The sequence below is a fragment of the Ruegeria sp. CL6 genome (assembly GCF_056536465.1).
Genome location: NZ_JBQFPR010000003.1, coordinates 394775 through 450444, shown reverse-complemented (window position 1 = coordinate 450444; position 55670 = coordinate 394775). Strand labels below are relative to the sequence as shown.

Below are 55670 nucleotides of genomic sequence, written 5' to 3'. Positions count from 1 at the left end.
CTGCCCACGTCACTGGGCGCGTTCGTGACACAAGTGTTCACCACCAAAGCAGGCTGGACGATGATCCTGTTCGGCAATGCCGTCGGGTTCCTGTTTGCGCTGATTGCCCTGGCGATCAGTGTTGTCAGCTTTCCGTTGCTATTGGACCGGAAAGTCGGTGTTCCGGTTGCCGTCGTCACCTCGGTCCGGGTTCTTCGGCATAACCCCGGCGTTATTCTGACATGGGGCTTCATCGTCGCTGCGATGTTGGTTCTTGGCGCAATTCCGATGTTGCTGGGCCTGATCGTCGTCATACCTGTGCTGGGTCACGCCACTTGGCACCTGTATCGCCGCGCGGTGGCCTGAGCGAACCGCGCGGGACCGTGCATGCACCACCGCGTTAACCCGCGACGTTCAGAACAATCTTACCGATGTGGCCCGAGCTTTCCATTCGCGCATGGGCCGCCGCTGCATCGGCCAGATCAAATTCGCTGTCCATAACGGGGGCAACCTTCCCTGCCTCAAGCAGAGGCCAGACCGCTTCGCGCAGGTCCTGCGCTATATTCGCCTTGGCAAGATCACTCTGCGGGCGCAACGTGCTGCCGGTGAGTGTCAGGCGTTTGACCATCATCAAAGCAAAATTCAACTGCACCATCGGCCCCTGCAGAAAGGCGATCTGAACCAGCCGCCCATCCTCGGCCAATGCCTTCACATTTCGAGGGATATAGTCGCCGCCCACCATGTCGAGGATCAGATTGGCACCCCCCTCGGCCCGCAGCGCAGCAACAAAATCTTCGTCCCGATAGTTGATCGCTTTTTCAGCACCCAGCCTGACACATGCCTCGCACTTTTCCTCGGACCCGGCAGTGGCGAAAACGCGGGCACCAAAAGCGTTCGCCAGCTGAATCGCCGTGGTTCCGATACCGCTGGAACCACCATGGACGAGGAACCGCTCACCCGCTTTCAGACCGCCGCGCGTAAAGACGTTTGACCAGACCGTAAAAAAGGTTTCGGGCAGGCAGGCAGCCTCTTTCAAGCCCATGCCTGCCGGAACGGGCAAGCAGTGCGCAGCAGGAGTGGCAACGTATTCGGCATAACCTCCACCGGGCAGCAATGCGCAGACCTGATCGCCGACCGAAAGGCTATCGACCCCAGCGCCCAGGGCAACGACTTCGCCGGATGCCTCAAGCCCCGGCAGGTCACTTGCACCCGGGGGTGGATCATAAGCGCCCGCCCGTTGCAGCGCATCAGGCCGGTTCACCCCCGCATAGGCCACTTTCAGGACAAGCTGACCGGCCTGTGCCTCGGGCATAGGGCGTTGGGTCAGTTGCAGAACATCCGGACCGCCGGGCTTGGTGATTTCAACGGCGCGCATCATCTGGGTCATGGGCAAATCTCCTTTGCCCAATGCCTAGCAGCCAATTCCTCAAAGGCCCAGACGCTTACTTGCGCGGGTTCAGCATTCCCGGCAGATCCGACCTCATCTTCATCGGAGCTTTCACCTGCCCCGCCAGCCAGTTCGGAACTGCAAGAAACGGCTTGAACAGAGGGTTCCCGTTCACCTGCGCCTTGACCTTTTCAAACTGCATGACGTTGTCGATGCGGCGGTCCAGAAATTCCCATGTTTTCTGATGGTCCGGCGAATCATCCCCCAGCCAGAACAGCACGGTCGAGGAATAGACCCCAGACAGCGTTGCCCGCTTGGTGTACCAGTTCACGTCGTCAGACGTATCGCCCAGCGTGTCCCAGATCAGATCGCAGGTCTGCCACAACGCTTTCGCCCCATCCGCCGCGTGCATCGGCAGCGAAAACAGCGTCATCCCGCGACGCACCAGCTCTTTGTCATCAACCGCCTGAAGACGGAACCGAACAGCGGCTGCAATACGATCCCGGAACTTCAGATCGCTCAAATCCTCGGTTTTCAGGCGTTCCACCATCGCGGCGTCCCCCCGCGCGTGAAAAGCCAGCGCCAGATCGACCGCACCACGCGGACAGATGGCGCGGGCCAGTGCGTCGTCCATATCGCAGTCGGCTATCGCCATGCGGAAGCTGGTTTCAGACCAGCCGTCAAAGGGCACATGGCCCAACATCGCATCCAAAAGCTTTTCTTTGGCGTCTTCGTAAGTCGTGGACATCGCGGTTCTCCGGGTTCTTGCACCAGTACTAGACAAGTTAGGGGCGCTTTGCTATACGGCCACTTCCTGCAATTTCCTTGCAACTCTATCTAGAAAGGTGGTGACAACCACATGCAGGTTAGTGTTCGCGACAATAACGTCGATCAGGCGCTTCGTGCCCTGAAGAAAAAGCTGCAGCGCGAAGGCGTGTTCCGTGAAATGAAGCTCAAGCAACATTTCGAGAAACCGTCCGAGAAGAAAGCGCGCGAGAAAGCTGAAGCGATCCGCCGTGCCCGTAAACTGGCACGCAAGAAAGCCCAGCGCGAAGGTTTGCTCTAAGCACCTGACGCTCGTCCAGCTTTGGATGACACTATTTGACGACCCCCGAGGCCCCGCCCGGGGGTTTGTCGTTTCAGGGCCAAAGAAAAACGCCCCCGAACATCAGGGGCGTTGGGATCAGTAGATTTTCGGAACGTGCAGCTCGTCAGGCAGAACGCGGCGTTCATATTCCGGGTTGTATTCGCGATCCGGCAGATTGACCTTTTCCTGCGGCACGTCCGTATAGGGAATCTTGGTCAGCAGATGTTCGATGCAGTTCAGACGCTCGCGCTTTTTGTCGTTGCCTTCGACAATATACCAAGGTGCCTCGGGAATATTGGTGCGGAACAACATATCCTCTTTGGCCTTGGTGTAGGCTTCCCACCGGATGCGGGATTCCAGGTCCATCGGAGACAGCTTCCACTGCTTCATCGGATCGTGGATACGCATGAGGAATCGCAACTGCTGCTCCTCGTCGGTGATCGAGAACCAGTATTTCAGCAAGATAATCCCCGAGCGCACCAGCATCCGTTCAAATTCGGGAACGTCCTGAAAGAACTGTCCAACCTGATCCTCGCTGGCAAATCCCATGACCCGCTCAACGCCCGCGCGGTTGTACCATGACCGGTCGAACAAAACGATCTCACCGGCAGCGGGCAGATGGGGAACGTAACGCTGGAAATACCATTGGCTTTGTTCCCTGCGGCTGGGCGCAGGCAACGCGACAACGCGGGCAACGCGCGGGTTCAGGCGCTGTGTGATCCGTTTGATCACGCCTCCTTTACCGGCACTGTCGCGACCTTCAAACAGGATGCAAACCTTGGCCCCGGTATGCTGAACCCAATCCTGAACCTTGATCAGTTCAGCCTGCAGGCGCAGCAGGTTGCGGAAGTAAACCTTGCGATCAAGCATCTCTGGGTGCTGATCCTTGTAGATCTTCCGGATCTCCATCGACAACATGGGTTCGCTGAACTCAATCTCGAAATCTTCGTCCAACGTGTCTTCCAACTCGGCTTCCAGCCAGTCTTTGGGGGCATCGTTGTGTTCGTAAGCCAAGGTCTGTTCCTTATCGTCTATCAGGTTCAAATATTATCCGGCGCATGTAACCGCCTGATGTCATCAGAAGAATTGATGAGGGTCCTTTTTCTAAGACTAACCGCCCGCAACCGCAAGGTCACTGCGACACGAGAAAACACCCCGCCACGGCACAGAGCGATTTCACCGGCAGCAGCATCCAGCGGCAGAAATGCCTCATGGTCAACGTGTTGAATCATCTTCACCGCTCGCCTTCTTGTCTTTGCGCAGTTTCTGACGGCATCAATGCGCGTGTCAAAAATCCGAGAATGCAGTGGCGCACTTTATTTCCCTTTTGCCGATTATCTGGCCGTGGTTCATCCTGATTGCAGCACAGATTGGCGCTGCGTCAGGACAATGGTCTTTGGCCAGGGCGCTACTGGCCGTTTTCGGCACGGCGGCATTGGTGCTTGGGCTTGTGACTCCCTTGGCGTTTTGCGTAGCAATCGCGGGGATCGGCGGTGCGGCGCTCCTACGCCACCTATCCGGACCGGCGGTCTGTCTTGGACATATCGCAGTGGTCCTTTGGGCCGTGGCCCTGGGCGCGCACCTGATACCGGGGTTCCACAATCTTCTGATTCTGGATCAGGTTCACGCCGGACCGGAAAGCACAGAGTTCAGCATGCACCTGAATCTGGACAAACCCCTGGTGCTTTTCGCGGTGCTTCTTGCGTGGCCCAGGATGAACGACGGATTGAGCCAAATCCGCGGACTGCCTTTGGCCTTCGGTCTTCTGCTGTTGCCTCTTTTGTTCGTGATTGGCCTGTTCGCCGGGGCCGTCAAACCAGAGTTCGGCCTCCCTCATTGGTGGTTCAGCTTTGCGCTGTTCAACCTGTTCCTGACCTGCCTGACAGAAGAGGCGTTTTTTCGCGGCTATTTACAGTCCTTGATCACATCCAAAGCAGGTGCCGCGCTTGGTGTCGCCGCCGCAAGCCTGCTGTTTGGGTTGGTTCACTTTCCGGGTGGGCTGGCGCTGGTTGCGTTCGCCTCGATCCTTGGGGCAGCTTGCGGGCTTGGGTATTATGCGACCGGTCGGCTCTGGGTGCCCACCCTGATGCACTTCGCATTCAACGCGGCGCATCTGGCCTTCTTTACCTATCCCGCTCCGGCTTGAGCTAGACTGGCAAAGCCGTGGTCTTGAATACAGTCCGCAGCGCGAACGAGCTTTGCATCTGCGCCACTCCCGGCAGACGCGACAGGTATTGGCGGTGGATACGGGCAAAATCCTCGGTGTTTTCGGCCACGACCTTCAGAATATAGTCCGCTGTTCCCGCCATGAGATGGCATTCGAGAACATCCGGTATCCGCGCAACGGCCTTTTCAAAAGCATCCAGAACCTCTTCGGCCTGACCTTGCAGCGTGATCTCGACAAAAACTGTCGTTGGAACCTTCATCTTTCGCGCATCCAAAAGCGCGACATAGTCACGTATGTATCCATCAGCTTCCAGCCTCTGCACGCGCCTATGACAGGCCGAGGGTGAAAGATTTACCTGTTCGGACAGTTCGGCATTGGACATCCTGCCGTTTTTCTGCAAGGCGGCCAGAATCTTTCGATCAGTCGTGTCGAGGCTCATTAGCGCAATCCTTTTGCAGATTTATGGCATCTTACCGAAGATTTTCCCGAAGAAAAGCCGAAGTGCAGGCAGAGTTTCACAGAAATTGCACCCAATTTCGCACATAATTTAGGCAGTTTATGAACGGAGAGGCCAAATGAAAATCGGTTGCCCCAAGGAAATCAAGCCGCAAGAGTTCCGCGTCGGCATGACACCCAACGCCGCGCAAGAAGCCGTTGCCAGAGGTCATGAGGTGCTTATCGAAACCGGAGCGGGCCACGGCTCGGGGTTTGAAAACGCAGACTACATTGCGGCCGGAGCAACGATCGTCGAAACAGCGGCCGAAGTTTTTGCCACAGCAGACATGATCGTCAAAGTGAAAGAACCGCAGGCAGTCGAGCGCAAAATGCTGCGCGAAGGTCAGTTGCTGTTTACCTACCTGCACCTTGCCCCCGATCCGGATCAGACTCACGACCTGCTTGCTTCGGGATGTACGGCCATTGCCTACGAAACCGTGACCGACTCCAACGGCGGGCTGCCTCTGCTGGCACCGATGTCCGAGGTCGCGGGTCGCCTTGCGCCTCAAGTCGGTTCCTGGACCCTCCAAAAGGCCAATGGGGGGCGCGGTGTGCTGATGGGCGGCGTTCCCGGTGTTGGGCCTGCGAAAGTTGTCGTCATTGGCGGTGGTGTCGTGGGGACTCACGCCGCTCAGATCGCCGCGGGCATGGGCGCGGATGTCACCGTGCTGGACCGCTCTCTGCCGCGTTTGCGTTACCTCGACGATGTGTTCGGGAACAGGTTCAAGAACCAGTACTCGACGGCTGGCGCCACGGCTGAACTCATTCAAACCGCTGACATGGTGATCGGTGCGGTGCTGATCCCCGGGGCCGCTGCGCCAAAACTGGTAACGCGCGAGCAGCTATCCACGATGAAACCCGGCGCGGTTTTGGTAGATGTCGCCATTGACCAGGGCGGATGTTTCGAGACCTCAAAAGCCACAACCCACGCCGAGCCGATCTACGAGGTCGATGGCATCATGCACTACTGCGTGGCCAACATGCCCGGCGCGGTTGCACGGACTTCGACGATCGCTTTGGGGAACGCGACGATGCCCTTCCTTCTGGCACTGGCCGACAAGGGCTGGAAACAGGCATGTCAGGATGACCCGCACCTGCTGGCCGGGCTGAATGTCCATGCTGGTCAACTGACCTACTACGCGGTCGGCAAGGCGCTGGGAATCGACGTCGTATCGCCAAATGTGGTGATCAAGTCCTGAACCCTCCCGCCCCTGAAAGCGCCCTCTGCCGAGGGCGTTTGCAGCGTTGGGCCAAGCGCTGCGCCGTTGGCGCAGCGCGGTCGGGTTGGTAGAACCGGTCTTTAAAACGCATCAACGCCGCGCCGAAGGCGCGGCGCCGGGCCCAACCGGAGGAGGGCATTTCAATGCCCGACCGACGGGCGGGAGCACTTACGCCTGTTTGTGGATCTCCACGGAATGCGGATACGGAATCGAGACACCCTTGGCATCGAACGCTTCCTTGATCGCTTTGGTCAACTCGAACTTTACGTCCCAGTAGTCGGCATTTGCACACCACAACCGTGCCGTCAAATCGACCGAGCTATCGCCCAGATTGGTCACGCGCACCCAAGGCTCGGGATCACTGAGAATACGGCTGTCCGCCTGCGCGACACTCAGGATGATCTTCATCGCCTCATCCGCGCTGTCGCCATAGTCGATCCCAAACACCAAATCGACGCGCCGGGTATCATGCGCCGAATAGTTCGAGATAATCGACCCCCAGGACTGACCATTGGGGACGATGATCTGCACGTTGTCAGGCGTCACAAGCTCGGTCGTGAACAGGTTCAGGTCTTTCACGGTCCCAGACGTCCCGCCAATGTCAACATACTGACCCAGCTTGTAGGGGCGGAACACCACCAGCATCACCCCGGCAGCAAGATCGCTCAGCGTTCCCTGAAGCGCCAAACCGATGGCAAGCGATGCTGCACCCAGAATAGCGACGATACTTGTCGCCTGAATGCCGAAAATGCCCAGCACGGCGACCAGAACCATGGCCAATATCGCCCATTTCACTAGGCTGGCGACAAAATTCCCAAGCGTCTGATCTATGTTCGGCGTTGCATTGATCCGGCGGCGGACCATACCGCTGATCGCTCCGGCCACGATCCAACCAAGGATCAGGACAATCAGTGCTTTCACAGCGTTCACGATTAGGGGGGCAAACGCACCCACCTGAGTCACGACCTCATCCACGCGCTTCTCCTTTCCGAGTTACTTCTGACCCGCAACCGCAGTGCGGGATTGCAGAAGTCTGAGCGATAACTGGGCTTCGGTCTAGGTGTGAGATGCAACCCTTTTCCCCGTTGTTCCAGAATACACAGCCGCTGACCGGACATGCACACCCTCACCACTGGAAGGATCGCCTGACCGTGCTTACCTGTTCCAAACCGTCTGAAAGGAACCAACCATGCTGGATACCACCTCGCACCCGATTACAGCCCGCTGGCCTGCCAGCAGCCCCGAAAAGATCCAACTTTATTCCTACCCGACGCCCAACGGTGTCAAAGCCTCGATCATGCTGGAAGAGACGGGCCTGCCCTATGAGCCGCATCTGGTCACGCTGGCCGACAAGGACGTCAAAAGCCCCGAGTTCCTTTCGCTGAACCCCAACAACAAGATCCCCGCGATCATCGACCCCAATGGTCCGGACGGGGAACCGCTGGCGCTTTTTGAAAGCGGTGCGATTCTGCTGTATCTGGCCGAAAAAAGCGGCAAGCTGCTGGGATCAACACCGGCCGACAAACATCGTGTCACCCAGTGGCTGATGTTTCAGATGGGCGGTCTGGGGCCGATGTTCGGACAGTTGGGCTATTTCCACAAATTCGCCGGGAAAGAGATCGAAGACCCCCGCCCCCGCGAACGGTACATCGCCGAAGCGAAGCGGTTGCTGAACGTCCTGAACACTCAGCTCAACGGTCAGGACTGGATCGCCGGAGAGTACTCGATCGCCGATATTGCCATCGTTCCATGGCTGCGCGGTCTGGACTATTACGGCGTCAAGGAAATCGTGGGGTGGGACGATTTCGCGAACCTTCAACCCTATGTCGATCGGTTCCTTGCACGACCCGCCGTACAGCGCGGCCTGCGTATTCCGGCGACAGAGTAAACCGGGTGGGGTGAGGCCGCGCCTCACCCCGCACCCTCAACCGGGAAGTTTGCCCGTCAAAACGTATCGCAGCACGTCAACAACTTGCGCGGGCTGCTCGGCGACGGCCAGCGCAGCGGCGTCCACCTCTTTCAGGGCGTGCTGGTGATCGGGTCCATGCAACACGATCAGGGACTTGCCCAGAGCCGCCGCATAGCCTGCGTCGAACGCTGCGTTCCACTGTTTGTATTTCTCGCCAAACCGCACGACGACAACGTCAGCATCGGCGATCCCTTTGCGGGTACGAATGGCGTTTACCATCGCGCCCTTATGGTCGTGCCAGTATTTGTTCGGCTCGGCGCCCAGAATGGCCACTCCGCAATCGTCGCTGGAATCGTGATCCGTCACGGGGCTGTTGAACGTAATATCCAACCCTTGTGCGCCTTCGATGATCTGCTCACGCCAGTCGGTGTGAATCTCTCCGGACAGGTAAACGCTCAGGCTCATGGAACTCTCCTTGCTGGTTGGCGCGCCCGAAGGCGCGCCTCGAATCTCGATTGCAAACAGGCTTAGCCGCGCAGCGTCCCGCCGGTCGCCTTGGTGACCTTGGCGATAATCTTCTGGGCGGCCGCCTCGATATCTTCTTCCTTGAGCGTCTTGTCTGTCGGCTGAAGGCGAACGGTGATCGCGAGGGATTTCTTGCCCTCTCCGACGCTGCCACCGATGAATTCGTCAAAGACGCGGACATCTTCGATCAGCGCCTTGTCCGCACCTGCGGCCGCATTGACCAAGGTCAGCGCCTCGACGGTTTCGTCCACGACAAAGGCAAAATCCCGCTCGACCGCTTGCAGGTCACGCAGTTCCAGCGCGGCTCGGGTCGCGCCCGACTTGCGGGGCAGAGGCACCTCGTCCGGCCAGATGGTAAAGGCCATCGCCGGGCCTTTGATATCCATCGACTGCAGGATACGCGGGTGCAGTTCACCAAACACGCCCAGCACCTTTTTCGGACCCAGACAGATTTTACCGTGACGGCCCGGATGCCACCACGCATCACCGTCGCGCAGAACCTGAACCTTGGCGGGCGCACCAATGGCCGCAAGCACAGCCTCGGCATCGGCTTTGACGTCGAACAGATCGACAGGGCGCGATGCACCGTGCACATCCTTTGGTCCGTCGCGACCAACCAGCAAGCCGGAAATCTGCGTTTTCTGATCGCCCGGCTCGCCATCATGGAAGACAGGGCCAACCTCAAACAGAGCCACATCCGCATATCCACGCGCCTGATTGCGCGCCGCAGCCTGCAGCAGACCGGGCAGAAGATCGGGGCGCATATGGCTCATTTCCGAGGAGATCGGGTTCTCCAACTGGGTCGCCTCATCACCGCCACCGAACAGCGCGGCCGACGCCTGATCAATGAACGTGTAGGACACGCACTCCGTATACCCCAAGGCCGCGCAGGTACGACGCGCCAAGGATTGACGGCGCTGCGTTGGCGTCATCACCGGTTTCGGGATACCGTCCGTGATACGCGGCAGCGGTTTGCCCTTCAGCTTGGTCAGGGACGCGATCCGCGCGACCTCTTCCACCAGATCGGCCTCACCCATGATATCGGGGCGCCAACTGGGGACATGGGCCATCTCACCTTCCAGCCGGAAACCAAGGCGGGTCAGGGTCTGGCGCTGCTCGCTTTCGGGAATATCCATCCCGACCAGCGACTGCACCCGCGCCGCATCCAGCTTGTAGGCCCGCGCGTGGTTCGGTGCTTTGCCGGCTTCGACAACCGACGAGACCTCGCCCCCGCAAATATCCAGAATCATCTGCGTTGCCTGCTCCAGCCCTTCGCGGGTGTAGTCCGGGTCAACGCCACGCTCGAACCGATACCGCGCGTCCGAGTTGATCTTGAGCGCACGACCGGTCAGCGCGATCTGCACATGATCCCAAAACGCGCTTTCGAGGAAGACATTCACGGTCTCCTCGGTGCAACCAGTTTCCTCGCCACCCATGATACCGGCGATGGATTCGGGGCCGTTGTCGTCCGAAATCACCATCATGCCGGGTTGCAGCGTGTATTCCTTTTCGTCCAGCGCCACCAGCGTTTCACCACCTTTGGCACGATGAACGCGCAGGTTGCCTTGCACCTTGTCAGCGTCAAACACATGCAGCGGGCGGTTCTGGTCAAAGGTCATATAGTTGGTGATATCCACCAGAGCCGAAATGGGCCGCAGACCAATCGCCTTCAACTGATCCTGCAACCACTGCGGGCTTGGGCCGTTCTTGACTCCTCGGATCACCCGGCCGGTGAAATGCGGTGCACCGTCCAGCGTGTCTTCGTCAATCGTCACCTTGATCGGGCTTTCAAAGTCGCCGGGTACAGGCGCGTAGTCACGCCGCTTTAGCGTCCCTACACCCCGCGCGGCCAGATCGCGCGCGATCCCTGCCACGCCCAGCGCATCGGGACGGTTCGGCGTGATCGCAATCTCGATCATCGGATCAACCTTGGACGGCTCATTCTCGGCCAGCCAGTCCACGAACTTGTCACCGACCTCGCCCGAGGGCAGCTCGATTATGCCGTCATGTTCTTCCGACAGCTCCAGCTCGCGCTCAGACGCCATCATGCCAAAGCTTTCGACGCCGCGGATCTTGCCGACGCTGATGGTGATATCCAGACCGGGGATATACATGCCCGGCTTGCAGACCACGACCGTGATGCCTTCGCGCGCGTTGGGGGCACCGCAGATGATCTGCAGATCGCCCTCATCGGTTTCTACCGTGCAGACGCGCAGCTTGTCGGCGTCGGGGTGTTTCTCAGCGTGCTTTACATGACCCAGCGTAAATCCCGCCAGCCGGTCCGCCGGGTTCACGATCTCTTCGACCTCAAGGCCAAGGTCGGTCAGCGCCTCGGCGATCTCATCAACCGACGCATCCGTATCGAGGTGGTCTTTCAGCCAGGACAGAGTGAATTTCATTGCAGCGGGCTTTCTTGGGCAAACATCCGTTTGGCACAGGCAATGGCAAAGATTGCGCCAAGGTGCAAGCGCTGCGCGTTACGGATAGGTGGGGGTGCGGCCCAAAAGCTCGTCCAATTGCCGGCCAAGCCAGCCATGCGGGATGAAATGGCCGCCCGGATGGGTATCCAGCACCACCTGCCCCTGCGCGCAATCGGTCCATTCCGTGCGGCTGAGCGTCAGGAACGGCTTCACGCTCCAATCCCCGCGCGGGGTCGCGCCGTTGCAATTGTACTTCTCGCGCCATAGCGCCACCGGATAGGTCGTGTCCCCATCGGGGCCGAGCGGGAAATCCATCACCGTATCGTCCAAGCCATGCACATGCCGCACCTCGCGCGGGGCTTCGGGGCAGGTTTCCGTCTGACGGATCGAGCCGGCAACAGCCAGCAGCGCCGCCATGTCATTGCCCGACTGACACACAAAGCGCCACGCCATCGCACCGCCATAGGAATACCCCGAGACATAGATGCGGTCCGGGTCGACCGGATAGCGATTGGCCACATCCTCCAGCACCCGATCGGCAAATGGGACATCCCCGGTATCCGCCGACCAGAAATTCCAGCCTTTGCCCAAGCCGTTCGGGGCCACCAGCAACACGCCACGCAGTTTCGTGGCCCCTGCTATCCGTTCATGGTTCACCACCACGGTGCCCTGCCGCGACCATCCGTGAAAATGCAGCAGTACCGGCAGAGGGCTTTCCCCGTCCCAACCATCCGGCTCCAGCACATGATACGAGCGGTCCCCGATCTCACAGGCGGTATCGCCGTGGCAATCGGATTTCCACGGCCCCATGGCGAGCGCTGGGGTTGCGGTCATCAAGAGGAAAAGCAGTCGATAGATCATAGGCCAGAGCCTAGTCACCTGACGCCGCCTGTCACGTCACAACCCTGTGGGAACCTGTAACACGCACTAACGCCAACTCTCGGATCAGGGCGCAAGCCGCGCTATCGCCAGACCGCGGGGTGGCGATAGCGCGGCGGCCTATCGGCCTCTGCTCCGCGCTTTTTGTCTCACTCATTCGTATCGCGCAAAACTTGGTACCTAATTTGCTAGACCAAAAAACTGCATAACAAAAACGGTCAGAACTGCTGCTACTATAGGGAAAACCACCGAAGTCATGGCCTTGTCCATCCATCTGCACAAGACACTAAGCACCTTAAAGTACCAAGTGTTTTTTCTATGAAACTCAAGCTGCTCGTGACCGAGTGGCAGCAATTCTAAGCTCATGGCAGTTTCGCCCATCGGCGATGCTTTGATAAATCCACGGCGCTCGATCTGCTGAATATGATAGCAGAAACTCTCCCACATTGCCGCAACTTCTTCTTTGTAGCGGCTTTCAAATCCAAATTGCGTTAGAAACTCAGGGAAGTCTGTGCCAAAACCTTCACCATCATCGTCTCTTTCGATCACCTCAAGAATCAATTTCTCTTGGGAAATCTGATATTTCACCGAGACAAACCACCATGCAGGTTCGGCATATCCAGCGCTGCAAACCCGTAGTGCCGCAGCCAGCGCAGGTCGCTATCGAAGAACGCCCGCAAATCCGGGATACCGTATTTCAGCATCGCCAGACGGTCGATGCCGATGCCGAACGCAAAGCCCTGATAGACTTCGGGGTCGATGCCACCGGCGGCGATCACCTTAGGGTGGACCATGCCGGAACCCAGAATCTCCATCCAGTCGTCGCCCTCACCGATCTTTAGCTGACCGTTGTCCCACGAGCAGCGGATATCGACCTCGGCCGATGGCTCGGTGAAGGGGAAGTGCGAGGCGCGGAAGCGCAGTTCGACATCGTCGACCTCGAAGAACGCCTTTACGAACTCCTCCAGAACCCATTTCAGGTTCGCCATCGAGATGTCCTTGTCGATGGCCAGCCCTTCGACCTGATGGAACATCGGCGTGTGGGTCTGATCATAATCGGCGCGGTAGACACCGCCCGGACAGATCACGCGGATCGGCGCGCCTTGCAGCTCCATTGAACGGATCTGTACCGGAGACGTGTGCGTCCGCAGCACATGCGGCGGGCGATCATCGCCCTCGGCGCGGTGCATGTAGAACGTGTCCATCTCGGCCCGTGCAGGGTGGTGGCCGGGAATGTTCAGCGCGTCGAAATTGTACCAGTCGTCTTCAATGCGCGGCCCCTCGGCCACCGAAAATCCCAGCTCGGCGAAGATCGCGGTCAGTTCCTCGGTCGCCTGACTGACCGGGTGGATCGAACCCTGACGGCGCGCGCGGGTCGGAAGGGTCACGTCCAGCCACTCGGTCCGCAGACGCTCATCCAGCGCGGCATCGGCCAAAGCCGCCTTTTTCGCGGACAGGGCCGAGTTGATCTCGTCCTTCAGAGCATTCAGCGCGGGACCTGCGACCTGACGTTCCTCGGGCGTCATTTTACCCAGCTCGCGCATCTTTAGCGCGACCTCGCCTTTTTTGCCCACGGCTGCGACGCGGATCGCCTCAAGCGCGTTCTCGTCGCCCGCATCGGCGATCTGCCCCAGATATTTTGCCTTAAGATCGTCCATGACGCTTCCTGAACCTGGCCCCTGACTGATGTTCTGGACCTGCTATCACAGCAGACCGCGAAAGCAAGAGGGGGACAGCCGCGCAATCAGGCAGAGCGCAACAATGCCACGGTTTTGCCCTGACGGATCGGCCGCGCGGCAACGCCATAGGCGTCAGGGCATCGGCGCAGATCAGGGAAAAGCGCAAAAAGTTCTTCCGCCGTTTCCGGCGCAAGCCCGTCCAGCCCTTCCTGGCCCGAAAAAAAGCTCTCGGACACCAAGCCTGCCGTTGTCACCAACTGATGGCGATCGAATAGCAGATGAACGTAGTGGACAATGTCGCACGGCGCTTGGGTCACAGTCTCGCCATTGACCAGCGATCTGGCTGGAACCAGAACCTCGTCTTCTCCGAACATCAGCTCTGCCTGCCAGCCGCAAATCAAAAGGCGATGCTGCGGTGACACCAGAACATCGACCTCTGCGCCCAGCGTTCCGGCGCTGATCCGGATCGGCGCAAACCGACCCTGCCCCGAAACAGTGCGGTGCCCGATCCAACGCACCTGTTGTCCACCATGATCGAATGTCGTCACCCAGTCGCCGGGTTTCAGGGTTTCGATCCGGCGCGGACCATCCGGAGAATCCAGCATCGTACCAGCCGTGAAACAGGCCACGCCGCTATCGCCGGGGTTCACGGCCTCATACACAAGCGTATCAGGGTCAGGCTGGTTGAACTGTATTGTCGTCGTGGTCCGGCTTGGCCCCACCAGCACCGGCAGGTTCACCGACGTTTCGCCCGCAGCCAATCCATCCTGCGCTACGATGTTCTGGGTGCCGCCACCAATATCTTAAAAATCGACAACCTCGCTCGTTGCGGTGTTGGTCAGCGCATAGGCTTCGTAGTTGTCTGGTCCACCTCCGTCGGGGTCCGTCAGAAGGATCGGAAAATCATCCGCCGAGATAACATAGACCCGTTCGTTGTTATCGGGGTCGATGGAGACCTGAATATTTGGATCATCCAGCGGAATCTCGATCCCGACCTGCCCATTGGCCTGATAAAAAGAGACCGTGAAATCCGCCGGGTCTTCACCAGGGCGAAGCGACACCTCCAGAAACTCGCTAGTACCAGAGGTTGCTGCGTAGGCGTTGGAGTAGTGCAGTTCGCTTATACGCGCCATCAATCGCTCTCGGAATACGGGACCTTGATTACATTATTCTTTGGCCTGTGACGGCTTTCAAGCCAAGACACCAATATCGGCAAACCATATCTTAAACTGCGGCTCACCGGTTAGTAGCTGTATTCCGGGAATATGCGCGTCAGATCGCCGTTCCAGTCGCCGTTGTAGTGATCCAGCAACTCATCGGCAGGAACCTTGCCCGTTTCGATGCTGTCCTTCAGGGCGTTCAGAAAGTGCGTCTCATCCGGGACCAACCCACCTGCGCCGGGCAAGGCGCGGGACTTCAGGCCGGACTCGGCGATCGCAACAACTTCGCGCGCAAGGTCATGCATATTGATGTTGCCGACCTGTGCCTGCAGACCGTCTTTGGCGGCCTCGACGCGCAGCGCTTCGCGCGTTTCCGCGTCCCAGCCTTTGACCAGATCCCACGCGGCATCCAGCGCGCCCTGATCATAGGTCAGCCCCACCCAGAAGGCGGGCAGCGCGCACAAGCGACGCCACGGGCCGCCATCCGCGCCGCGCATCTCCATGAACTTCTTGATCCGCGCTTCGGGGAAAGCAGTGGTTAGGTGGTCGGCCCAATCGGACAGGGTCGGCGTTTCGCCGGGCAACGCAGGCAGTTTGCCCTGCAGGAAATCCCGGAAGGACATGCCCAGCGCGTCGATATACTGCCCGTCGCGATAGACAAAATACATCGGCACATCGAGCGCATATTGCACATAACGCTCGAACCCGAAGCCGTCCTCAAACACAAACGGCAGCATGCCCGTCCGCGCATCGTCCAGATGCCGCCAGATATAGCTGCGCCAGCTTTTCTGGCCGTTCACTTTGCCCTCGAAGAACGGAGAATTGGCAAACAGCGCTGTCGCTACCGGCTGCAACGCCAGCGCCACGCGCAGTTTCTGCACCATGTCGGCCTCGGACCCAAAGTCGATATTGACCTGAACGGTACAGGTGCGCCGCATCATGGCGCGGCCCATTGTACCGACCTTCTCCATATAGTCGTTCATCAGGCGATAGCGGCCCTTGGGCATCAGCGGCATCTCGTCATGGGTCCAGATCGGAGCCGCGCCCAGACCGATGAAACCCACGCCAATCTCATCCGCGATGTCCTTCACCTCACGCAGGTGCGTGTTCACCTCATCGCAGGTTTCGTGGATCGTCTCGAGCGGAGCACCCGACAATTCCAGCGCCCCACCGGGTTCCAGACTGACATTCGCGCCGTCCTTTTCCAGACCGATCAGCTTGTCGCCTTCGCGCACCTCTCCCCAGCCGTGGCGGTCGCGCAGACCTTCCAGCACAGCCACGATCGAGCGTTTACCCTCGAACGGCAACGGCTTCAGCGTGTCCTTGCAATAACCGAACTTCTCATGCTCGGTCCCGATGCGCCAATCTGATTTGGGCTTGCAGCCCGATTCCAGATATTCGGCAAGTTGTTCGTGGCGTTCGATCGGCCCGCCGCCGGACTGGGGGATGGACATGAACCGCTCTCCGATCCTGATGTGTCTGTCTTTGGGTCAGTCGTGGGGGGAAATGCCGCCAGTGTCAATGCAGCCGCAGATGTGGAGGGCGCATCGGGTTACGCTCCCATATGACCACCGGATGCACACCACCGCTGTTCAGTTCCGCCAGCATTGCTTCGGTTTTAAGCCCCGGCAAAGCCGAGAAAACGTCGAACAACGCCTCGGCCCCTTCTGCATTCACAGGAATGTGAAGCGTTGGCTGACCCGGCTGATCCAGAACCCAATGCGCGGGGTTCGAGGTCGGGTCCAACGCCAGCCGTTCGATCTCACGTGCCGCAACGATGCCACCATCCAACGGGCCGAGATAGGTTATCTGCCCCTCGTCGATTGTGACAACGCCCGGCCCGCCCGCCCCGGTTCTGAACCGGGCGCGCTGAATTCCGACCACCGTCAACGCGGCGGCAACGATCACCAATACCCATCCCAGCCAGCCCAGCAGACCTCCGGGGCCACTGATCCAGCTAAGCCCAACCAATAGAACCACTCCGGCCGCCAACACCTCGCGCCAGCGCCACAGGGTCAGTTTGGCTTCGGGTCGGATGAAACTCATGCCGGGTCCTTTGGGTTTTTGAACAGGATCAGGGAATACTGACCTGCGGGTATAAATCCGATTGCGATATAAGCACGCGCGGCGGAATCGGAAGCCGCAAACAGAATAGCGCGGGTCACGCCTGCCGCCCGAGCCTCAAGCAAATGCAGCGCAACAGCCAGTTTCGCATAGCCACGTCCGCGCAAGCCAGGCGGGGTGTAGACACCGCCAATTTGAACCGCTTCGGGCAGTCGTGCGTTGAACCCCGTCATTCCCACAGGCTGACCGGAAACCAGCAAAGCCCGATGAGAATCGCGTTCGACATAGGCTGCAATGTCTTTCTTTGACTGGCTTCGCGCGCGGTCCGCGTCGAAATCCATCGCTTCGGTCAGGTAGCTCTGGCGCCAGCCTTCGGCAATTTCACGATCCAGATCGCCCAGCGGCACCAGCGCGGCGCCGGATGTATCAGGCACGACAATCTGGTTCAGATCCAGAGTGAAACCCGGTTCGTCACTGTTCAGCGTCGCGGGCCGGTCTTCCCACCCCGCCAAATGCATGAACCGACGGGCCTGCGTCGCTTCGGCCGCCAGACCGAATAACGCGCGGCCCCGGATCAACTGTATCGCTTCCGCAAGCTCGGCATCGCTGCAATCAGGGCATTGCGGCAGGACCATACCCTCGTTCGTGATGGCAAGAATGGCACGCGGTCCATCGCCCAATGTCCAGACATTCACCGCGCGCGGGTCACGCCCTCGCAAACCGAAATCTCGTAAATTGGCCAGAGGAAACATCGACGTCTGAATATGTTCCGACAGAAACCGGTCGATCTTTGGCACGTCCCCTTGCCGCGCCTGCTGCCACGTCACGTCCAATCCCCTAACGCCTGCTGCCACATGGTCAGGGCAGCAACCGCCGCCGTATCCGCCCGTAGGATGCGCGGGCCCAGACTGACCACATGCGCAAAAGGCAACCCTGACAGGCGCGCGCGTTCCCGGTCTGAAAACCCGCCCTCGGGTCCGATGAGGATGGCCCAGGGCTGATCCTTTTCGTTCGCAGCCAGACGCAGGGCCGATCCCACCTCGGCCTCATCACAGAACATCAACTGGCGACCGTCAGGCCATGCTTCCAGTACACGATCCAGACGCTGGAGGTCGCTGACTTCGGGCACGTAGGTGCCGCCGCATTGCTCGGCGGCTTCGACGGCGTGGGCCTGCAGGCGGTCCTGCCGGATGCGTTCGGAATTGGTGAATTCAGTCTGCACGGGCAGGATGCGCGCCGCCCCCATCTCAGCCGCTTTTTCAACGATGAAGTCGGTGCGCGCCTTTTTGATCGGAGCGAAAAGCAGCCACAGATCAGGCGGCAATTGCAGGGGCTTGGACTGTTCAACACAGCTTAGCACCCCGCCGCGCTTTCCGGCCTGCGCGACCTCGGCCAGCCACTCTCCGTCCTGACCGTTGAACAGCGCCACGTGGCCGCCCACGGCCAGACGCATGACGCCAAACAGATAATGTGCCTGCTCGCGCGTCAAATCAACGGATTGCCCCGGACCCAAAGGGTGCTCTACATACAATCTGATCTTTGCACTCATGAGACGTTACATATGCAAGGCAACGCGCCAACACCAGACGGTCAGGTCGCTGATGCGGTATCCGGCAACTGGGTCGATACATATGCGCCCGCATTCACCCGCCCCTATCTGCGCCTTTCACGCGCAGACCGGCCCATCGGCACGTGGCTTTTGCTGATTCCCTGTTGGTGGGGGCTGGCGCTGGCGATCCTGAGCGACGGAAATCCGCGCTGGGAAGACCTGTGGATCGCGGCCGGATGCGCCATCGGCGCGTTCCTTATGCGCGGGGCGGGCTGCACATGGAACGACATTACCGACCGCGAATTCGATGCTCAGGTCGAGCGCACCCGGTCGCGGCCGATCCCTTCGGGTCAGGTCAGTGTGCGGCAGGCAACGGTCTGGATGGCGCTGCAATGCCTTCTGGCGTTGATGATTCTGCTGACCTTCAACCAAGCCGCGATTGCGATGGGCGTGCTCTCTCTGCTGCCTGTGACAATCTACCCTTTCGCCAAGCGGTTCACTTGGTGGCCGCAGGTGTTTCTGGGCCTTGCGTTCAACTGGGGCATCCTTCTGGCTTGGGCCGCACATACCGGAACGGTCGGAGTACCCGCGATCACCCTGTATCTGGCAGGTATCGCATGGACGCTGTTCTATGACACGATCTATGCCCATCAGGACGCCGAAGATGATGAGCTGATCGGCATCAAATCCACCGCCCGGCTGTTCGGGGAAGATACGGCGAAGTGGCTGAAATACTTCCTTGTTGCGACAGTCTCGCTTATGGGCCTTGCGATCATCGACGCCGCAACAACGCAGGCTTCGATCCTGGCGCTGTTTGTGGCACTGGCCGGTCCCTGGGCGATGGGTTGGCACATGGCATGGCAGTTGCGTGGGTTGGATACCGAAGACAACGCGAAGCTGCTGCAGCTTTTCCGCGCCAATCGGGACACCGGCCTTATTCCGCTGATCTTTCTCTGCGTCGCGTTGCTGGTCTGATTGCACCTCGGCGCAGGCCTCTGTAAGAGTGGCGCTCAATCACCCGAGGAGTCGATTGCCCGCACATGCGCCTGCCTTATTTCATCGCCGCAGCCCTGATTTTCCTCGTGTCGGCCGGTTTGTCCCTGCTGGCGGCCAGTTTCGCAGTCACAAAGGTCGAAGAAGCGTCCGAATTCGCAGTTCGCAGGGCGCTCGACCTGAAAGGTCACGACTGGGCCGAGGTCGAATCCGACGGTTTGCGTGTCGTCCTGACCGGAACCGCAGTGGACGAGGCCACACGCTTTAACGCGCTGACCGCCGCCGGAACCGAGGTTGATACGTCGCGTGTCATTGATGAAATGCAGGTTGAAGCGACAGGCCAACTGGCGCCGCCGCGGTTCTCGGCGGAAATTCTGCGCAACGACAGCGGCATTTCGGTTATCGGCCTGATCCCGGCAAGCCAGGACCGCAACGCGCTGATGGCCAAGCTGCGCAAACTGGACGGCGGCAAAGTTTCTGACCTGATGGAAACAGCGGATTACCCCAAGCCAAAAGGCTGGGAGGAGGCGCTGGATTATGCCGTTGATGCCCTTTCCAAACTGCCCCGCGCCAAGATTTCGGCCAGCCCGGGTCTGGTCAAGATCACGGCGATTGCCGACAGCCAGCAGGAAAAGGAAAACCTTGAACAGAACCTGACCCGTGCGGCGCCGCCCAGCCTGCGGATTGGCCTGTCGATCTCGGCCCCAAGACCGGTGATCACCCCTTTCACCCTGCGCTACTTGATTGATGAAACCGGCGGCACGTTTGACGCGTGCTCGGCACAGGACGAAGACGCGCGCAACGCCATCGTGGCCGCTGCGCAGGGCGCGGGTCTTTCCGGCCCGTATTCCTGCACGATCGGGTTGGGTGTCCCGTCTCCGCGCTGGCCCGAGGCCGCATCACTCAGCATTCGCGCACTTGCAGATATCGGGCACGGGTCGGTGACGATTTCGGACGCCGACATCACGCTGGTCGCCGCAGAAGGCACTGACCCCGCGCTGTTCGACCGCGTCGTAGGAGAACTGGAAAACGCCCTACCTGATGTGTTCGCGCTCCATGCGGTGCTGCCGGAACCAAGCGAGGACGCGCCGACCGGCCCGCCTGAGTTTTCCGCCACCCGCAGCCCCGAGGGGCTGGTGCAGATGCGTGGACGCCTCGGTGACGACGCCGTGCGCGACATGGTCGACAGCTATGCAAAGGCTGCATTTGGGACGGAACAGGTTTACACCGCTGCACGGATTGCACCCGACTTGCCCGCAGACTGGCCAGTGCGCGTTCTGGTCGGACTCGAAGCCTTGTCCCATCTACACAACGGCGCGCTTACGGTAACGCCCGATGACTTGATTCTCAGCGGGATCAGCCAGGACCCGGACGCAAAAGCGCGTATCGCAGGTTTGCTGTCCGACAAGCTGGGCGACGCTCAGGAATACACACTGTCCATCACTTATCAGGCACCACCCGAGCCGGAAGACACTCTGCCGGACCCCGAGGAATGTGAGGACCGGATTGCAGAAGTGCAGGCGAAAACCAAGATCGCTTTCGAGCCGGGCTCGGCAACGGTTGCTTCGGACTCGCGCGATACAGTGAACCAGATCGCCAACATCCTGCGCGAATGTGGACCCATCCGGATGGAGATCCAGGGCCATACTGACAGTCAGGGCCGAGAAGAGATGAACCAGCAACTTAGCCAGGCGCGGGCGCAATCCATCCTGAACGAATTGCGCGGCCGCCGGATTCCAACCGGCAGCTACTCGGCCGTGGGCTATGGCGAAACCCAGCCCATCGCAGATAACGGCACCGAAGAAGGCCGCGAGGAAAACCGCCGGATCGAGTTCCGTCTGATCCGGCCCGAACCCGTCGCCAATTCCGAAACCGGGCTTGAAGCGATGGAAGCCACGACGGGCAACTCAGAAGACGCGCAGCCAGAGGCCGAAGAAACCGGCGCAGAGGAACAGTAAGTTGAACAGAATCGAATTCATCATCGCCACCGCCGTCATCCTGTTCGCGGCTTTCTGCATGGGCTGGTTCGCCAACTGGCTTGCCCACCGCCTGTCCCGTGTGCGTCAAAGCGATGTGGCTGATCTGGACCGCATGAGCCAGGAATTGCACGAAGCCGAAGAAACCCGCGATCAGGCGATCACCTACCTGCAACAGCGTGAGGCGGAACTGACCAATCAACTGACGCAAGCCGAGGCAGAGCTGTCCGCGGCGATGGACGGCCTGCGCGCGGCACGTCAGGAGGCCGAGGAATTGCGGGGACGGATCAACAACGCGGACTAAGCTACCACCGGGTCAGCGCGTCTTCATCTTCGTCCTTGGCGGCCACCCACTCGGCACCGGATGCGGTGATTTCCTTTTTCCAGAACGGCGCACGGGATTTCAGGTAGTCCATCAGGAATTCCGCTGCCTCGAACGCATCCTTGCGGTGCCGCGCAGCCGTCGCCACCATCATGATCCGATCACCCGGAGCCAGCCGCCCGTGGCGATGGATTACCAACACATCACCCAGTGACCAACGCTGCATTGCCTGTTCCGCAATTTCGGTCAGGGCACGTTCGGTCATGCCGGGATAGTGTTCGATCTCCATGACATCCAGATCGCCCGAGGCCAGATCACGCACAACACCGGTAAACGTCACAATCGCCCCGTTTGCAGCACCGCTGGCGGCAAAGGCGTTGGCTTCGGCCCCCAGATCGAACGCCTGTTCCTGAACCACGATACGCATGGATCAGCCGCCGGTCATGGGCGGGAAGAACGCGACTTCACGAACCCCGGCGAGCGGCGCGTCAAAGTCCGACAGCTCTTGATCAAGCGCAACGCGCAGCGCGGAAAGGTCAGCAAAGGCGGCGGCATAGCGATCTTCGCGCGCGCTGAGTTCGGCCACCAGATCGGATACAGTCGCGGCTTCGGTCTCGACCCGTTCTTTTGGCAGGCCGATACGTTCACGCACCCAGGCGAAATACAGAACGTCCATCGCTTAGCTCTCCTTCAGATGGGGCATGGCTTTACGTAGGTAGTCATAGCCAGTGATCAATGTCAGGGTCGCTGCGAGCCACAAGAGCCACAAACCGATCCGTCCCGACCAGAACATGCCCTCTTGATGCCAGCGGATATTGTTTACGTCATCAACCTGACCGGTCGGCACCTGATCAATGGTCGCGGGATCCATACCAAAGGTCGACATATCGAAATGGTGCTCGAATATCCCCTGAGAAAACAGAACGGCAATCGCCACCATTTGCGCGGTCGTTTTCCACTTGGCCAGCATGGTTACTTTCAGCGTCCCGGCCACGTCACCGAGGTATTCGCGCAGGCCCGAGACGAAAACCTCGCGGAACAGGATCACAGTCGCAGGCAGAACCAGCCACGGCGTCCAGTGCTCGGCCGAATAGCCCACAAGGATCATCAATGCGATCACGACCATCGCCTTGTCAGCGATCGGGTCCAGCATGGCACCCATCTTGGTTTCCTGTTTCCACGCCCGCGCCAGATACCCATCGAACCAATCGGTGATGGCGGCCGACAGAAACAGGATCAAGGCGAACCAATCGGCGAGAGGACGGGAAAAATAAAGAAACATTACGGCGAGACCGGGTGCTGCCAACAGGCGTAGCACGGTCAGGATATTGGGCAGGTTCCACTTCATGCCGCGACACTACATCGCCGCTTCAGGACATAAAAGACGGCCGGTCAAAAAACTCACCCTGCACAGGCGGTTGCCTGTCTAGGGAACGGGGCAAGAAACAGGGCGCGTCGGCCAGATATCTCTTGGCGCATCGCCGCATTGAGGTCAGATTGGCCGCCGGTTCCACCTGAACATATCGCAGGACATGAAAACTCACATTCAAACCAACCCAAGGTCCAACCTGATCGGCAGTGCCTGGATGATCGCGGCCATGGCGCTGTTTGCGCTGGAAGACGCGCTGCTCAAGAGTGCGTCTGCTGAGATCCCGATCTGGCAGGTACTGGCCCTTTTCGGAACCGGAGGAACATTGATCTTTGCGTCCGTGGCGCTGGTGCGCGGCACCCGGCTGTTTCAACCGGACGTGCTGTCGCGGCCGATGAAGATACGGGTTGTCTTTGAAATCTTCGGTCGGCTGTTCTATGTGCTGGCCATTGCATTGACGCCTCTATCCTCTGCCACGGTGATCCTGCAGGCCACACCACTGGTTGTCGTCGCGGGCGCTGCGCTGTTTTTTGGCGAGACTGTCGGCTGGCGGCGCTGGAGCGCCATTCTGATCGGGCTGGTCGGCGTCGTGATCATTATCCAGCCAACCGGAGACAGCTTTTCCCTTTTGTCGATCCTCGCGGTCTTGGGGATGCTGGGTTTCGCAGGGCGCGATCTGGCCAGCCGCGCAGCCCCGGCCACGCTGGGGACAGAAGTGCTGGGCTTTTACGGTTTCGTCTGCATCATAGTGGCCGGGCTTGCCTATCGGTTCTGGGAAGGCGCGCCGCTACAGCCCTTGACCCCGACCGTCAGCCTGCACATGGCCGGAGCGATCGTGATGGGCGTCATGGCCTATGCCGCGCTGATGAAGGCGATGCGCACCGGAGAGGTCTCGTCCGTCACCCCGTTTCGCTATTCGCGGCTGCTTTTCGGTATAGGATTGGGCGTCGCAATGTTCGGAGAGCGTCTGGATCAGGCCATGTGGATCGGCAGCGCCCTGATCGTTGCGTCGGGTCTTTACATTCTGTGGCGCGGACGGCGGACCTAACCCTTGTCGTGGAAAAAATCGTAGACCTTTTGCGCCAGCCCCGCCGAGATCCCATCCACCGCCTTTAGGTCGGCCAGATTGGCCCGACTTACGGCCTTGGCACTGCCGAAATGTGCCAGCAATGCCCGTTTGCGCGCGGCTCCGACGCCTGGGATTTCGTCCAGCGGGGTCGCGCCAACCGCTTTTGCCCGCTTCGCACGATGCGTCCCGATGGCAAACCTGTGCGCCTCGTCCCGCAGGCGCTGGACGAAATACAGAACCGGATCGTTGCGTTTCAACGCAAACGGGCGATGGCCAACGCGGTGGAATTCTTCCTTGCCGTGGTCACGGTCAACACCTTTGGCGACGCCGACCATCGGGATGTCTTCGACGCCGTGCTGAGCCATGATCTCATGCACCGCGCTGACCTGCCCTGCCCCGCCATCAATCAGCAGAAGGTCCGGCCACATACCTTTGTCGCGATCGGGGTCTTCTTTTTGCAGACGGGTGAAACGGCGGTTCAGAACCTCTTTCATCATACCGAAATCGTCACCGGGCGTCAGGTCATCGCCGCGGATGTTGAACTTGCGATAGGCGTTTTTCATGAACCCTTCTGGCCCCGCAACAATCATCCCGCCAACCGCGTTGGTACCCTGAATGTGCGAGTTGTCATAAACCTCGATCCGTTCAGGCGGTGCATCAAGGTCAAACGCTTCAGCCACGCCGCGCAACAGCTTGGCCTGCGTCGCGCTTTCTGACATGCGACGCGCCAGTGATTCCCGCGCGTTGCGCAAGGCACCAGCAACCAGTTCCTGTTTCTCTCCGCGCTGGGGAACAAGGATTTCAACCTTGCGACCGGCCTTCTCGGACAATGCGTCCTGCATCAGATCAGCGTTTTCGATTGCATCCGACAGGATCAACTGCCGGGGCGGTTCCTTGTTGTCGTAGAACTGGCCCAGAAACGCCTCCATCACCTCGGCGGGCGATACATCCGCCCCGACCCGAGGGTAGAAATCCTTGTTTCCCCAGTTCTGGTTGGCGCGGATAAAGAACACCTGCACACAAGCCTGACCGCTGTCCATATACAGACCGATCACATCCGCCTCGGTCACGCTGCGCGGGTTGATACCCTGAGACGTCTGCACTTGCGTCAATGCCCGGATGCGGTCACGCAGGCTGGCGGCGCGCTCGAACTCCATCGCCTCTGACGCGGCCATCATCTGGTCGGCCAACTCCTCCTGCACCTTGGTCGAGCGACCAGACAGGAACCGTTCCGCATCCTTGACGCTTTCGCGGTAATCGCTTTCCGAAATCAGTCCGACGCACGGCCCCGAACAGCGCTTGATCTGATACAACAAGCAAGGGCGCGTCCGGCTGTCGAACATGGAATCCGAGCAGTTGCGCAGCAAGAACGCCTTTTGCAACTGGTTCAGTGTCCGGTTCACCGCGCCCGCGCTGGCAAAAGGACCAAAATACGCGCCCTTTTCCTTCTTGGCCCCGCGGTGTTTTTTGATCTGTGGAAAGGCGTGATCTTTTGCCACCAGAATGTTCGGGAAACTTTTGTCGTCGCGCAGCAGCACGTTGTATTTGGGCTTGAGCTGCTTGATCAGGTTCTGCTCTAGCAGCAGCGCCTCGGTCTCGGTCCGGGTGGTCAGAAACATCATCGAGGCGGTCGCGGCGATCATCTTCTCGATCCGCCCCGAATGGCCGGGCCGCGTATAGTTCGATACCCGCGCCTTGAGGTTGCGCGCCTTGCCCACGTACAGAACCCGGCTGTCCGCATCCAGCATCCGGTAAACGCCCGGAGAATTGTCCAGCGTTTTCACGTAGCGCTGTATACATTCGTATCCGGTGCCCTGTCTTTCGAGGTTCGATTCGTTCTGGGTGGTCATGAGCCTGAAATATGATTCCCTGACCATGGCTGCAATCTTGTGCGTCTCAGATCAAGAGAAAACAAATCCACGGTTTCTGTGGATAACTATGAAGATAAGTTTCTGAGGATCTCGATTTTCCCTTAATTCATTAAGGATTCCTTGTTTTGCCCAAAAAATAGGCGATATATTAAGATGTTGTTTTCAAACGTTATTTTTTCAAGCGCGTGACAAGTGTATGAAAAAAAAGACAATTTTGTAACGCGTTGGTAACAGAAATGCGAGCGGTGCAAAACTTGCGTCAGAGATGCTTATTCCAGCCCCAAAACGTCCGGTGTTTGCCAAGCAAGATGCTGCCCGCCGTCCACGCATAATAGCTGTCCTGTCACGGCCGGCGCGTCCAGAAAATACCCCAGGGCCGCAGTGATATCCGGCGGGTTTGCGCCACGTTCCAGCACGGTATTGGCGCGTTGCGCCTTGAAATGATCTTCGCTTTGCCTGTGGCCCTGCATCGTCGGGCCGGGGCCGATGGCATTGACGCGGATTGCAGGGGTCAGCGCCTGCGCCGCCGTACGGGTCAGCGCCCACAGACCCATCTTGGCGATGGTATAAGACATGAACTCGGGCGTCAGCTTGCGGACGCGCATGTCGACCATGTTGACAATCAACCCGACCGCGACGGGTTCACCTGCGTCGTCGGTATCCGGCTCTAGACCCTGCTCTGCCATCGCCTGAGTCAGAACGAAGGGCGCGCGCAGATTGCTGTCCAGATGCCGGTCCCAGCTTGCACGGGTGGCCGTATGGATGTTGTCGTATTCAAAGATCGAGGCGTTGTTGATCAAACATGTGATCGGCCCACCCAAAGCCTCGGCCGCGCGTGGCAGAAGGGTCTGGACCTGTGCCTCATCCAGCAGGTCAGCCTGCAACGAAACAGCCTTGCGGCCCATTGCCTGAACCTCGGACACGACCTCGGCCGCCGGATCAGCGGATGTCGCATAATGAACGGCGACATCATACCCGCGTTTCGCCAGGTACAGCGCCATTGCTCGGCCAAGACGAATTCCGGCACCAGTTACCAACGCTCGGGTCATGAAAGCTCCCTCTCAGTCTATTCACGCCAACAGAGAGATGACGTAGACCCCGTACAGCAGAGTCAACAACAGACCCCAGCCACGAGTGATGTCCTTTTTGAAGAACACAAACGGGATCAGCAACAGCGACGCGCCCAACATGACCCATAGATCAAACTGCAGGAATTCCGGGTCGACCGGAATAGGACCGACCAATGTGGCGATACCCACGATGGCCAGCAGGTTGAACATGTTCGAGCCGATCACGTTGCCCAACGCGACGTCTGCCTGACGGCGCAGAGCCGCCATCACGGTCGTGGCCAGCTCTGGCAGAGACGTGCCGACAGCCACCAGCGTCAGGCCGATCACAGTCTCGGTCACACCGTAGGTGCGTGCTATGACCGTTGCGTTATCCACCAGCAGATGCGCACCCATCGGCAAGCCGATCAGCCCCAGAACCAGATAGATCGAAATCTTCCAATACGGCATGTTCGGGTCGGCTTCTTCCAGCCCGTCCAGTTCGTCGTCATCTTCGCACGGCTGACCGCAGGCTTTGCGATGCGCGTGAGCCTCGCGGAACGCATTCCACAGAACAAGACCAAGTGCAGCCAGCAGGATCGCCCCGCTATACAGGTTGAATATGCCGCAGAATGCCAGCCCGATGAAAAGCACCGAGGCCAGCAACATAAAGACATAGTTCTTGCGGCTGTCGCATTCGCTGGTGTGCAGCGTGGCCAACAGAGCAGGCAGGCCCAGCACCAGAAGGATGTTGGCCGTGTTCGACCCCACCACGTTCCCCAGAGCGATCCCCGGCGCATTTTCCTTGATGGCGCTGATCGCGATCAAAAGCTCGGGGGCCGAGGTGCCGAAGGCCACGATTGTCAGGCTGACGATCAGCGCGGGCACACCCAGACGCAGGCTCAGATTCACCGCACCGCGCACCAGTGCATCACCCGCCAATAGCAGGATCAGCAGCCCGAGGCCGGAAAACAGCCATGCCGTCATGTACGGCCTCCTTTTTCGCAGGCGCAGGGGCCTTTACCGATCCTAAACCGCCCGCAGCGCGGGCATCTTGAAGACTGCAACCTCTGCTGCCCCGGAAAGCGCAGCTTTCCGAACATTGCCAGGACACCCATAGCAATCAGAAAGAGGGTTACGATCTTGATAATCACGTTACAAACCGAAACGCGCGTAGGCCGCGCGCTCCTCAAGGCCGGCAATCGCATCCTGCGCCAGTGACGCCCCGAACCGGGACCAGAGCGGCTTGCGAAGACCGTACCGGCGGAACTTTACCTTGTCGCCAAACCGCTCCTGCATCTTGGGCTTGAGATGGGCGATACCGTCGATCAACCCCAAGTCCCGCGCACGCCGGGCCAACCAGACCTCACCAGTGAACAGGTCCTCATTTTCATCCAGCTTTGCACCACGGCGCGTTTTCACATGGGCGATGAAGTTGTCGTGAATATCGGCCAGCAACCTTTCCAGCCGCGCGACATCCTCTTTCTTTTCCGGAGAAAACGGATCCAGCATGGATTTTGACTGCCCCGCCGTATGGACGCGGCGTTCGATTCCCTGACGTTTCAGTAACACATGCGCCCCGAACCCGGACGAGATCACCCCGATCGAGCCAAGAACCGAGCTGTCGTCTGCGTAAATCTCATCGGCTGCCGCTGCCAGCCAATACCCGCCCGAGGCGGCGACATCCTCGACAAACGCAATGACCGGCACGTTCAGTTCTTCGGACAAGCGCCGTATGCGGGCGCCAATCAACGAGCTTTGAACCGGCGATCCTCCGGGCGAGTTGATCTCAAGCGCCACCGCAGAGGGTTTTCCTTTGCGAAAGGCTTTCTCAAGCACCGGGGCAAGCGAGGTATCAGACATCGACGCACGTCCGGCCATTCCGATGGCACCGGACAAACGCACAACGGCGACGCTGGGTTGTTTTTTGAGAAACGGCAGGCTGAGTTTCATGGATGCCGATGTAGAGTGCAGCCAACCGGTAAACAAGGGACCGCTGCGGCCTAATACGCGACGTGAACCAAATTCCCACACATGACGGGCAAAAATGCAACGCCGCGGATCACCTAGCTGCGGATGCGCCAGCCCGTTTTGAAAATCCATCCGATGATACCCAGACAGATGCCGGTGAACGCCAAAATAGCCAAAAGGCTGAACCCGATGGGAACATCAGCAAGCCCGTAGAACGACCAGCGGAACCCCGAAATCAGATAGACCACCGGATTGAACAGGGTGATCGTCTGCCACACCGGAGGCAGCATCGAAATCGAATAGAATGTACCGCCCAAAAAGATCAGCGGCGTCACCACCAATTGCGGGACCAGCGACATCTGCTCAAAATTGCTGGCCCAGATGCCGATAATGAACCCCAGCAACGAAAAGCTAAGGCACGTCAAAACCAGAAACGACACCATCGCCAAAGGGTGCTCGATCCTTAGATCCACGAAGAACGTGGCGGTTATCAGGATCACCACCCCCACGAACAACGCCTTGGTCGCCGCCGCCCCGACATAGCCGATCACGATCTCGATAAAGTTCACGGGGGCTGACAGCAGTTCGTAAATTGTGCCCAGGAACTTTGGGAAATAAATGCCAAACGACGCGTTCGAGATCGACAGCATCACCACTGACAGCATGATCAGCCCCGGCACGATGAACGCACCGTAGGACACGCCTTCGACCTCTTGGATACGGCTGCCGATGGCGGTGCCGAAAACCACGAAATACAGCGAAGTGGACAGGACCGGAGACAAAAAGCTCTGCGCCAGTGTGCGAAAGAACCGGGCCATTTCAAACCGGTAAATGGCGGCGACGGCGGACCAGTTCATGCGGGGGCTCCGGACACTAGATTGACAAAAATTTCCTCAAGGCTCGATTGACGGGTCTGTACGTCGCGCAAAACCAATCCCGCCTGCGCCACGTCGTTCAGCAGCGTTGTGATGCCCGTTCTGTCAGCGTGGGTGTCATAAGTATAGACCAGCGCGTCGCCGTTTCCATTCAGGGTCAGATTATGCTCGGCCAGGCTTTCGGGGATGGTTTGGATGGGTTCCGTCAGCATGACCTCGATCTGCTTTTTGCCCATCTGGGCCATCAGCGTGTCCTTATCCTGCACCAGCAGCAGCTCACCCTTGTCGATGACACCCACGCGGTCGGCGATGGCCTCGGCCTCTTCGATGTAATGCGTGGTCAGGATGATGGTGACGCCCGCCCGCTTCAGCTCGGCCACGATTTCCCACATGTCTTTGCGCAGCTCGACATCAACACCGGCTGTGGGCTCGTCCAGAAACAACACGCGCGGCTCATGGGCCAGCGCCTTGGCAATCAGCACGCGGCGCTTCATGCCGCCCGACAATTCCTTGATCGCGTTCTTGCGCTTGTCCCACAAGGACAGCTTGCGCAGGATTTCCTCGATCCGAGCGCTATCTGCGCCATACCCGAACAACCCGCGCGAAAACCGCACCGTATTCCAGACTTTCTCGAACGGCTCCAACGCGATCTCTTGCGGAACCAGCCCGATCATACGACGGGCGGCCCGAAACTCGGTCTGGATATCATGCCCGCCCACCGTCACGGACCCAGAGGTCGGAGTTGTGATCCCGCATACGGTTGAAATCAGAGTCGTCTTGCCCGCTCCGTTTGGTCCCAGCAGCGCAAGGATCTCTCCTTCTTCAATATCCAAAGAGACGCCTTTCAGCGCCTCGAAACCGTCAGCATAAGTTTTGCGCAAGTCCCTGATGGACAGAATTGGTGCCATTCACTTTCCCCGTTCTGGCGGGGACATTACCCCGGCGAACCGACACAGAACAGGCCCATTCCGCACAGGACCCTGCGCATTTTTGTTCGCGTCAAATCTCTCAAGTTGGCCTAGCATTGCGCAATTCGGCAATTCGCTTCTGGATCAGTTCGACATGCAGCCGGGCGTCATATTGCCCCTGCCGGTAAGCAGCCGGCAAACGCAATGCAGCCAAACGCTCATCCAGTTCACTCAAGTGCGACTGCATCGTATCCAGTTCGGCGTCGCTTGGATCATTGGCCAACTCCAGCTCGATCTCACGGATTTCGGGATAATGCTGCCAAACGCGCCAGCGCATCGCATAGGCATATGCAAAGGGCAGCAGCCGCATCAGCGGAACCACGATAAAGAAAAATGGCAGCAACAACAGCAATACCCGGTTGATCTGTGCGGCAATCCAGTAAGGCAACCAGTTGTGCCAGGTGGACGGCCCCTCCAGGATCAATTGCCGCGCCGTATTGCTGACATTCAAGCCAGTTCCTTCAATGCTTGGAAAAACGCCCGGATCGGTGATTATGCCGCGCGCCCGATGCAGCTCGATCGCGGCCATTGTCAGACGATTGACCAACGCAGGGTGCAGATCAGGCCGGACAACAAGCCTGGCCTCAATAGCGATCAGATCGACTGGCCGAGGCGGCAGCACCGGGTCCAGTGACATCCCGCCCGCCGGAACAGAGACCACAGTGGCATAGGCCAGACGCCTCGAAATCGCCTGAACATGGGTCAGATCCAACACCCTCAACCCGGGTTCCTCATAGGCTGCTTTCAGGTAAGGAGCTTCGATCGGCGCAACATACACCGCAATATCCAACTCTCCGCCCAACAGGGCAGTGGCGGCCTCAGCATAAGGGATCGAAAAATGTTCGTTGTCCTCCTCGGCCAACCCGACGGCACGCTCGAAATCCCGAAACGCGGCCGCCGTGCCCGACCCCGGAGCACCGCTGTTGATCCGCAACCCGGACCATAAGGCGGGATTGCGCGGGATGGCTGCACCCTCGTTCACCAAAAAGACGACCGGCTCGAAAAACACAGCGCCGACGGCCTCAGCCACGGCAGGGTCGACCTTTATTCCGCCCTGCAGAAAGGCCGCATCCACATCGCCGGCCTCCAGTAGCCCAGCATTGTCGACTGACCCGGCTGTTTCGAGAATCTCAAGGCGGATGCCGTCTCGTGCCAAAATCTCAGCATAGTCCTGCGCCACGGTCTCATAGGCGCCACCCGCGGGTCCTGCTGCCAGCACAATGGTATTTGGCGGGTGCAGACGCGAAAGTATGACCGCCAAGACTGCCAGCGTGACAACACTGCCGAAAAGGATCCACAACCGCATCCGAGCCTCACTCTACGCACCGCAAGGAACGCTAGAGGGCGCATAACCATCTTGCAAGTCGCGAAAATCCGGTCTTGCATTTCCAAGGCAGCCCCGGAAACCTGCGTCAATCAAAGGAGGCAACATGCTGCACGGAACCCGGATCATCGAGATCGAAGGCTTGGGCCCAGGCCCGTTCGCGGCCATGCTGCTGGCCGACCTTGGTGCGGATGTCGTCACCATCCACCGCAAGGGCCAGCCCGCCACCCCCGGAATGCCCGAGACGTCCGTTCTGGATCGCGGGAAACGGTCCATAGACCTGAACCTCAAGGACGCAGCCGATCTTGAAATCGCCAGACGCCTGATTTCGTCAGCCGACGCATTGATCGAAGGCTTCCGCCCCGGCGTGATGGAAAAGCTCGGCCTCAGCCCCGAGACGTGCCACTCCCTCAACTCCAAACTGGTCTATGGCCGAATGACGGGCTGGGGACAGGACAGCCCCCTATCGGATAGGGCCGGCCACGACCTGAACTATATCGCAATGTCCGGCGCGCTCTGGTACGCCTCGGCAGCAGGGCAGGTACCACAGACGCCGGCAACATTGGTGGGCGATATTGGCGGCGGCGCGATGTATCTTGTCACAGGCATACTGGCCGGCCTGATCAACGCGCAGCGCACAGGTCAGGGTACCGTTGTCGATGCCGCCATCTATGACGGCTCGGCGCATATGATGAACCTGCTCATGAGCATGCGTCAAACCGGCAACTTGTCGGAAACCCGCGGCCATAGCCTGCTGGACGGCCCCCATTGGAGCCGCACCTATACCTGCGCCGATGGCGGGTTCATCACGGTGCAATGCCTCGAACCAAAATTCTACGCTGAGTTCCTCAAAACGCTGGGGCTGTCACAGGACCCTGACTTCAATAAACAATACGACCCTAATCTGTGGCCAAAACTCACCGCGCGCCTGACCGAGATTTTCGTCCAACACCCCCGCGACCACTGGGCGGCGCTTTTCCACAAAACCGACGCCTGCGTCGCACCTGTCCTCAGCCCCGAACAGGCGCAGTCCCATCCCATGAACAAAGCGCGCCAGACGTGGCAGGACATCGAAGGAGACCTCCAGGCCGCCGCAGCACCGCGCTTTTCAAACCACGTATGGCAACCAAAACCCAGCCCTTCACGCGGAGAACACCGCTCAGAGATTCTGGACGAGCTCAACCAAAAGCGCTGATCCGCCTCTTCATCTGGCTAAAAATATCCCGGGGGATGAATTGGCCGCAGGCCAAGAAGGGGGCTGGCCCCCTTCCACCAGCTTACCGCGATCGCACCGTATCAATCATCAACTGCACGTTCTCAGGATCTGCATCCGGCGTGATCCCATGCCCAAGATTGAAAATATGCGGCCCTTTGGAAAAGGCCTCGACGATCTTGTGCGTCTCATCCACCAAAGCCTGCCCGCCCGTCACCATATGGGACGAGGCCAGATTGCCCTGCACACAGCCGTCCACCTGCACGTGATCGGCCGCCCAGTCAGGCGAGACCGAGTTATCCAAGGCCACGCAGTCTACACCGGTCGCCTTGGCGAACCCGATATACCCATCCCCGGCCTCGCGTGGGAAACCGATCACCGGAATGCCCGGATGACGTTGCTTGATCGCCTGAGTGATCACACGGCATGGCTCAACTGCGTATTTCTGGAACGCGTCCCCCTTCAAAGACCCGGCCCAGCTATCAAATATCTTGACCACCTCGGCCCCGGCCTCGATCTGGGCTGAAAGGTATTCGATCGTCGCTAGCGTGATCCGCTCCAGCAGCGCCTCGAACAGTGCCACATTCCCTTCGCGCAGCACATGGGCCGGGCCTTGATCCGGTGTACCGCGCCCGGCGATCATATAGGTGGCTACCGTCCACGGCGCACCTGCGAACCCGATCAGAGTCGTCTCGGACGGCAATTCACGAGACAGGATGCGGACCGTCTCATAGACCGGAGACAGCGTCTCGTGGATCGCGTCCACGGGCTTCAGCGCATCAAATTCCGCTTGCTGGGTGATGGTCGACAGACGTGGCCCCTCGCCGGTCACGAACCACAGATCAGCGCCCAGCGCTTGCGGCACAAGCAGGATATCGGCAAACAGGATCGCCGCGTCGAACCCATAGCGGCGGATCGGCTGCAAGGTGACCTCGGCCGCCAGTTCGGGGTTATAGCACAGGGACAGAAAGTCCCCCGCCTGTGCTCGCGTCGCGCGATATTCAGGCAGATACCGCCCGGCCTGACGCATCATCCAGATCGGCGGCACGTCCTGCACCTCACCCGCCAGCGCCCGCAGCAGTTTCTTTGTCTCGGCCATGTCTGCCCCCAATCATCAGGTTTGCGCCACGGGTCGGCCCTCAGTGGCAATTTGTCAAGCTCTGCCCCCATTGTCAGGGCAATGTGACGCGACTAAAGCTGAGCGTATGACACTGACCCTGCCCTCTCCCGCTTCACCACTGAAAATCGGCACCCGAGGATCGCCTCTGGCGCTGGCACAAGCCTATGAGACGCGGCAGCGACTGGGCGCGGCGTTCGACCTACCGGATGGGGCCTTCGAGATCGTGGTCATCAAGACCACCGGCGACAACCGCGCCATGATCGACGCGGACCGCCCGTTGAAAGAGATCGGCAACAAGGGGCTGTTCACCAAGGAAATCGAAGAGGCGATGCTGCGTGGCGAGATCGACATCGCGGTGCATTCGACCAAGGACATGCCTGTGGAACAACCCGCAGGGCTGGTGCTGGACACATTCCTGCCGCGCGAGGATGTGCGCGACGCCTTCATCTCGCCCAGCCTCAGTTCTATCCATGACCTGCCGCAGGGCGCGGTGGTCGGCACGTCATCGATGCGCCGTCGGGCGCAATTGCTGAACCGGCGCCCTGATTTAGAGGTCGTTGAATTTCGCGGCAATGTGCAGACCCGCCTCAAGAAACTGGCCGACGGCGTGGCCGATTGCACCTTTCTGGCCATGGCCGGTATCCGCCGCCTGAACATGGACGACGTTCCCGCGACCGCCATTGCGCCCGAAGACATGCTGCCCGCTATCGCCCAAGGCACTATCGGCATCGAACGCCGCAGCGACGATTCCCGCGCAGCTTGTATGCTCGAAGCCATCCACCACGCGGAAACCGGGCAGCGACTGGCCGCCGAACGCGCGCTGCTGGCCGCGCTGGACGGCTCGTGCGAGACGCCAATCGCCGGCCTTGCCGAAATACAGGACGGCCACCTGCGCCTGCGGGGTGAGGTTCTGCGCCCGGACGGGTCCGAGGCTATCTCGGAAGTCCTCACCGGCGCGGTTGCCGATGGGCCTGAGATGGGCCGCGCCATGGCCGAAACGCTGTTGCAGAAAGCGGGCTCAGGATTTTTTGACTGGAGAAGTTGAGAAAAATTCCGCAATGTGAACTACTTCACTGTAGGCACAGCAACAGGCTGCAAAGATACGGATACACCGATTGAGACGCCGGGCCGCTCTCGAAAAAGTCGAAAGTTTGCAAGTCTGTCCGTATTTTTAAGTGGTATTCGAGGGGGCGAGGCGCTGCCCCGGACATCCAATCAGTCAGGGCCGCTGTCATGAACTGGCAGCGGCCCGTTTATTTGTTCCAGCTCAATCCGTTCAGGCATTGGCAATCATCTGAACCGCTTTTTCAACCGCGTGCTTGGTCTGTTGCAGGTCTGCTTCCGTCACTGCCAAGGAAGGATAGAGCTTGCCCGGCGACTTGAAGATGCCACTCGCCCGTAAGCTGTTGTTGTAAATCACGTTGCGATGTGGATCATCATGCTTAGCGCTGCGGTAATCGCGGCAATCGGCGTCTGTGAAATAGATATCGAACAGGGTTTCATCGCCGCAAATCCGATGCGGAATCCCCGCGTGGTTCAATGCCGCGACCTGCATCTGCTGAAGCGCTGCTCCTGTCGCGCGCAATTGATCATAGACCCCGTCGCGTCGCAGAACCTCCATCGTCTTCAGGCCCGCGACCGAAGCCACAGGGTTGCCGGACAGGGTTCCGAGCTGCATCAGCCACCCGCCCTCGCCTACGTGATCCTTGTCGAAATGTTTCATGATCTCTGTGCTTGCGCCCAGCGCGGCCAACGGGAACCCGCCGCCGATGATCTTGCCCAGCGTGCAGATATCGGGCGTCACGCCGTATTTCTCCTGCGCGCCGCCATAGGCCAAGCGGAACCCGGTGACGATCTCGTCAAAGATCAGCAGGACATTGTGCTTATCGCACAGGTCGCGCAGCCCTTGCAGGTATCCGGGCAAGGGCGGGATGATCCGTTGCAAGGGTTCGACCATGATCGCGGCAATATCGTCATGTTCGTTCAGCAGGGCTGCAACGGCGTCCAGATCATTGAACGGCGCGATCAGCATCTGTTCAGCCACGCCCGCAGGTATCCCGGCGCTGTCGGGCACCGCTTGTGGAAAGTTGACCCGACGGCTGGGGGCGAGGCTCATTTGTGCTTCGGCGCTCATGCCGTGATAGCCGCCCTCGAACTTCAAAATCTTGTCGCGACCGGTATAGGCGCGGGCCAGACGGATGGCGTACATATCCGCCTCGCCGCCCGAGGCGACAAAACGCACCTGTTCGCAGCACGGCACGGCGTCGATGATCGCCTCGGCGAGTTCGATCCCCTTGGCGTTATTGGCAAAAAAGGTCATACCCTTGGGCAGTTGCTCCAGCACCGCCTCCATTACCTCGAGGTGGCCGTGGCCCAGCAGCATCGGGCCAGAGCCGATCAGGTAGTCGATATATTCATTGCCGTCCTCATCCCAGACATGGCTGCCCTCGCCACGAGCGATGATGATGCCGGGGTCGAAATTGCCAAATCCCCCGGCGGGCAGGACCTCATTCGCACGGGCGATCCATTCGGATTGAGTGTTGATCTTGAGCATCTCAGACGATCTCCAATATTGGGGAACCAAGGACATCCGGGTCAGGGGCGACACCTAAGCCCGGACCTTCGGGCGGAGCAATACGACCGTTGTCACGGTTTGGTGAATCCGGGCAAAGGCGTGGAGCCACGTAGGAGGACAGATCACAGGTGTTCAGCAACGACCCCCGCGGTGTTGAGGCAGCAAAGTGCAGCGACGCGGCAGTGACAATATCCGACCCCCAAGTGCATTCGGCGCAAATCTCGGCCCCGAGATGTACGGTCAGATCGCGGGCGCGGCGCATGGCTGAAAGCCCTCCGAATTTGGACAGTTTCAGCGCCACGGCATCCATGCAGCCCAACTGGTGCGCGCGCAGCAGCGAGGCCAGATCATGGGCGTTTTCGTCGATCTTCATCGGCAGCCCGGTGGCTTGACGGACCGCGGCGCAGTCGTCCAGCGTTTTGCAGGGCTGTTCCAGCATCACATCCAGATGCGCAACCGCACGGCCTGTCCGCGTGGCCTGAAGGCGAGAAGCCCCGCAGTTCCAGTCGCCGTAAACCAACGGCCCCGGTCCCACGGCCTCGCGCACTTTGATCAGGCGTTCTGCGTCGGCCTGCCAGTCGGCTTCGACCCCCAGCTTGACCTGAAATTGGCGAATACCGGTCTGATACGCAGTTTGCGCGATGCGGGCCATCTCATCCGGGGCGATGCAGGTAATCGAATGGTAGAGCGGCATGTCCTTGCGCGTGCGTCCGCCCAGCAAGGCATAGACCGGCTGTCCTGTGGCTTGGCCGAACAGGTCCCAAAGGGCAATATCGACGGCGGATTTGGCGTAGCGGTGGCCTTGCAATTGGCCGTCGAGCTTGCGCATGGGCGCGTCGGCCCCGAAAGGCGAAACCCCGAGGATTTCCGGGGCCATTTCGGTGATCGCTGAGGGGACACCATCGGCATAGGCGGGAAGGTAGTGCGGGATCGGACAGACCTCGCCCCACCCTTTGAGGCCAGTATCCGTCTCAAGGCACAGGACATGGGTTTTGACCGTGGCGCAGGTTTTACCTTCGGCCATGTGGTAGGTCTCATGGCTGGCGAGGTCGACGGACCATAGGGTGAGCTTGGTGATCTTCATTGCGGCCGTCCTTTGGGTGGTGATGTCGTGCAGTCAGAGGGGCCAGCCCCTCTCTTGGCCTGCGGCCAATTCACGCCCCGGGATATTTTTGGCCAGATGAAGGGTCGGATCATCGCGGGACCTCGTAGGTGGCGATTGGGGGGCCGAGGGCGTCTTCGTCGGGATGGACGCCGAGGCCCGGGGTTTCGGGCAGGTGCAGGTGGCCGTCCGTGTTGCGAGGGCCGCGACCGCCAGCGATGTCGACGGTGATCATGTCCTGACAGGCCCAGACCGCGTGGCAGTTTTCATCGGGGATCGTGGCGGCCAGATGCAGGGCTTCGGTATCGGCCAGAACGGAGCCACCAGTTGCCATGACGAACATGTCGATCCCGTGGGCCAGTGCGATGTCGCGCATCCGGGCGGCCTTGGTCAGGCCACCGACGCGGTTGAGTTTGATCCCGAACACCTCGGCCACACCATCGCGGGCAATGCGCGTTGCGTCTTGCAAGGTGACGAGGCTTTCATCCACGGATACCGGCGCGGCGTGGCGGCCCGCGATGGCGGCGATATCGTCGAGGGACTCGCAGGGCTGCTCAAACATCACGCTCAGCGGTTCGCAGGCTTTCATAACCCTCAGCGCCTGTTGACGGGTCCAACCCCGGTTCACGTCATAAAGGACGATTTCACCGGGGCGGCGAATACTCTCTACATCGCGGACGCGGGCGATATCGCGTTCGACTTCTCCGCCGATTTTGACCGAATGGGCGACGTAGCCCCGGCTGCGGTAGCGGTCCATGACCTTTCGGGTTTCTTCGGCGGTTTTGGCACCGACGGATGAGGCGATCGGGCGCGGTGTACGCGAGCCGCCGCCCATCAGGTCGGCAATCGGCAACCCTGCCGCCTGTCCTGCAATATCCCAGCAGGCCATGTCGATCGGACTTTTGGCATAGAGGTGGCCTGGCAGCGCGGTGTCCATCGCGCGCTCAACCTCCAGAACCCTGCGCGGGTCGAGGCCCAGAATGAAAGGGGCCATGGTTTCGATCCCGGCGCGGATGCCCGGGCCGTGGGCGGGCACGTAGGTGTGGCCCCAGGGTGTGCCCTCGCCCCAACCTGTCAGGCCGGTATCCGTTTCGATCTTTACCAGCGTCGCGTCGAGCGTTTCAAACTTCAGCCGTCCACCGGACAGCCAGTAGGGATGCTCTAGCGGCAGGTCGACGTGGTAGACGGTGATGGTTTTGATTTTCATAACGCGTACTCCGCCACGGGGATGCCGAGGCTTTCAAAATCTGGGGTAACGCCTAATCCTGACGCGTCCGAGACGTAGAGCTTGCCGTTTCGCGACACAGCTCCGCCGATTCCAGTGGATCGGGTGTTATAATTCATCAGGTCGGTGGTGTTTTGCAGGTAGTCTGCGGGCGTCGAGGCAGCAAAATGGGCGACCGTAGCAGAGGTGATTTCCCCACCCCATGTATCTTCAGCCACCACGGGAATGCGGTTTTCAATCAGGTAGTCGCGCACCCGCCGCGCCTTGCTGAGCCCGCCAAGATTGGACAGTTTCAGACAGCAGAACTCGGCCCCTTTGTCCGCAACGATGCGTTGCGCCATGTGCATACCCGTCAGGCACTCGTCCAGCTTCATCGGCTGTTCTGCGACTCGGCGGACCTGCTGACATTCCTCATACGTGCGGCAGGGCTGTTCGAGGATATAGTCCAGATCGCGCGTCGCCCGTGCGACCCGGATCGCATTGTCCACGCGCCAGCCCTGATTGGCGTCGGCCATCGCCTTTTCGCCCGGTTGCAGCAACGGGATCGCGGCACGGATCCGGTCGATATCTGAGGCCCAATCCGCACCCACCTTGATCTGGAACTGGCGGTAGCCCTGATCGCGATAGGCGTTCATCTCGGCTACGGTCTCATCCAGCGCCTTCTGCGGCGCAACGCGGTACATCGGAGCGCCATCGGTCAGCTTTCCGCCCAGCAGCATCCAGACGGGTTGATCGCACGCCTGACCCAACAAATCCCAGCACGCCGCGTCGAACGGTGCTTTGGCATACCCGTGCCCCTGAACCAAATGGTCCATAAGCTGTTCGATCCGTCCAACCTGTCGTGGATCCTCACCCAGTAGCTTCGGCGCGACCAGCCGTGCCAAGGCGGGCACGCCTTCGGAATGCGCGACCATGTAGTTTTCTCCGCAAGGGGTAAACTCTCCACAGCCCTGCAGACCGGCATCCGTGTCGATGACCACAACTGAGGCCACCGCCACCTCAATCGCGTTGCCCGCACCCCACACATAGGCTCCGCCCACATAGGGCAGCCCGGTTTGGTAGATGCGGATGCGGGTGATCTTCATGCGGCGTCCATCCGGGGCAGATCGTCCAAACCTTCCCCTCGCCACAGAACATAGGTCAGGATCGGGCGATCGGTGGTGGACATGGCGTGGCTTTGCCAACTGTTGTGAAGCCGGGTTTGATTGGGAACAAGATCGGCCTCATTGCCGTCGACCTTGAACCGCGCGCTGCCCGCAACGATCAGGTAAAGCTCTTCGGCCTGATGACTGTGCCAGTCATAGGTCAGACCCGCCCCCCAAAAGGCCACGTATCCCCGCAACCGGGTCGAGTGGAAGTGACCTGACGGGCCAAACAGCTCATAATAGCCATACCGGCTCAGGAAATCCGCACCGACCTCATCCTCGGTATAAGTCACTTTCCAATCGGCCAGATGTGCGGTTGCCCGGATTGCCTCGGTCAGGGCTTTGGTTGGCCCAGCGTCGGGCTCAATCGCCTGCACCAGAGGCACCGCAGGGATCGCGTTTGGTGGCACGTCAACGGCGCGCAGATCATCCGGCCAGTCTCCGAACGCGGCCAGATCGGGATGCGCGTGGTGCAACTGTTGGGCGGCTTTGAGGACATCATCCATAGTCATGGGATCACCACGATGTTGCCGGTGTGCTGTTTGGCGATGAAGGCCGCCTGCGCCTCACGCAGGTCTTCCAGAGGATATGTTGCGGCGAGGGCGGGTTTGATCTGACCCGCCTCGATATATTTGACGAGGTTTTGCATGACCTGCGGGTCAATCACGGTCGAGCCGGTGAAGGTCAGGTCGCGCAGGTAGAAGGTGCGCAGGTCAAAATCCACCATCGGCCCTGCGATCGCACCGGAACAGGTATAGCGCCCACCACGTTCAAGGATGTCGATCAGGGTCGGCCAATAGGGGCCACCGACCACATCTGCGACCACAGTGATTTTTTCGTCACCCAGCGCCGCACGCAGGTTGTCAGGCGCGCGTGGCAGGATTCTGTCGGGTCCAAGTTGGGCGACGTCGGCGTGTTTCGCCTCGGACGCCAGCGCAATCACCCGCGCACCGCGCCGTTTGGCCAGTTGCACCAATGCGCCTCCGACCCCGCCCGAAGCTCCGGGCACCAAGACCGTGTCTTTCGCGGTGACATTGGCGCGGGTCAGCATCCCTTCGGCTGTTGAGTAGGAACAGGAAAACGTCGCCAGTTCTGCATCCGACAGGTCAGAGGTGATCGGCACGGCATTCACGGCCAGCGTGGTGGCGTATTCGGCAAACCCTCCATCCCGTTCCGAGCCGTAGTAGCCGGTTTTGTCCTTGTTTCCGGGGTCATCCGGGTCGCGCAGCCAGCCGTCAGTGATCACACGCTGACCGATACGGGCGGGATCAACGCCTGCACCGACAGCAACGATGTGGCCACAGATATCGGCCCCTTGGATGCGCGGGAAGGTGATCGGGTTGCCGCCCCATGTGGGGTCTTCCTCGCCCACCTCGTCAAACGCGCCGCCTGTGGTCGCGTCGGTGACTGTTTTGGAGTACCAGCCGGATCGTGTGTTCACATCCGTGTTGTTCAGACCGCAAGCGGCGACTTTGATCAGCACCTCATGGGCCGCAGGTTCGGGGCGGGGCCAGTCTTTGTGCAGCACCATTTGCTCTAACCCGCCATGGCCCATCGTGACCATGGCTTTCATTGTATCGGGCAGGGTCATTGCGCGGCCTCCATTATAGCATCAGTGCGCGGCAGCAGGCTTTGCGGATCATAAGCCGGTTCGCCCAGCACGCGAGCCGCGCGGGGTTGGCCGTGGATGATGGCCTGCAATGCCGTACCGGGCGTGGCGGCCTCGGGTTTGATATAGGCGAAGGCGAGGATCTTGCCGACCGTGTGCCCATAGGCCACCGATGCGGTCGAGCCGACGACGCGGCCATCCAGCACGACCGCTTCTGCGCCATGACCGTCGATCTCGCCATCCGGTTCGATTTCCAGATAGGCGCAAATCCACGGCAGGTCGGCGTTCAATGTCTTATCCTTACCCAGATAGTCCTTGTCGGTGCGGGCAAAGCGCAGCACATCGGCTTCGGCCAGAGTGACCTCATTGGTCAGCTCGCCCGCGCCTTTGAACCCCTTCTCCATCCGCATCACGTTCATGGCAAAGCTGCCATAGTCGGCGATGCCGAGCGGTTCGCCCGCCGCCCAAAGTGCGGAGTAAACATCCAGACAGGCGGCGTTGGGCATGTGCAATTCCCACCCCAACTCACCGGCATAGGACATGCGGAAGGCCCAGACCTGATGACCTGCGATCGTAATCTCTTGCGCGGACAGCCAGCGGAACCCGGCATTGGTCAGATCGGCATCAGTGCAGCGCGCCAAAACGTCCCGCGACCGTGGGCCGTTCAGTGACAGCGCCGACCAGTCAGCGGATAGAGCGGTGATCTGAACATCCTCATCCGCACGCTGCTGGGCCAGATGATCCAACAGGCGTTGTTCAAAGAACGCCGCACAGACCAGATAGAAGCGGTCTTCGGCCATACGAACGATGGTCGTCTCCAACTCGATCCTGCCCCGGCGGTTCAGCATATGCGTCAGCGTGATCGAGCCAACCTTTTGCGGCATCCGGTTGGCGGTCAGCCGGTCCAGTAGGGCATAAGCGTCCGGGCCGGAAACCTCGACCTTGGTAAAGGCTGTCACGTCCATGATGCCGACACGTTCGCGCACCGCTTTGACCTCAGCCGCGACCATGTCATCGGTGGGGGTGCGGCGGAAGGAATAGTGATCGCGCTGCTCGACCCCATTGCGGGCGAACCAGCGGGGGCGTTCAAAACCGTAGACCTCCTCATGCACCGCGCCCTTGGACTTCAGCAGCTCATATAAAGGCGAAGGCTTGATCGGACGTCCCTCTAGCCTGTTGAAATGTGGAAAGGGGATTTCGTGGCGCAGGCAATAGTCTTCCTCGGCCTTGATCACCTGCCAGTCTTTGATGGCATAGCTACCGAACCGGCGCGGATCGAATTCCCGCATCGAGATATCGGCCGCCCCATGCACCATCCAGCGCGCCAGCTCACGCGTCAGCCCCGGCCCCCAGCCGATCCCGATCTGCGTCCCGCAGCAGCACCAGTAATTCCGAACCCCCGGCGCAGGCCCGATCAAAGGGTTCCCGTCCGGCGGATGCGAAATCGCCCCATGCACGTCACGTTGAATGCCCAGCTCGGCAAAGATCGGCATCCGGTTCAGGCTTTCTTCCAGCCACGGCATCACCCGGTCGTAATCCGCATCAAACAACCAGTTCTCGTATTCCCACGGGCAATGATCATGCCAGACCGAGTTGGGGTTCTCTTTCTCATAAATCCCGATCAGACCGCGATTTTGCTCCATCCGGATATAGCCCGAGACTTTGCGGTCATCGCGGATCACCGGCAGTTCGGTGTCGAGGTTTTGGAACTCGGGCACCGGCTCGGTCACGAAATAATGGTGCGTCATCGAGGTCATCGGCAGTTGCAGCCCCGACCATTCGCCCATCTGACGCGCATAGGTGCCGCCCGCGTTCACCACATGCTCGCAGGTGATGGTGCCCTGTTCGGTTTCCACCACCCATTCACCGTTCTCGGCCTGTGTGATGTTGGTGGCGCGACAATTGCGGAAGATGCGGACGCCTTTCTGACGTGCACCAGCCGCCATTGCCATAGTCACATTGGTCGGGTCCACGTGGCCGTCATCCGGCGTGTGCAGCGCACCCAACACACCATCTAAATTGTAGAACGGGTGCAGCTCGGCCACCTTCTCGGGGCCGACCAGTTCGATGTTGAACCCCAGCGAGCGACCCACCGACAAGGTGTGGCGCAACCAGTCCATCTCATCCTCGGTATAGGCCAGACGGAATGAGCCACAGCCATGCCATGTCACCGGCTGGCCCGTCTCGGCCTCCAATGCGCCGGAATACAGGCCAATGTTGTAGTCCACGCATTTGCCCAGCCCAAAGCTTGAGGTCGAATGCGTGATCTGCCCTGCCGCGTGCCAAGTGCTGCCGCTAGTCAGCTCGGCCTTTTCCAGCAGGACAGTGTCTTCGCCCCAGCCTTCATGCGCCAGATGATAGGCCAGACCGACTCCCATGACGCCGCCTCCGACGATGACCACGCGGGTGTGGGCGGGCAATTTCTTCTCGGACATGACATTTCCTCTTCCCGAGTCGCTTTTCTGCTCGACAGGCTAATTCCACATTTGTACCATCGTCAATCATGAATGACACAAATGTATCATCAATCGTTCTCGACCGCCTGAGCGCGGAATGGGACGCCCTGACACCCGAGGCGCAGAAGGCCGCGCGCTATGTGCTGGAAAACCCAACAGACGTTGGGGTTTCCACAGTGCGCGAGATTGCCGAGGCCGCGAAGGTCAAGCCCAACACCTTTGTCCGCATGGCCCGGCAAGTAGGCTTTGAAGGCTATGAGGATTTCCGCGCCCCGTTTCGCGACGCGATTCGGCAGGGCGGCGTGTCCTTCCCCGATCGCGCCCGCTGGTTGCAGGATATCGGGAAATCGGGCGAGTTGGGCGGGCTTTACGCCGATATGGTTGGTGCCGCGATCCGCAATATCGAGGAAACCTTTGCCGGGATAGATGCGGCCCGCCTGAAGGCCGCGGCCGAAGATATCTGGAAATGCCGCCAAATCTTCACACTGGGCGTCGGCGTGAATAACGCGAACGCCCGCAATTTCACCTATCTTGCGTCAACGGGAATGAAGCAGTTCCACGCCATCCCTCGCCCCGGATCGACCCCTGTGGACGATCTGGCCTGGGCCGATGAACAGGACGTGCTGATTGCCATCACCTGCCACCCCTATCGGACCGAGGTGATCGACGCGATCAAACTGGCCCGGCAACAGGGGCTGACTGTGGTGGGCATCTCGGACAGCCCGGCCAGTCCGGTTATTCTGAACGCGCAGCACGGTTTCGTCGTGGCCGCCGATACGCCGCAATTCTTCCCGTCATCCGTTTCGACCATCGCTTTGCTGGAAACGCTGCTGTCCTTTGTGGTGGCCGTATCGAGCGACGAAATCGTCGAACGGGTGGATCGGTTTCACCAACGCAGACACCAACTTGGCCTCTACGCGGAGGAGCCTGAATGAACGCCCCCCTCACCCACTCACTGGACGCGCGCTATTATACCGATCCCGCGATCTTCGCGCAGGAAATGCAGGGGCTTCTGGCCCGAACGTGGCAATTCGCCGGGCACGTGGCACAGGTGCGCGAACCGGGCGACTATTTCGCGTTCGAGATCGCGGGGCAGAACCTGTTCTGCATCCGGGGCCGCGACGGTGAAATCCGCACCTTCTACAACGTCTGTCAACACCGCGCCCATGAGATGGTCAGCGGCGCAGGCAATACCCGCGTGGTCGTCTGCCCTTATCACGCGTGGACTTATGAGCTGACAGGCCAATTGCGCGCCGGGCCGAATATCAAATCGGTTCCCGGTTTCGACCGCAGCGCGATCTGCCTGACCTCGGTGCGGACCGAAGTGTTCAACGGCTTCATCTTCGTCAACCTCGATGATGACGCAGCACCCATGGACGAGTGGTACCCCGGCGTGCGCGAGGAAATCCGCGCCTTTATCCCGCATATTGACGATCTGGAACCGTTGGAGTGGGTGGAAATCCAAGAAAACTGCAACTGGAAGGTCAGTATCGAGAACTACTCGGAATGCTATCACTGCCCGACCAACCACCCGACCTTCGCCGAAGGTGTTGTCAAGCCCGAGACATATGACATTCAGCCAGACGCCAGCGGCGGTTACGTCCTGCGGCACACGACCGAGTGTCAGAGCCTCGACAAGATGACCTATCCAATCGACATGTCAGTGCCGCACGCGGGCGACTATCAGTCGTGGTTCCTGTGGCCGATGTTCTCATTCCAGTGCTACCCCGGCAACGTACTGAACACCTATCACTGGCGCGCGCATGACGCCGATCACTGCACCGTCTGGCGCGGCTGGTACACCGAGGGTGGATCCGAAAGCGCCGTGATCCGGCAACTGGCCGTGCAAGACCGTGAAACCACCGTGGAAGAAGATATCCGTCTGGTGGAATCCGTTCATCGCGGCCTGAAATCCCGCGGCTACCGCCCCGGACCATTGGTCGTGGACCCCAGTTGTGGTGTGATGTCGGAACACTCGATCGCCCGGCTACAGCAATGGATGCGCGAGGCCGTGGACTGACGCCCTGCGCAAGCGACCGAGACCTGAACAGCAGAGGATAAAATGGCAGATATTTTCGACGAAGACCTGTTCCTGAAAGGGTTGGAACAACGCAAAAGCACTCTGGGCGCGGAATATGTCGAGAAGAATCTGGCCGCAGCCGATGACTTCACCCGCCCGTTTCAAGAGGCCATGACCGCATGGTGCTGGGGCTTTGGCTGGGGTGATGACGTGATCGACGCCAAGACGCGGTCGATGATGAACCTGTCGATGATCGGCGCATTGGGCAAGATGCACGAATGGGAAATCCACTGCAAAGGCGCGATCAACAACGGTGTATCCCCCGAAGAAATCCGCGCCATCATTCACGTGATCGGCATCTACTGCGGCGTCCCGCAGGCGTTGGAATGCTTCCGCGTCGCACGCAAGGTTCTGGGATACACTTAACCGACCCGACACGCGGCAGGTCCGGCACAACTTACCGGGTCACGACGACCCCGTGCTTAAACTGCCGGTAATGCCAGCCTCGCAAAAGCTTAGCAGGTTCTCGATCATGTCCTCTGCCTCGGGTCCACCGTCGGACCCGGACAGGGCTGAAATACGCCAGTCGGACGTACACAAAGCCAACATCGCAGACACAGCATAGACCAACGACGCAGACACACGGTTTGGGTCGGCATCTGGGAACCGTGCACACAACGCCTGAACCGCGAAGGATGCGGCGGGATCGAAATGCACCTTTGCCAGCGCCCGCCAGCGCGTATCCGCGGAAACCATCGCCACGATACGCGCATAAGCCAGCCATTGCGGATCACCGCCGAACGCGCGCGTGATCAGCGGCAGCATATAGGCCGCGACAAAGTCCCTGACCCGCCAATCCTGACCCTCCAGCGCCTTGATCGCAGCAAGGCGTTCTTCGGACAGAACAGAGGCCCGGCGCGCGACGATCCGTTCAAACAATTCTTCTTTCGGGCCGCCGTGAAAATTCACATTCGCCTTCTGAACCTGCGCCCGTTCCGCGATGTCTCGAATCGATGCGCCCTCGAATCCCCGTTCAGAAAAAACCTGCTCTGCCGCGTCCAGGATTCGCTCTCGCGCAGCTACGGATCGCTGCGACGGCGCCCTTTTTCTTTCTTTTACAGCGTGTTGTGACATCTCAAAAATCAGTTTGCCTTATTTAGAACGATCGTTCAAGATAAATGACGTCGCAGGAGGAGAGACGCATGGAGCAGGTGCAGTTGGGAGCGGGCCAACCGGTAAAGGTGAAGGCCCGCCCGGAAGATAGTTTTGCACTGATCGGGGCCGGGCCCATGGGTCTTGCGATGGCAAAAACGCTCATCGAGCAGGGCGTGCCGTTTCAAGGATTTGAACTGGCAGATGACGTGGGCGGTCTGTGGAACATTGATGCACCTCGGTCCACGATGTACGAGACCGCCCACCTCATTTCTTCAAAACGCATGACCGAATTCGCAGATTTCCCAATGCTTGAGGAAACGGCTGAATATCCGTCACACCGCGAATTGAAGACCTATTTTCAGGACTTCGCCAACGCGTTCGATTTGTATCAGCACTTCCATTTCGGAGCCGAGGTCCTGAGCACCACGCCGCTGGACAAAGGAGGGTGGGAAGTCCGCTGGCGCGACTCGTCCGGCACCGAGCAGACACAACAATTCGCGGGCGTTCTGATCGCCAACGGCACCCTGTCGGAACCCAACATGCCAGAGTTTGAGGGCACGTTCACCGGCGAGTTCATTCACGCTTCGCACTACCGCTATCCAACCCAATTCGCGGGCAAAAGGGTTCTGGTCATCGGTGCAGGAAACTCGGGCTGTGATATTGCCGTGGATGCGATCCATCATGGCGTTTCCTGCGACATTTCCATGCGTCGCGGATATTACTTTGTTCCGAAATATGTATTCGGCAAACCCGCTGACACAATGGGCGGCAAAATCCGTCTTCCGATGTGGCTGAAGCGCAAGGTGGATGGCGCAATTCTAAAGTGGTTCGTGGGAAACCCTCAGAAATACGGGTTTCCAAAACCGGATTACGAGCTGTACGAATCCCACCCCGTCGTGAATTCGCTTATCCTGTTTCACGCTGGACATGGCGACCTGACAGTGCGCCCTGACATTGCGCGATTTGAAGGCAAAACCGTCCACTTCCGCGATGGCAGTTCGGCCGAGTACGACATGGTTCTGGCGGCGACCGGCTACAAGCTGCACTACCCATTCATCGACAAGTCGCTTCTGAACTGGAAAGGGGACGCGCCGCACCTTTACCTGAACTGCATGCATCCTGAACGGGATGACGTGTTCGTTTTGGGCATGGTCGAGGCGTCCGGGCTGGGCTGGCAGGGCCGACACGAGCAGGCCGAAATGATCGCCAGGTATATTGCCGGGCTGCGGTCTGGAAACACGGCAGCACAGGCGATCCGTGCGACCAAGGCCGAAGGGTTCGAGCGGGCAACGGGCGGCATGAACTATATCGACCTGCCCCGCATGGCCTTCTATGTCGACAAGGCAACCTATCGGCGCGAAGTGACGGGCCAGATCGCAGCTCTCAGGGCGGCGGAAAGATGAACGGGATCGACCAGGTCGCGCTGAACTTCGACGCGGGCAACCTGAGGCTTTTGAACGCCATCCTTGCCGTTGTCATGTTTTCGATCGCGCTGGACCTTCGACTTGATGACTTTCGACGGGTAGCGCGGGGGCCCAAACCCCTGATCGTCGGGCTGACTTCGCAGTTCATCATTTTGCCGGCCCTGACCTTCCTGATGATCGTCGCGTTGAAACCCATGCCCTCTGTCGCGATGGGGCTTATTCTTGTCGCGGCCTGTCCCGGTGGGAACATCTCGAATTTCATGACCCATCGCGCAAAGGGCAATGTCGCGCTATCCGTGTCGATGACGGCCTTCGCAACCGTCGCAGCGATCATCGTCACGCCTGCAAATATCGCGTTTTGGGGCAACCTCTATGGCCCGACCCGTGAAATCCTGCAACGCACGGAGATCGACCCGGTCGCAGTGGCCATCACCGTGGGGTTCATGCTGATCCTGCCGCTGATCCTTGGAATGATCGTCAATGCACGCTTTACACGGTTCGCCAATCGCATCCGCCGCCCCATGCAGTGGCTGTCTATGGCCATCTTCGTTGCCTTCATCGTCGTGGCGCTTGCCGCGAACTGGGACAACTTCCTTCAGTTTGCCGGAGCGATCGTCGGGCTGGTCATCCTTCACAATGCGCTGGCCTTTCTGGGCGGCTACTTCACCGCCACCGCCGCCGGCCTGTCCGAGCGTGATCGCCGTTCCGTTACGATTGAGACCGGAATTCAGAACTCGGGGCTGGGGCTGATCCTGATCTTCGCCTTCTTCGGCGGCTTGGGCGGTATGGCCGTTGCTGCCGCGCTGTGGGGTATCTGGCACGCGATATCAGGGATCGCCCTTGCCGCGTTTTTTGCCAGACGAGAGATACCGCAATGAACCGGATTCTGATCACGGGTGCCGCCGGAGCCATCGGAACGGCGTTGCTGCGCCGTCTTGGGCCCCATTCCGATATTGAGGTCATCGCCACCGATATTCGGGAACCGTCCGACCTGCCAGCAAACACGCGGTTCAGGAAGATGGACGTGACGGGAAGCGACCCGCAATCCGTTATCCTTGAAGAACGTCCTGACACGATTGTTCACCTCGCCTCGATCGTGACACCCCGGCCGGACTCGACCCGTGAATTGGAATACAGGGTCGATGTCGAAGGCACGCGCAATGTGCTGGACGCGGCCATCGGTGCAGGCACCCGGCGGCTTGTGGTGACGTCATCCGGTGCGGCTTACGGGTATCACCCGGACAACCCCGTTCCACTAAAAGAAACCGATGCGATACGCGGCAATCACGAATTCGCCTATTCCTGGCACAAACGTCTGGTCGAAGAAATGCTGGCCGAGGCCAGACACACCGCGCCGGATTTGGAACAAGTCGTCCTGCGTGTCGGCACGGTGCTTGGCGCAAACATAGAGAACCAAATCACCGCCCTGTTCCGCAAACCTCGGCTTTTGGGCCTCAAGGGATCGGACAGCCCGTTTGTCTTTATCTGGGACAGGGATCTGGCGGAAATCCTGTTTCGGGCTGCGACTGACAGCCCCGCTGGTATCTTCAACGTTGCCGGAAACGGATCGCTGACCGTTTCACAGATCGCAGCGGCCATGGGAAAGCCGGTTCGATGGTTACAGCCCGGATTGGTCAAAGCAGCCCTGACAATCGCGCGCCCTCTGGGTCTGTCGCGCTATGGTCCGGAACAGGTGCGCTTTCTGCTGTACCGCCCTGTTCTGGACAATTCCGCACTTAGGACAGATTTCGGATACGAGCCCGAGCTTTCAAGTGCAGAGGCATTTCAACGCTGGTGGGAGGCCGCCCAATGACACAAACCGCAGTGATAACCGGCGGCGCGGGCGGATTGGGTCGGGCCTTGTCCGCGGCGTTGCGCGCGCAAGGGTGGCACACCGTGCTCATTGACCTTCCGGGGCCCGAGTTGGACTCTTTTGCCCGTGTGGACGGCGTCACTACCTTTGCCTGTGACCTGACCCAGCCGGACCAGATCAAGGAGACTTGCGCCAAGGTCATAAAGTCCTGCGCGTCGATTGACCTGGTGGTTTACAACGCGGGCGTTTCGCAAATCTCTGCCTTCGCCGAAGGCGACATGGCCTCGCACCGCGATCTGTTCGAGATCAATTATTTTGCGGCGGTTCACTGCGCCAGTCAGTTTCTGCACCCCTTGCGGCAATCTAAAGGAACCCATTTGGCCATATCCTCGGTTGCCGGGTTTGCGCCGCTATTTCATCGCACCGCCTATGCAGCCAGCAAACACGCGCTTGAAGGGTTCTTCAAATCGCTCAGGGCAGAGGAAATCGCACATGGCGTGCGCGTAAGTATCGCCGCACCTTCTTTCGTGGCCACGAATATCGGGCGGCCGGGTACAGCGGAGCAAGGTTTCGTCCGGCCCGGGTCAGCCACGGACGGCGTTGACTATATGGAACCTGACGATGCAGCGCGCGTTATCCTGCGCGGGCTTGAGCAGGAAAAGCAGTTCATTCCCGTCGGCCGAGTGGCGCGGATCGCGCACATCGTGAACCGGCTCGCTCCGGGTCTGTATTTTTCCCAAATGTTAAAAACTATGACCAAGAGCGGCTCTTCCTGACCAAACAATCGCCACCCAGAAATCGCCAAGCGCTTTGCACAGGCCAAACGGCCCAGCCGGCTCAATAGCCAGGCGTTTATTTTTCACTCGGGCAATCCGAAACAGCACTCAATCGTTTCTTGATTGACAGGTTCCGTCATAGGCACGGCCGAGGCTCGTTCAAAGCGCGGCCCAATTTCAATGGTTTGGTGGCGGAGACGAAGTCCGTCGTTTCGCCCGAAAGAGCACAATTAATCGTTCAATAACATCTTATTACGATTCACGCGCGCTGCGGTATGTGTTGCAAAGTGTGTTGCAGATTTTCGTGGCTCGGGACCTGATTCCCACATATCCTGAAACCAAGAAACCCTCGCCGGATCAGGGCGAGGGCTTCCATGAAATTGCATCTGGCGGCGCAGTCACAAAAGCCGAAAAAGGACACGACCAATGCACGCGAAACATAACCTGAACACCGACAAAAGCCAAGAGGCTGACAACGTGAGCGCCGCGCTCGCTCTGGTGGCGGATGGCATTGCCGTCTTCCCGGTCGGCCCCGACAAACGCCCAATTGTGAAGGGCTGGCAGGACAAGGCCACGACGGACCAGGACCAGATCAAAGCGTGGTGGCGCGACCGGCCCGACGCCATGCCCGCCATTCCGACCGGCAAGCGGAACGGCATTGCGGTGCTGGACGTGGACCGCAAGAACGGCAAGGACGGCTTGGCCGAACTGGCGGCGCTTGGGCTGGACGTGGAGGCGCTGTCCGACACGCAGGTGGCCACGGCGGGCGATGGTCGCCACATCTACCTCGAATGGCCCGAGGGCATGGGCAACAGCGCCGCCGGGCTACCGCCCGGATTGGATGTGCGCGGCGAAGGTGGCTATGTGGTCGCGCCCGGCGCGATCAACGGCGAGGGCGCTTATAGACTGCTAAAGGGCAGCCTGACGGCCAAGCTGCCGCCGTGGCCAGAGGTTCTGCCGATCCGACGAAAGCCCGTGGACGTGGGCGAGGCGCAGCCCACGGGCCTGCCGTGGTCCGCCTTCGCCGAAGTGGTGCGGGCCGTGCCGAATGACGGCGACGCCTTCCCGACGCGCGACGATTGGTTGAACATGGGCTTTGCGATCCACGCCGAGTCCGGCGGCAGCCTCGACGGCAATGATCTGTGGCACGAATGGTCGGCACAGCACGGCACCTATGACCCGACCGAGACCGACCGCGTATGGGAGTCTTTCAAGGCGGATCGGCCCGGCGGGCTGACTGGGTGGTTTGCCATTGGCCGCGCCCGCCAGCTAGGCTTCCGGCACCCTGATCTAGACCGGCTCTTGGCGCGCGATCTGGACGACTGCTGGACCGCCGAAGAGCTGGAAGAGATCAAGCGCGTGTCGGCGGAAGAGTCGCTGGCCAAGACAATCGAAGAGGACCGCCGCCTTCTGGACCCCGAGGCGTTCGATCTGTTGTGGGGACAGCCGTCGCACCTGAACTTCCTCAGCCCGTCCGACTGCGAAGGCTTGCCAGCCCGCCGCTATGTCGTGAAGGGTCTGATCGGCGAAGGCGACATTGCCGCCGTTGTCGGGGCACCGGGCGCGGGAAAATCACTCTTGGCCCCGTATCTGGGATTCGCCGTCGCGCAAGGTGTGGAGGTCTTCGGACGCCGCACCCGGCAGGGGCGCGTGTTCTATGTCGCGGCGGAGGACAGCCACGGGATGCGCGCCCGTGTTCAAGCGCTACGGTCGGAGCGCGGGGAGGCTGAAGCCTTCAAGCTGGTCGAAGGCGTGTCCGATCTGCTGAGCGATGGCAGCGAAGACCTGAAGGCTCTGACGGTCGCGGTGGAAGACCAGCGCCCTGCGCTGATCGTGATCGACACGCTCGCCGTAGGATTCCCCGGCTTGGAAGAGAACGAAGCGAAGGCGATGGGCCGCGTGGTCGCTGTGGCCCGCAGCCTGACCCGCTGGGGCGCTGCCGTCGTGCTGGTCCACCACGACACCAAGGACGGCAACGGCCTGCCGCGTGGCCATTCGATCCTGAACGGGGCGCTGGACATGTCGCTGCACCTGAAGCGCGACGGCAAGGTGGTCCGCGTAAGGCCGACCAAGAACCGGAATGGCAGCACTGATCAGGAACTGGCCTTCAGCGTGGGCACGATCCAAATGGGCACCGACGAAGACGGCGATACGATCTGGACGGCAATTTGCGACGAAGAGAACACCGCGCATCTACCGAACCCCGGGAAGCCGCTGCCCCCGAGCGCGAAGGCAGCTTTGGATATTCTTACCGACCTGTCGCCGGACGGACAATTGATCCCGAAAGCAGAGTGGCGGGCGGCCTGCATCGCGAGTGACGCGGTTTCAGGGGCGGAAAAGATTGACGACAGGCGACAGGCGTTCCGCAGGGCGTTGGAACAGTTGGCGCGGCGCAAGCTCTTCATCTCTCAGGGGGAGCAAGTCCGCCTCACGGAGTCGCCGGACATGCTTCTGGGAGGCGACAATGATGATTGACCACGGGACACGACAAACAGGACACGACAGGACATTTGCAGGACATGTCCTGCGGCAATTCGGGGACGAGCACAGGACACGACAGGACACACCCCTTAAGGGGTGTCCTGTTGTCCTGTCCTCCCATTGCTGGGTTGGTGGTGTGGGGGATGCGCTCAGAGAAGCCCCCGTGTGGGGAGTGAGCGGTTCCCCCCTGACGGATAACTTTGCGGGGACGCGGAGCCTCGACATTTCACCCCGTGGTGAAGATTCTGATTTGGGAAAACCGCTGTGGGGCGCATCCTCCCTTTGGGGGCGGTCCCTCCTGTGGGGGATTTGCCCGTGAGTACTGACACCCGTGACAGCATCGCCGAGCTGATCGGCGAAGAGTGGGCCGACGACTTCGCCGCCCCTGAGACCGTGACCGCCGCAGAGCTGGGGGAATGGCTCGGGCTGACCGCGAACCGGGTCCACGCGCTCGGTCGCGATGGCGTGCTGCCCCGGACGCCCGAGAAGACTTATCCGCTGATGGCATCGGTCGCCGCCTATTGCGACCACGCCCGGCAGTTGGCCAAGGGCAAGGCCCCCGACAAGGCCCTGGCCGATGAGAAGATCAGGCTGGCCCGGGAACAGGCAGACAAGATCGCGCTTCAGAATGCCGCCGCCCGTGGAGAGCTGCTGGACTCCCGGCAGGTGGCGAACGAGTGGCGGGCTATCGTCACCGACCTGCGTGCCGCTGTGCTGGCCGTGCCGTCCCGGGTGGCCAGCCGCCTCGCCTTGGACCGGAAAGAGACCGCCGCGCTGGACGCCGAGATCAGGGACGCAATGGAGGGTATCGCCGATGATCGTCGATAGAGGGACAGCCAGCTCAGGATTGACGCTTTTTGAGATCATCCCGAATGTGCTGAATGGCATCATAGCCGTCTTTGATAAGCCTCGGCCCATTTGTCATGAGCAAGGCAGCAATCCCGAACTTGAAGATCAATCCATACATTATTTCTTGTCCCTTTTAATGATACTTACGTATGGTCAAGTGGTGTTGCGGGATCTTCGGTTCAAGTGTTCTCTTGGAGGTCATCGCCGATGAAAGCTGACCTGCGTCTGGCGCAGCTCCGCCGCGAGGCGCTGGGAGCCTTCCGCCCGCCCGCCAAGCTGGCGCTGAGCGAGTGGATCGAGTCTCACGTCTTCCTGCCGTCCAGCCTCGCCGCCCAGCCGGGCCGGATGCGGCTCTGGAAGCCGCAAATCGAGATCGGCAATTCCATCGGCGACGACACGGTGG

Annotated in this window: 57 protein-coding genes (2 of these 57 running past the window's edge); 21 read left to right on the top strand and 36 right to left on the bottom strand. The window is 59.9% G+C overall.

Translation table 11 applies throughout. The features are described from left to right. Positions 1-345 carry the final stretch of a DUF2189 domain-containing protein gene (locus ACR0LH_RS11785; protein ID WP_480721097.1) on the top strand. The gene continues 513 nt to the left of window position 1, outside the view, so only the last 345 of its 858 coding nucleotides appear in the window; its start codon lies beyond the left edge, outside the window; it ends in the stop codon at positions 343-345. Between the two features lie 34 nt (positions 346-379). On the opposite strand, the gene ACR0LH_RS11780 is transcribed toward ACR0LH_RS11785, so the two are convergent. Next, positions 380-1366: an NAD(P)H-quinone oxidoreductase gene (locus ACR0LH_RS11780; RefSeq protein ID WP_480721095.1), complete on the bottom strand. Its 987-nt coding sequence runs from the start codon at positions 1364-1366 to the stop codon at positions 380-382. Positions 1367-1421: 55 nt separating this feature from the next. After that, the gene (locus tag ACR0LH_RS11775) at positions 1422-2114 is read right to left on the bottom strand and encodes a COQ9 family protein (RefSeq protein WP_480721094.1); all 693 of its coding nucleotides are present in this window, start codon (positions 2112-2114) and stop codon (positions 1422-1424) included. Between the two features lie 111 nt (positions 2115-2225). Here ACR0LH_RS11775 and rpsU point away from each other — a divergent pair, with 111 nt between their 5' ends. Next, positions 2226-2432 carry a 30S ribosomal protein S21 gene (gene rpsU / locus ACR0LH_RS11770; protein WP_005614280.1) on the top strand — a complete coding sequence of 69 codons (207 nt, stop codon included), beginning with the start codon at positions 2226-2228 and terminating at the stop codon, positions 2430-2432. Positions 2433-2549: 117 nt separating this feature from the next. Here the strand turns inward: rpsU and ppk2 are convergent, their stop codons facing one another. Beyond that, positions 2550-3467 carry a polyphosphate kinase 2 gene (ppk2, locus tag ACR0LH_RS11765; protein WP_170387358.1) on the bottom strand — a complete coding sequence of 306 codons (918 nt, stop codon included), beginning with the start codon at positions 3465-3467 and terminating at the stop codon, positions 2550-2552. Positions 3468-3759: 292 nt separating this feature from the next. Between ppk2 and ACR0LH_RS11760 the strand changes: the two genes are divergently transcribed. Next, positions 3760-4599 carry a CPBP family intramembrane glutamic endopeptidase gene (locus ACR0LH_RS11760; protein WP_480721092.1) on the top strand — a complete coding sequence of 280 codons (840 nt, stop codon included), beginning with the start codon at positions 3760-3762 and terminating at the stop codon, positions 4597-4599. A gap of 1 nt (position 4600) precedes the next feature. Here the strand turns inward: ACR0LH_RS11760 and ACR0LH_RS11755 are convergent, their stop codons facing one another. After that, complete coding sequence (locus ACR0LH_RS11755; protein WP_170387354.1) at positions 4601-5059, bottom strand: Lrp/AsnC family transcriptional regulator; 459 nt, start codon at positions 5057-5059, stop codon at positions 4601-4603. Between the two features lie 136 nt (positions 5060-5195). On the opposite strand from ACR0LH_RS11755, the gene ald reads away from it, so the two are divergent. Next, positions 5196-6314, top strand: a complete 1119-nt coding sequence (gene ald / locus ACR0LH_RS11750) for an alanine dehydrogenase (RefSeq protein WP_170485176.1) — start codon at positions 5196-5198, stop codon at positions 6312-6314. 189 nt (positions 6315-6503) lie between these two features. Here the strand turns inward: ald and ACR0LH_RS11745 are convergent, their stop codons facing one another. Then, a complete protein-coding gene (locus tag ACR0LH_RS11745) occupies positions 6504-7310 on the bottom strand; it encodes a mechanosensitive ion channel domain-containing protein (RefSeq protein ID WP_170387350.1) in 807 nt (268 codons plus the stop codon). Positions 7311-7524: 214 nt separating this feature from the next. On the opposite strand from ACR0LH_RS11745, the gene ACR0LH_RS11740 reads away from it, so the two are divergent. Continuing rightward, positions 7525-8223, top strand: a complete 699-nt coding sequence (locus tag ACR0LH_RS11740; RefSeq protein WP_170415157.1) for a glutathione S-transferase N-terminal domain-containing protein — start codon at positions 7525-7527, stop codon at positions 8221-8223. Positions 8224-8259: 36 nt separating this feature from the next. Here ACR0LH_RS11740 and ACR0LH_RS11735 read toward each other — a convergent pair whose 3' ends face one another. From ACR0LH_RS11735 to ACR0LH_RS11685, 11 genes are all read right to left on the bottom strand, one after another. Beyond that, on the bottom strand, positions 8260-8709 hold the full coding sequence (locus ACR0LH_RS11735) for a YtoQ family protein (RefSeq protein WP_170387346.1): 450 nt from the start codon (positions 8707-8709) through the stop codon (positions 8260-8262). A gap of 62 nt (positions 8710-8771) precedes the next feature. Then, positions 8772-11168, bottom strand: coding sequence for a phenylalanine--tRNA ligase subunit beta (gene pheT / locus ACR0LH_RS11730; RefSeq protein WP_480721090.1), 2397 nt, complete (start codon positions 11166-11168; stop codon positions 8772-8774). A 78-nt stretch (positions 11169-11246) separates the two neighbouring features. Then, entirely contained in the window at positions 11247-12050 is an 804-nt protein-coding gene (locus ACR0LH_RS11725) for a CE1 family esterase (protein ID WP_480721089.1), read from the bottom strand. A gap of 198 nt (positions 12051-12248) precedes the next feature. Then, complete coding sequence (locus tag ACR0LH_RS11720) at positions 12249-12656, bottom strand: hypothetical protein (RefSeq protein WP_480721088.1); 408 nt, start codon at positions 12654-12656, stop codon at positions 12249-12251. Beyond that, positions 12653-13726, bottom strand: coding sequence for a phenylalanine--tRNA ligase subunit alpha (pheS, locus tag ACR0LH_RS11715; protein WP_170387338.1), 1074 nt, complete (start codon positions 13724-13726; stop codon positions 12653-12655). The genes ACR0LH_RS11720 and pheS overlap by 4 nt, the downstream gene beginning before the upstream one ends. 86 nt (positions 13727-13812) lie before the next feature. Then, positions 13813-14508, bottom strand: a complete 696-nt coding sequence (locus tag ACR0LH_RS11710; protein ID WP_480721086.1) for a Hint domain-containing protein — start codon at positions 14506-14508, stop codon at positions 13813-13815. 42 nt (positions 14509-14550) lie between these two features. Further along, positions 14551-14880 (bottom strand): hypothetical protein, encoded by a 330-nt coding sequence (locus tag ACR0LH_RS11705; protein WP_480721085.1) that lies wholly within the window; start codon positions 14878-14880, stop codon positions 14551-14553. A gap of 110 nt (positions 14881-14990) precedes the next feature. Beyond that, the gene (locus ACR0LH_RS11700; protein WP_170387334.1) at positions 14991-16361 is read right to left on the bottom strand and encodes a glutamate--cysteine ligase; all 1371 of its coding nucleotides are present in this window, start codon (positions 16359-16361) and stop codon (positions 14991-14993) included. A gap of 64 nt (positions 16362-16425) precedes the next feature. Further along, the gene (locus ACR0LH_RS11695) at positions 16426-16953 is read right to left on the bottom strand and encodes a hypothetical protein (protein ID WP_170387332.1); all 528 of its coding nucleotides are present in this window, start codon (positions 16951-16953) and stop codon (positions 16426-16428) included. Further along, on the bottom strand, positions 16950-17798 hold the full coding sequence (locus ACR0LH_RS11690) for a GNAT family N-acetyltransferase (protein WP_480721083.1): 849 nt from the start codon (positions 17796-17798) through the stop codon (positions 16950-16952). Before ACR0LH_RS11690 ends, ACR0LH_RS11695 begins: the two co-directional genes overlap by 4 nt. Next, the gene (locus tag ACR0LH_RS11685; RefSeq protein WP_480721082.1) at positions 17795-18520 is read right to left on the bottom strand and encodes a 16S rRNA (uracil(1498)-N(3))-methyltransferase; all 726 of its coding nucleotides are present in this window, start codon (positions 18518-18520) and stop codon (positions 17795-17797) included. The genes ACR0LH_RS11690 and ACR0LH_RS11685 overlap by 4 nt, the downstream gene beginning before the upstream one ends. A 12-nt stretch (positions 18521-18532) precedes the next feature. On the opposite strand from ACR0LH_RS11685, the gene ubiA reads away from it, so the two are divergent. From ubiA to ACR0LH_RS11670, 3 genes are all read left to right on the top strand, one after another. After that, positions 18533-19495, top strand: a complete 963-nt coding sequence (gene ubiA / locus ACR0LH_RS11680; protein WP_170570678.1) for a 4-hydroxybenzoate octaprenyltransferase — start codon at positions 18533-18535, stop codon at positions 19493-19495. Between the two features lie 65 nt (positions 19496-19560). Further along, positions 19561-21471 carry an OmpA family protein gene (locus tag ACR0LH_RS11675; protein ID WP_480721081.1) on the top strand — a complete coding sequence of 637 codons (1911 nt, stop codon included), beginning with the start codon at positions 19561-19563 and terminating at the stop codon, positions 21469-21471. A gap of 1 nt (position 21472) precedes the next feature. Beyond that, complete coding sequence (locus ACR0LH_RS11670; protein ID WP_170387322.1) at positions 21473-21793, top strand: hypothetical protein; 321 nt, start codon at positions 21473-21475, stop codon at positions 21791-21793. 1 nt (position 21794) lies between these two features. Here ACR0LH_RS11670 and ACR0LH_RS11665 read toward each other — a convergent pair whose 3' ends face one another. Genes ACR0LH_RS11665 through pgsA form a run of 3 tightly spaced genes read right to left on the bottom strand, consistent with a single transcriptional unit; the run spans position 21795 to position 23159 of the window. After that, complete coding sequence (locus tag ACR0LH_RS11665) at positions 21795-22238, bottom strand: molybdopterin synthase catalytic subunit (RefSeq protein ID WP_170696636.1); 444 nt, start codon at positions 22236-22238, stop codon at positions 21795-21797. A gap of 3 nt (positions 22239-22241) precedes the next feature. Continuing rightward, positions 22242-22487 carry a molybdopterin converting factor subunit 1 gene (gene moaD / locus ACR0LH_RS11660; RefSeq protein WP_142635267.1) on the bottom strand — a complete coding sequence of 82 codons (246 nt, stop codon included), beginning with the start codon at positions 22485-22487 and terminating at the stop codon, positions 22242-22244. A 3-nt stretch (positions 22488-22490) separates the two neighbouring features. Beyond that, positions 22491-23159, bottom strand: coding sequence for a CDP-diacylglycerol--glycerol-3-phosphate 3-phosphatidyltransferase (gene pgsA, locus ACR0LH_RS11655; protein WP_480721080.1), 669 nt, complete (start codon positions 23157-23159; stop codon positions 22491-22493). A 184-nt stretch (positions 23160-23343) separates the two neighbouring features. Between pgsA and ACR0LH_RS11650 the strand changes: the two genes are divergently transcribed. Continuing rightward, positions 23344-24228 (top strand): DMT family transporter, encoded by an 885-nt coding sequence (locus ACR0LH_RS11650; RefSeq protein WP_480721078.1) that lies wholly within the window; start codon positions 23344-23346, stop codon positions 24226-24228. Here the strand turns inward: ACR0LH_RS11650 and uvrC are convergent. The 7 genes from uvrC to ACR0LH_RS11615 form a co-directional block, all read right to left on the bottom strand. Continuing rightward, positions 24225-26099: an excinuclease ABC subunit UvrC gene (gene uvrC / locus ACR0LH_RS11645; protein WP_480721077.1), complete on the bottom strand. Its 1875-nt coding sequence runs from the start codon at positions 26097-26099 to the stop codon at positions 24225-24227. The genes ACR0LH_RS11650 and uvrC overlap by 4 nt on opposite strands. A 290-nt stretch (positions 26100-26389) precedes the next feature. Then, positions 26390-27169 carry an SDR family oxidoreductase gene (locus ACR0LH_RS11640; RefSeq protein ID WP_480721076.1) on the bottom strand — a complete coding sequence of 260 codons (780 nt, stop codon included), beginning with the start codon at positions 27167-27169 and terminating at the stop codon, positions 26390-26392. Between the two features lie 21 nt (positions 27170-27190). Continuing rightward, positions 27191-28153, bottom strand: coding sequence for a calcium/sodium antiporter (locus ACR0LH_RS11635; protein WP_170563794.1), 963 nt, complete (start codon positions 28151-28153; stop codon positions 27191-27193). A gap of 168 nt (positions 28154-28321) precedes the next feature. Further along, positions 28322-29119 (bottom strand): S49 family peptidase, encoded by a 798-nt coding sequence (locus ACR0LH_RS11630; RefSeq protein WP_170615520.1) that lies wholly within the window; start codon positions 29117-29119, stop codon positions 28322-28324. A 113-nt stretch (positions 29120-29232) separates the two neighbouring features. Continuing rightward, complete coding sequence (locus ACR0LH_RS11625) at positions 29233-29994, bottom strand: ABC transporter permease (protein ID WP_170387306.1); 762 nt, start codon at positions 29992-29994, stop codon at positions 29233-29235. Beyond that, the gene (locus ACR0LH_RS11620; protein ID WP_480721074.1) at positions 29991-30920 is read right to left on the bottom strand and encodes an ABC transporter ATP-binding protein; all 930 of its coding nucleotides are present in this window, start codon (positions 30918-30920) and stop codon (positions 29991-29993) included. Before ACR0LH_RS11620 ends, ACR0LH_RS11625 begins: the two co-directional genes overlap by 4 nt. A gap of 100 nt (positions 30921-31020) precedes the next feature. Next, the gene (locus tag ACR0LH_RS11615; protein WP_480721073.1) at positions 31021-32286 is read right to left on the bottom strand and encodes a TAXI family TRAP transporter solute-binding subunit; all 1266 of its coding nucleotides are present in this window, start codon (positions 32284-32286) and stop codon (positions 31021-31023) included. Positions 32287-32410: 124 nt separating this feature from the next. Between ACR0LH_RS11615 and ACR0LH_RS11610 the strand changes: the two genes are divergently transcribed. After that, positions 32411-33499, top strand: coding sequence for a CaiB/BaiF CoA transferase family protein (locus tag ACR0LH_RS11610; RefSeq protein WP_480721072.1), 1089 nt, complete (start codon positions 32411-32413; stop codon positions 33497-33499). An 82-nt stretch (positions 33500-33581) separates the two neighbouring features. Here ACR0LH_RS11610 and hemE read toward each other — a convergent pair whose 3' ends face one another. Next, positions 33582-34616, bottom strand: coding sequence for a uroporphyrinogen decarboxylase (gene hemE, locus ACR0LH_RS11605; protein ID WP_480721070.1), 1035 nt, complete (start codon positions 34614-34616; stop codon positions 33582-33584). Between the two features lie 106 nt (positions 34617-34722). Here hemE and hemC point away from each other — a divergent pair, with 106 nt between their 5' ends. Then, positions 34723-35682, top strand: a complete 960-nt coding sequence (gene hemC, locus ACR0LH_RS11600; RefSeq protein WP_480721068.1) for a hydroxymethylbilane synthase — start codon at positions 34723-34725, stop codon at positions 35680-35682. Positions 35683-35913: 231 nt separating this feature from the next. Here hemC and ACR0LH_RS11595 read toward each other — a convergent pair whose 3' ends face one another. The 7 genes from ACR0LH_RS11595 to ACR0LH_RS11565 form a co-directional block, all read right to left on the bottom strand. After that, positions 35914-37191 carry an aspartate aminotransferase family protein gene (locus ACR0LH_RS11595; RefSeq protein ID WP_480721066.1) on the bottom strand — a complete coding sequence of 426 codons (1278 nt, stop codon included), beginning with the start codon at positions 37189-37191 and terminating at the stop codon, positions 35914-35916. Between the two features lies 1 nt (position 37192). Beyond that, positions 37193-38296: a mandelate racemase/muconate lactonizing enzyme family protein gene (locus ACR0LH_RS11590; protein WP_480721065.1), complete on the bottom strand. Its 1104-nt coding sequence runs from the start codon at positions 38294-38296 to the stop codon at positions 37193-37195. A 109-nt stretch (positions 38297-38405) separates the two neighbouring features. Then, the gene (locus ACR0LH_RS11585) at positions 38406-39521 is read right to left on the bottom strand and encodes a mandelate racemase/muconate lactonizing enzyme family protein (RefSeq protein WP_480721063.1); all 1116 of its coding nucleotides are present in this window, start codon (positions 39519-39521) and stop codon (positions 38406-38408) included. Beyond that, a complete protein-coding gene (locus ACR0LH_RS11580) occupies positions 39518-40624 on the bottom strand; it encodes a mandelate racemase/muconate lactonizing enzyme family protein (RefSeq protein WP_480721062.1) in 1107 nt (368 codons plus the stop codon). The genes ACR0LH_RS11585 and ACR0LH_RS11580 overlap by 4 nt, the downstream gene beginning before the upstream one ends. Next, positions 40621-41196: a dimethylsulfonioproprionate lyase family protein gene (locus tag ACR0LH_RS11575; RefSeq protein WP_480721061.1), complete on the bottom strand. Its 576-nt coding sequence runs from the start codon at positions 41194-41196 to the stop codon at positions 40621-40623. Before ACR0LH_RS11575 ends, ACR0LH_RS11580 begins: the two co-directional genes overlap by 4 nt. Continuing rightward, positions 41193-42275, bottom strand: coding sequence for an alcohol dehydrogenase family protein (locus ACR0LH_RS11570; RefSeq protein WP_480721060.1), 1083 nt, complete (start codon positions 42273-42275; stop codon positions 41193-41195). Before ACR0LH_RS11570 ends, ACR0LH_RS11575 begins: the two co-directional genes overlap by 4 nt. Next, positions 42272-44728: an FAD-dependent oxidoreductase gene (locus ACR0LH_RS11565; RefSeq protein ID WP_480721059.1), complete on the bottom strand. Its 2457-nt coding sequence runs from the start codon at positions 44726-44728 to the stop codon at positions 42272-42274. The genes ACR0LH_RS11570 and ACR0LH_RS11565 overlap by 4 nt, the downstream gene beginning before the upstream one ends. A gap of 68 nt (positions 44729-44796) precedes the next feature. Here ACR0LH_RS11565 and ACR0LH_RS11560 point away from each other — a divergent pair, with 68 nt between their 5' ends. From ACR0LH_RS11560 to ACR0LH_RS11550, 3 genes are read left to right on the top strand one after another with little or no spacing between them, the layout of a single operon-like run. Continuing rightward, the gene (locus tag ACR0LH_RS11560; protein ID WP_480721057.1) at positions 44797-45684 is read left to right on the top strand and encodes a MurR/RpiR family transcriptional regulator; all 888 of its coding nucleotides are present in this window, start codon (positions 44797-44799) and stop codon (positions 45682-45684) included. After that, complete coding sequence (locus tag ACR0LH_RS11555) at positions 45681-46769, top strand: aromatic ring-hydroxylating oxygenase subunit alpha (RefSeq protein WP_480721056.1); 1089 nt, start codon at positions 45681-45683, stop codon at positions 46767-46769. The genes ACR0LH_RS11560 and ACR0LH_RS11555 overlap by 4 nt, the downstream gene beginning before the upstream one ends. Positions 46770-46811: 42 nt before the next feature. Continuing rightward, entirely contained in the window at positions 46812-47195 is a 384-nt protein-coding gene (locus ACR0LH_RS11550) for a carboxymuconolactone decarboxylase family protein (RefSeq protein ID WP_170387281.1), read from the top strand. A 39-nt stretch (positions 47196-47234) separates the two neighbouring features. Here the strand turns inward: ACR0LH_RS11550 and ACR0LH_RS11545 are convergent, their stop codons facing one another. Next, on the bottom strand, positions 47235-47903 hold the full coding sequence (locus tag ACR0LH_RS11545; protein WP_480721054.1) for a TetR/AcrR family transcriptional regulator: 669 nt from the start codon (positions 47901-47903) through the stop codon (positions 47235-47237). 68 nt (positions 47904-47971) lie between these two features. Between ACR0LH_RS11545 and ACR0LH_RS11540 the strand changes: the two genes are divergently transcribed. From ACR0LH_RS11540 to ACR0LH_RS11515, 6 genes are all read left to right on the top strand, one after another. Beyond that, positions 47972-49327 (top strand): flavin-containing monooxygenase, encoded by a 1356-nt coding sequence (locus ACR0LH_RS11540; protein ID WP_480721053.1) that lies wholly within the window; start codon positions 47972-47974, stop codon positions 49325-49327. After that, positions 49324-50226, top strand: a complete 903-nt coding sequence (locus ACR0LH_RS11535; protein WP_170804566.1) for a bile acid:sodium symporter family protein — start codon at positions 49324-49326, stop codon at positions 50224-50226. The genes ACR0LH_RS11540 and ACR0LH_RS11535 overlap by 4 nt, the downstream gene beginning before the upstream one ends. Continuing rightward, a complete protein-coding gene (locus ACR0LH_RS11530; protein WP_480721052.1) occupies positions 50223-51161 on the top strand; it encodes an SDR family oxidoreductase in 939 nt (312 codons plus the stop codon). The genes ACR0LH_RS11535 and ACR0LH_RS11530 overlap by 4 nt, the downstream gene beginning before the upstream one ends. Then, complete coding sequence (locus ACR0LH_RS11525; RefSeq protein ID WP_480721051.1) at positions 51158-51937, top strand: SDR family NAD(P)-dependent oxidoreductase; 780 nt, start codon at positions 51158-51160, stop codon at positions 51935-51937. The genes ACR0LH_RS11530 and ACR0LH_RS11525 overlap by 4 nt, the downstream gene beginning before the upstream one ends. A gap of 426 nt (positions 51938-52363) precedes the next feature. Beyond that, a complete protein-coding gene (locus ACR0LH_RS11520; RefSeq protein ID WP_480721050.1) occupies positions 52364-54412 on the top strand; it encodes a bifunctional DNA primase/polymerase in 2049 nt (682 codons plus the stop codon). 321 nt (positions 54413-54733) lie between these two features. Then, entirely contained in the window at positions 54734-55246 is a 513-nt protein-coding gene (locus ACR0LH_RS11515) for a hypothetical protein (protein WP_480721049.1), read from the top strand. Positions 55247-55259: 13 nt separating this feature from the next. On the opposite strand, the gene ACR0LH_RS11510 is transcribed toward ACR0LH_RS11515, so the two are convergent. Next, a complete protein-coding gene (locus tag ACR0LH_RS11510) occupies positions 55260-55385 on the bottom strand; it encodes a hypothetical protein (RefSeq protein WP_480721048.1) in 126 nt (41 codons plus the stop codon). Positions 55386-55474: 89 nt separating this feature from the next. On the opposite strand from ACR0LH_RS11510, the gene ACR0LH_RS11505 reads away from it, so the two are divergent. Next, a protein-coding gene (locus tag ACR0LH_RS11505) for a terminase gpA endonuclease subunit (protein ID WP_480721047.1) crosses the window boundary here: on the top strand, positions 55475-55670 show its 5' portion. 1061 nt of this gene lie beyond the right edge of the window; only the first 196 of its 1257 coding nucleotides appear in the window; the start codon lies at positions 55475-55477; its stop codon lies off the right edge, out of view.

What these genes read in the sequence shown, in the direction of transcription:
- ACR0LH_RS11780 (WP_480721095.1), bottom strand. Translation starts at nt 1,366, where the DNA reads ATGACCCAGATGATGCGCGCCGTTGAAATCACCAAGCCCGGCGGTCCG.
- ACR0LH_RS11775 (WP_480721094.1), bottom strand. Translation starts at nt 2,114, where the DNA reads ATGTCCACGACTTACGAAGACGCCAAAGAAAAGCTTTTGGATGCGATG.
- rpsU (WP_005614280.1), top strand. Translation starts at nt 2,226, where the DNA reads ATGCAGGTTAGTGTTCGCGACAATAACGTCGATCAGGCGCTTCGTGCC.
- ACR0LH_RS11755 (WP_170387354.1), bottom strand. Translation starts at nt 5,059, where the DNA reads ATGAGCCTCGACACGACTGATCGAAAGATTCTGGCCGCCTTGCAGAAA.
- ald (WP_170485176.1), top strand. Translation starts at nt 5,196, where the DNA reads ATGAAAATCGGTTGCCCCAAGGAAATCAAGCCGCAAGAGTTCCGCGTC.
- ACR0LH_RS11740 (WP_170415157.1), top strand. Translation starts at nt 7,525, where the DNA reads ATGCTGGATACCACCTCGCACCCGATTACAGCCCGCTGGCCTGCCAGC.
- ACR0LH_RS11735 (WP_170387346.1), bottom strand. Translation starts at nt 8,709, where the DNA reads ATGAGCCTGAGCGTTTACCTGTCCGGAGAGATTCACACCGACTGGCGT.
- pheT (WP_480721090.1), bottom strand. Translation starts at nt 11,168, where the DNA reads ATGAAATTCACTCTGTCCTGGCTGAAAGACCACCTCGATACGGATGCG.
- ACR0LH_RS11725 (WP_480721089.1), bottom strand. Translation starts at nt 12,050, where the DNA reads ATGATCTATCGACTGCTTTTCCTCTTGATGACCGCAACCCCAGCGCTC.
- pheS (WP_170387338.1), bottom strand. Translation starts at nt 13,726, where the DNA reads ATGGACGATCTTAAGGCAAAATATCTGGGGCAGATCGCCGATGCGGGC.
- ACR0LH_RS11705 (WP_480721085.1), bottom strand. Translation starts at nt 14,880, where the DNA reads ATGGCGCGTATAAGCGAACTGCACTACTCCAACGCCTACGCAGCAACC.
- ACR0LH_RS11700 (WP_170387334.1), bottom strand. Translation starts at nt 16,361, where the DNA reads ATGTCCATCCCCCAGTCCGGCGGCGGGCCGATCGAACGCCACGAACAA.
- ACR0LH_RS11695 (WP_170387332.1), bottom strand. Translation starts at nt 16,953, where the DNA reads ATGAGTTTCATCCGACCCGAAGCCAAACTGACCCTGTGGCGCTGGCGC.
- ACR0LH_RS11685 (WP_480721082.1), bottom strand. Translation starts at nt 18,520, where the DNA reads ATGAGTGCAAAGATCAGATTGTATGTAGAGCACCCTTTGGGTCCGGGG.
- ubiA (WP_170570678.1), top strand. Translation starts at nt 18,533, where the DNA reads ATGCAAGGCAACGCGCCAACACCAGACGGTCAGGTCGCTGATGCGGTA.
- ACR0LH_RS11675 (WP_480721081.1), top strand. Translation starts at nt 19,561, where the DNA reads ATGCGCCTGCCTTATTTCATCGCCGCAGCCCTGATTTTCCTCGTGTCG.
- ACR0LH_RS11665 (WP_170696636.1), bottom strand. Translation starts at nt 22,238, where the DNA reads ATGCGTATCGTGGTTCAGGAACAGGCGTTCGATCTGGGGGCCGAAGCC.
- moaD (WP_142635267.1), bottom strand. Translation starts at nt 22,487, where the DNA reads ATGGACGTTCTGTATTTCGCCTGGGTGCGTGAACGTATCGGCCTGCCA.
- pgsA (WP_480721080.1), bottom strand. Translation starts at nt 23,159, where the DNA reads ATGAAGTGGAACCTGCCCAATATCCTGACCGTGCTACGCCTGTTGGCA.
- ACR0LH_RS11650 (WP_480721078.1), top strand. Translation starts at nt 23,344, where the DNA reads ATGAAAACTCACATTCAAACCAACCCAAGGTCCAACCTGATCGGCAGT.
- uvrC (WP_480721077.1), bottom strand. Translation starts at nt 26,099, where the DNA reads ATGACCACCCAGAACGAATCGAACCTCGAAAGACAGGGCACCGGATAC.
- ACR0LH_RS11640 (WP_480721076.1), bottom strand. Translation starts at nt 27,169, where the DNA reads ATGACCCGAGCGTTGGTAACTGGTGCCGGAATTCGTCTTGGCCGAGCA.
- ACR0LH_RS11635 (WP_170563794.1), bottom strand. Translation starts at nt 28,153, where the DNA reads ATGACGGCATGGCTGTTTTCCGGCCTCGGGCTGCTGATCCTGCTATTG.
- ACR0LH_RS11630 (WP_170615520.1), bottom strand. Translation starts at nt 29,119, where the DNA reads ATGAAACTCAGCCTGCCGTTTCTCAAAAAACAACCCAGCGTCGCCGTT.
- ACR0LH_RS11625 (WP_170387306.1), bottom strand. Translation starts at nt 29,994, where the DNA reads ATGAACTGGTCCGCCGTCGCCGCCATTTACCGGTTTGAAATGGCCCGG.
- ACR0LH_RS11620 (WP_480721074.1), bottom strand. Translation starts at nt 30,920, where the DNA reads ATGGCACCAATTCTGTCCATCAGGGACTTGCGCAAAACTTATGCTGAC.
- ACR0LH_RS11615 (WP_480721073.1), bottom strand. Translation starts at nt 32,286, where the DNA reads ATGCGGTTGTGGATCCTTTTCGGCAGTGTTGTCACGCTGGCAGTCTTG.
- ACR0LH_RS11610 (WP_480721072.1), top strand. Translation starts at nt 32,411, where the DNA reads ATGCTGCACGGAACCCGGATCATCGAGATCGAAGGCTTGGGCCCAGGC.
- hemE (WP_480721070.1), bottom strand. Translation starts at nt 34,616, where the DNA reads ATGGCCGAGACAAAGAAACTGCTGCGGGCGCTGGCGGGTGAGGTGCAG.
- hemC (WP_480721068.1), top strand. Translation starts at nt 34,723, where the DNA reads ATGACACTGACCCTGCCCTCTCCCGCTTCACCACTGAAAATCGGCACC.
- ACR0LH_RS11595 (WP_480721066.1), bottom strand. Translation starts at nt 37,191, where the DNA reads ATGCTCAAGATCAACACTCAATCCGAATGGATCGCCCGTGCGAATGAG.
- ACR0LH_RS11590 (WP_480721065.1), bottom strand. Translation starts at nt 38,296, where the DNA reads ATGAAGATCACCAAGCTCACCCTATGGTCCGTCGACCTCGCCAGCCAT.
- ACR0LH_RS11585 (WP_480721063.1), bottom strand. Translation starts at nt 39,521, where the DNA reads ATGAAAATCAAAACCATCACCGTCTACCACGTCGACCTGCCGCTAGAG.
- ACR0LH_RS11580 (WP_480721062.1), bottom strand. Translation starts at nt 40,624, where the DNA reads ATGAAGATCACCCGCATCCGCATCTACCAAACCGGGCTGCCCTATGTG.
- ACR0LH_RS11575 (WP_480721061.1), bottom strand. Translation starts at nt 41,196, where the DNA reads ATGACTATGGATGATGTCCTCAAAGCCGCCCAACAGTTGCACCACGCG.
- ACR0LH_RS11570 (WP_480721060.1), bottom strand. Translation starts at nt 42,275, where the DNA reads ATGACCCTGCCCGATACAATGAAAGCCATGGTCACGATGGGCCATGGC.
- ACR0LH_RS11565 (WP_480721059.1), bottom strand. Translation starts at nt 44,728, where the DNA reads ATGTCCGAGAAGAAATTGCCCGCCCACACCCGCGTGGTCATCGTCGGA.
- ACR0LH_RS11560 (WP_480721057.1), top strand. Translation starts at nt 44,797, where the DNA reads ATGAATGACACAAATGTATCATCAATCGTTCTCGACCGCCTGAGCGCG.
- ACR0LH_RS11555 (WP_480721056.1), top strand. Translation starts at nt 45,681, where the DNA reads ATGAACGCCCCCCTCACCCACTCACTGGACGCGCGCTATTATACCGAT.
- ACR0LH_RS11550 (WP_170387281.1), top strand. Translation starts at nt 46,812, where the DNA reads ATGGCAGATATTTTCGACGAAGACCTGTTCCTGAAAGGGTTGGAACAA.
- ACR0LH_RS11545 (WP_480721054.1), bottom strand. Translation starts at nt 47,903, where the DNA reads ATGTCACAACACGCTGTAAAAGAAAGAAAAAGGGCGCCGTCGCAGCGA.
- ACR0LH_RS11540 (WP_480721053.1), top strand. Translation starts at nt 47,972, where the DNA reads ATGGAGCAGGTGCAGTTGGGAGCGGGCCAACCGGTAAAGGTGAAGGCC.
- ACR0LH_RS11535 (WP_170804566.1), top strand. Translation starts at nt 49,324, where the DNA reads ATGAACGGGATCGACCAGGTCGCGCTGAACTTCGACGCGGGCAACCTG.
- ACR0LH_RS11530 (WP_480721052.1), top strand. Translation starts at nt 50,223, where the DNA reads ATGAACCGGATTCTGATCACGGGTGCCGCCGGAGCCATCGGAACGGCG.
- ACR0LH_RS11525 (WP_480721051.1), top strand. Translation starts at nt 51,158, where the DNA reads ATGACACAAACCGCAGTGATAACCGGCGGCGCGGGCGGATTGGGTCGG.
- ACR0LH_RS11520 (WP_480721050.1), top strand. Translation starts at nt 52,364, where the DNA reads ATGCACGCGAAACATAACCTGAACACCGACAAAAGCCAAGAGGCTGAC.
- ACR0LH_RS11510 (WP_480721048.1), bottom strand. Translation starts at nt 55,385, where the DNA reads ATGTATGGATTGATCTTCAAGTTCGGGATTGCTGCCTTGCTCATGACA.